Origin of the sequence: Streptomyces sp. NPDC050448, from assembly GCF_040655295.1 — a bacterium.
GTDB lineage: Bacteria > Actinomycetota > Actinomycetes > Streptomycetales > Streptomycetaceae > Streptomyces.
The window spans coordinates 1-54,979 of the sequence record NZ_JBFAJR010000008.1 but is presented as its reverse complement, the minus strand read 5'-3'; the positions used below and the strand labels follow the sequence as shown (position 1 = coordinate 54,979).

At 73.8% G+C, this 54,979-nt stretch carries 53 protein-coding genes, 1 tRNA gene and 6 pseudogenes (1 of these 60 cut by a window edge); 43 read left to right on the top strand and 17 right to left on the bottom strand.

Translation table 11 applies throughout. The features are described from left to right. On the bottom strand, positions 1–1,546 hold the 5' portion of the coding sequence (locus tag AB0I68_RS12630; protein WP_363177235.1) for a SpoIIE family protein phosphatase. Its footprint begins 1,154 nt before the window's first position; the window shows 1,546 of its 2,700 coding nt (coding positions 1–1,546); the start codon lies at positions 1,544–1,546; the stop codon falls past the left edge of the window. A 59-nt stretch (positions 1,547–1,605) separates the two neighbouring features. Next, positions 1,606–2,007: a DUF1992 domain-containing protein gene (locus AB0I68_RS12625; RefSeq protein WP_363177234.1), complete on the bottom strand. Its 402-nt coding sequence runs from the start codon at positions 2,005–2,007 to the stop codon at positions 1,606–1,608. 150 nt (positions 2,008–2,157) lie between these two features. On the opposite strand from AB0I68_RS12625, the gene AB0I68_RS12620 reads away from it, so the two are divergent. After that, positions 2,158–3,522 carry an MFS transporter gene (locus AB0I68_RS12620; RefSeq protein WP_363177233.1) on the top strand — a complete coding sequence of 455 codons (1,365 nt, stop codon included), beginning with the start codon at positions 2,158–2,160 and terminating at the stop codon, positions 3,520–3,522. A 104-nt stretch (positions 3,523–3,626) separates the two neighbouring features. Next, positions 3,627–4,175 (top strand): ATP-binding protein, encoded by a 549-nt coding sequence (locus AB0I68_RS12615; RefSeq protein ID WP_363177232.1) that lies wholly within the window; start codon positions 3,627–3,629, stop codon positions 4,173–4,175. On the opposite strand, the gene AB0I68_RS12610 is transcribed toward AB0I68_RS12615, so the two are convergent. Both AB0I68_RS12610 and AB0I68_RS12605 read right to left on the bottom strand, forming a co-directional pair. Continuing rightward, positions 4,099–4,947 carry an RNA polymerase sigma factor SigF gene (locus tag AB0I68_RS12610; protein ID WP_363177231.1) on the bottom strand — a complete coding sequence of 283 codons (849 nt, stop codon included), beginning with the start codon at positions 4,945–4,947 and terminating at the stop codon, positions 4,099–4,101. The genes AB0I68_RS12615 and AB0I68_RS12610 overlap by 77 nt on opposite strands. Before the next feature lie 122 nt (positions 4,948–5,069). Beyond that, entirely contained in the window at positions 5,070–6,104 is a 1,035-nt protein-coding gene (locus AB0I68_RS12605; RefSeq protein ID WP_363177230.1) for an AI-2E family transporter, read from the bottom strand. A 462-nt stretch (positions 6,105–6,566) separates the two neighbouring features. Between AB0I68_RS12605 and AB0I68_RS12600 the strand changes: the two genes are divergently transcribed. Both AB0I68_RS12600 and AB0I68_RS12595 read left to right on the top strand, forming a co-directional pair. Beyond that, complete coding sequence (locus AB0I68_RS12600) at positions 6,567–7,667, top strand: glutamate--cysteine ligase (protein WP_363177229.1); 1,101 nt, start codon at positions 6,567–6,569, stop codon at positions 7,665–7,667. Between the two features lie 132 nt (positions 7,668–7,799). Beyond that, entirely contained in the window at positions 7,800–8,549 is a 750-nt protein-coding gene (locus AB0I68_RS12595) for a VOC family protein (RefSeq protein ID WP_363177399.1), read from the top strand. Between the two features lie 88 nt (positions 8,550–8,637). Here the strand turns inward: AB0I68_RS12595 and AB0I68_RS12590 are convergent, their stop codons facing one another. After that, positions 8,638–9,369, bottom strand: a complete 732-nt coding sequence (locus AB0I68_RS12590; protein WP_363177228.1) for an SDR family oxidoreductase — start codon at positions 9,367–9,369, stop codon at positions 8,638–8,640. Between the two features lie 219 nt (positions 9,370–9,588). On the opposite strand from AB0I68_RS12590, the pseudogene AB0I68_RS12585 reads away from it, so the two are divergent. Both AB0I68_RS12585 and AB0I68_RS12580 read left to right on the top strand, forming a co-directional pair. After that, a pseudogene (locus AB0I68_RS12585) lies at positions 9,589–10,092 on the top strand (hypothetical protein); the annotation flags it as partial. 115 nt (positions 10,093–10,207) lie between these two features. Beyond that, positions 10,208–10,471 (top strand): hypothetical protein, encoded by a 264-nt coding sequence (locus tag AB0I68_RS12580; RefSeq protein ID WP_363177227.1) that lies wholly within the window; start codon positions 10,208–10,210, stop codon positions 10,469–10,471. Here AB0I68_RS12580 and AB0I68_RS12575 read toward each other — a convergent pair. Together AB0I68_RS12575 and AB0I68_RS12570 are read right to left on the bottom strand one after the other, a co-directional pair. Then, a complete protein-coding gene (locus AB0I68_RS12575; protein ID WP_363177226.1) occupies positions 10,468–11,187 on the bottom strand; it encodes a YoaK family protein in 720 nt (239 codons plus the stop codon). The two genes, AB0I68_RS12580 and AB0I68_RS12575, sit on opposite strands and share 4 nt — an antisense overlap. Next, positions 11,184–11,906, bottom strand: a complete 723-nt coding sequence (locus AB0I68_RS12570) for a response regulator transcription factor (protein WP_363177225.1) — start codon at positions 11,904–11,906, stop codon at positions 11,184–11,186. Before AB0I68_RS12570 ends, AB0I68_RS12575 begins: the two co-directional genes overlap by 4 nt. A 131-nt stretch (positions 11,907–12,037) precedes the next feature. Here AB0I68_RS12570 and AB0I68_RS12565 point away from each other — a divergent pair, with 131 nt between their 5' ends. The 5 genes from AB0I68_RS12565 to AB0I68_RS12545 all read left to right on the top strand — a co-directional run bounded on the left by AB0I68_RS12565 (position 12,038) and on the right by AB0I68_RS12545 (position 15,805). After that, positions 12,038–12,472 carry a VOC family protein gene (locus AB0I68_RS12565; RefSeq protein WP_363177224.1) on the top strand — a complete coding sequence of 145 codons (435 nt, stop codon included), beginning with the start codon at positions 12,038–12,040 and terminating at the stop codon, positions 12,470–12,472. Positions 12,473–12,490: 18 nt separating this feature from the next. Continuing rightward, positions 12,491–13,177 carry an epimerase gene (locus tag AB0I68_RS12560; RefSeq protein ID WP_363177223.1) on the top strand — a complete coding sequence of 229 codons (687 nt, stop codon included), beginning with the start codon at positions 12,491–12,493 and terminating at the stop codon, positions 13,175–13,177. A gap of 61 nt (positions 13,178–13,238) precedes the next feature. Beyond that, on the top strand, positions 13,239–14,453 hold the full coding sequence (locus AB0I68_RS12555) for an RNA ligase (RefSeq protein WP_363177222.1): 1,215 nt from the start codon (positions 13,239–13,241) through the stop codon (positions 14,451–14,453). Positions 14,454–14,456: 3 nt separating this feature from the next. Further along, positions 14,457–15,389, top strand: coding sequence for an AAA family ATPase (locus tag AB0I68_RS12550; protein WP_363177221.1), 933 nt, complete (start codon positions 14,457–14,459; stop codon positions 15,387–15,389). 44 nt (positions 15,390–15,433) lie between these two features. Then, the gene (locus AB0I68_RS12545) at positions 15,434–15,805 is read left to right on the top strand and encodes an NTP pyrophosphohydrolase (RefSeq protein ID WP_363177220.1); all 372 of its coding nucleotides are present in this window, start codon (positions 15,434–15,436) and stop codon (positions 15,803–15,805) included. Positions 15,806–15,814: 9 nt separating this feature from the next. On the opposite strand, the gene AB0I68_RS12540 is transcribed toward AB0I68_RS12545, so the two are convergent. Next, a complete protein-coding gene (locus AB0I68_RS12540) occupies positions 15,815–16,510 on the bottom strand; it encodes a hypothetical protein (RefSeq protein WP_363177219.1) in 696 nt (231 codons plus the stop codon). Between the two features lie 313 nt (positions 16,511–16,823). Between AB0I68_RS12540 and AB0I68_RS12535 the strand changes: the two genes are divergently transcribed. After that, a complete protein-coding gene (locus AB0I68_RS12535; protein WP_363177218.1) occupies positions 16,824–17,057 on the top strand; it encodes a DUF397 domain-containing protein in 234 nt (77 codons plus the stop codon). 311 nt (positions 17,058–17,368) lie between these two features. Here AB0I68_RS12535 and AB0I68_RS12530 read toward each other — a convergent pair whose 3' ends face one another. After that, on the bottom strand, positions 17,369–18,310 hold the full coding sequence (locus AB0I68_RS12530) for an EamA family transporter (protein ID WP_363177217.1): 942 nt from the start codon (positions 18,308–18,310) through the stop codon (positions 17,369–17,371). A 29-nt stretch (positions 18,311–18,339) separates the two neighbouring features. Here AB0I68_RS12530 and AB0I68_RS12525 point away from each other — a divergent pair, with 29 nt between their 5' ends. The 5 genes from AB0I68_RS12525 (at position 18,340) to AB0I68_RS12505 (ending at position 23,364) form a co-directional block, all read left to right on the top strand. Beyond that, positions 18,340–19,914 (top strand): PLP-dependent aminotransferase family protein, encoded by a 1,575-nt coding sequence (locus tag AB0I68_RS12525; RefSeq protein WP_363177216.1) that lies wholly within the window; start codon positions 18,340–18,342, stop codon positions 19,912–19,914. A 90-nt stretch (positions 19,915–20,004) separates the two neighbouring features. Further along, complete coding sequence (locus AB0I68_RS12520; RefSeq protein WP_363177215.1) at positions 20,005–21,591, top strand: glycosyltransferase; 1,587 nt, start codon at positions 20,005–20,007, stop codon at positions 21,589–21,591. A 104-nt stretch (positions 21,592–21,695) separates the two neighbouring features. Continuing rightward, complete coding sequence (locus AB0I68_RS12515; protein ID WP_363177214.1) at positions 21,696–22,130, top strand: LAETG motif-containing sortase-dependent surface protein; 435 nt, start codon at positions 21,696–21,698, stop codon at positions 22,128–22,130. A gap of 8 nt (positions 22,131–22,138) precedes the next feature. Next, complete coding sequence (locus AB0I68_RS12510) at positions 22,139–22,852, top strand: SigE family RNA polymerase sigma factor (protein WP_363177213.1); 714 nt, start codon at positions 22,139–22,141, stop codon at positions 22,850–22,852. Further along, positions 22,849–23,364 carry a hypothetical protein gene (locus tag AB0I68_RS12505; protein ID WP_363177212.1) on the top strand — a complete coding sequence of 172 codons (516 nt, stop codon included), beginning with the start codon at positions 22,849–22,851 and terminating at the stop codon, positions 23,362–23,364. Before AB0I68_RS12510 ends, AB0I68_RS12505 begins: the two co-directional genes overlap by 4 nt. On the opposite strand, the gene AB0I68_RS12500 is transcribed toward AB0I68_RS12505, so the two are convergent. After that, positions 23,354–23,812, bottom strand: coding sequence for a MarR family transcriptional regulator (locus tag AB0I68_RS12500; RefSeq protein WP_363177211.1), 459 nt, complete (start codon positions 23,810–23,812; stop codon positions 23,354–23,356). The genes AB0I68_RS12505 and AB0I68_RS12500 overlap by 11 nt on opposite strands. 181 nt (positions 23,813–23,993) lie before the next feature. Between AB0I68_RS12500 and AB0I68_RS12495 the strand changes: the two genes are divergently transcribed. The 3 genes from AB0I68_RS12495 (at position 23,994) to AB0I68_RS12485 (ending at position 27,397) form a co-directional block, all read left to right on the top strand. Next, positions 23,994–25,208 (top strand): MFS transporter, encoded by a 1,215-nt coding sequence (locus AB0I68_RS12495; protein ID WP_363177210.1) that lies wholly within the window; start codon positions 23,994–23,996, stop codon positions 25,206–25,208. 48 nt (positions 25,209–25,256) lie between these two features. Then, on the top strand, positions 25,257–25,694 hold the full coding sequence (locus AB0I68_RS12490) for a heme-binding protein (protein WP_363177209.1): 438 nt from the start codon (positions 25,257–25,259) through the stop codon (positions 25,692–25,694). A 74-nt stretch (positions 25,695–25,768) separates the two neighbouring features. Then, positions 25,769–27,397 (top strand): family 20 glycosylhydrolase, encoded by a 1,629-nt coding sequence (locus tag AB0I68_RS12485; protein WP_363177398.1) that lies wholly within the window; start codon positions 25,769–25,771, stop codon positions 27,395–27,397. Positions 27,398–27,559: 162 nt separating this feature from the next. On the opposite strand, the gene AB0I68_RS12480 is transcribed toward AB0I68_RS12485, so the two are convergent. Further along, on the bottom strand, positions 27,560–27,862 hold the full coding sequence (locus AB0I68_RS12480) for a DUF3040 domain-containing protein (protein WP_363177208.1): 303 nt from the start codon (positions 27,860–27,862) through the stop codon (positions 27,560–27,562). A 126-nt stretch (positions 27,863–27,988) separates the two neighbouring features. Further along, entirely contained in the window at positions 27,989–28,828 is an 840-nt protein-coding gene (locus AB0I68_RS12475) for an endonuclease (RefSeq protein ID WP_363177207.1), read from the bottom strand. A 265-nt stretch (positions 28,829–29,093) separates the two neighbouring features. Here AB0I68_RS12475 and AB0I68_RS12470 point away from each other — a divergent pair, with 265 nt between their 5' ends. Together AB0I68_RS12470 and AB0I68_RS12465 are read left to right on the top strand one after the other, a co-directional pair. Beyond that, positions 29,094–29,660, top strand: a complete 567-nt coding sequence (locus AB0I68_RS12470; RefSeq protein WP_363177206.1) for a DJ-1/PfpI family protein — start codon at positions 29,094–29,096, stop codon at positions 29,658–29,660. A 168-nt stretch (positions 29,661–29,828) separates the two neighbouring features. Continuing rightward, on the top strand, positions 29,829–30,791 hold the full coding sequence (locus AB0I68_RS12465; protein WP_363177205.1) for a twin-arginine translocation signal domain-containing protein: 963 nt from the start codon (positions 29,829–29,831) through the stop codon (positions 30,789–30,791). Here the strand turns inward: AB0I68_RS12465 and AB0I68_RS12460 are convergent. Next, complete coding sequence (locus AB0I68_RS12460) at positions 30,775–31,587, bottom strand: glutamate ABC transporter substrate-binding protein (RefSeq protein WP_363177204.1); 813 nt, start codon at positions 31,585–31,587, stop codon at positions 30,775–30,777. The two genes, AB0I68_RS12465 and AB0I68_RS12460, sit on opposite strands and share 17 nt — an antisense overlap. 254 nt (positions 31,588–31,841) lie before the next feature. On the opposite strand from AB0I68_RS12460, the pseudogene AB0I68_RS12455 reads away from it, so the two are divergent. From AB0I68_RS12455 to AB0I68_RS12425, 7 genes and pseudogenes are all read left to right on the top strand, one after another. Further along, positions 31,842–32,050: pseudogene (locus tag AB0I68_RS12455) on the top strand (hypothetical protein); the annotation flags it as partial. Between the two features lie 104 nt (positions 32,051–32,154). Beyond that, a tRNA-Arg gene (locus AB0I68_RS12450) sits at positions 32,155–32,227 on the top strand. A 57-nt stretch (positions 32,228–32,284) separates the two neighbouring features. After that, positions 32,285–33,424, top strand: a complete 1,140-nt coding sequence (locus AB0I68_RS12445; RefSeq protein WP_363177203.1) for a gala protein — start codon at positions 32,285–32,287, stop codon at positions 33,422–33,424. Next, entirely contained in the window at positions 33,421–35,211 is a 1,791-nt protein-coding gene (locus tag AB0I68_RS12440; protein ID WP_363177202.1) for an ankyrin repeat domain-containing protein, read from the top strand. Before AB0I68_RS12445 ends, AB0I68_RS12440 begins: the two co-directional genes overlap by 4 nt. After that, complete coding sequence (locus AB0I68_RS12435) at positions 35,208–36,434, top strand: AAA family ATPase (RefSeq protein ID WP_363177201.1); 1,227 nt, start codon at positions 35,208–35,210, stop codon at positions 36,432–36,434. The genes AB0I68_RS12440 and AB0I68_RS12435 overlap by 4 nt, the downstream gene beginning before the upstream one ends. A gap of 103 nt (positions 36,435–36,537) precedes the next feature. Then, on the top strand, positions 36,538–37,731 hold the full coding sequence (locus tag AB0I68_RS12430) for a VWA-like domain-containing protein (protein ID WP_363177397.1): 1,194 nt from the start codon (positions 36,538–36,540) through the stop codon (positions 37,729–37,731). Between the two features lie 229 nt (positions 37,732–37,960). Then, positions 37,961–38,515: a TerD family protein gene (locus AB0I68_RS12425; protein WP_363177200.1), complete on the top strand. Its 555-nt coding sequence runs from the start codon at positions 37,961–37,963 to the stop codon at positions 38,513–38,515. 201 nt (positions 38,516–38,716) lie between these two features. On the opposite strand, the gene AB0I68_RS12420 is transcribed toward AB0I68_RS12425, so the two are convergent. Next, positions 38,717–39,349 carry a TetR/AcrR family transcriptional regulator gene (locus tag AB0I68_RS12420; RefSeq protein ID WP_363177199.1) on the bottom strand — a complete coding sequence of 211 codons (633 nt, stop codon included), beginning with the start codon at positions 39,347–39,349 and terminating at the stop codon, positions 38,717–38,719. Between the two features lie 210 nt (positions 39,350–39,559). Here AB0I68_RS12420 and AB0I68_RS12415 point away from each other — a divergent pair, with 210 nt between their 5' ends. From AB0I68_RS12415 to AB0I68_RS12380, 8 genes and pseudogenes are all read left to right on the top strand, one after another. Further along, positions 39,560–40,450, top strand: coding sequence for a phosphatase PAP2 family protein (locus AB0I68_RS12415; protein WP_363177198.1), 891 nt, complete (start codon positions 39,560–39,562; stop codon positions 40,448–40,450). Beyond that, a complete protein-coding gene (locus tag AB0I68_RS12410; protein ID WP_363177197.1) occupies positions 40,447–41,340 on the top strand; it encodes a hypothetical protein in 894 nt (297 codons plus the stop codon). Before AB0I68_RS12415 ends, AB0I68_RS12410 begins: the two co-directional genes overlap by 4 nt. A gap of 5 nt (positions 41,341–41,345) precedes the next feature. Continuing rightward, entirely contained in the window at positions 41,346–41,654 is a 309-nt protein-coding gene (locus tag AB0I68_RS12405) for a hypothetical protein (RefSeq protein ID WP_363177196.1), read from the top strand. A 76-nt stretch (positions 41,655–41,730) separates the two neighbouring features. Next, a complete protein-coding gene (locus tag AB0I68_RS12400) occupies positions 41,731–41,997 on the top strand; it encodes a GlsB/YeaQ/YmgE family stress response membrane protein (RefSeq protein WP_363177195.1) in 267 nt (88 codons plus the stop codon). A gap of 438 nt (positions 41,998–42,435) precedes the next feature. Continuing rightward, a pseudogene (locus AB0I68_RS12395) lies at positions 42,436–43,959 on the top strand (peptide-N4-asparagine amidase); the annotation flags it as partial. Positions 43,960–43,986: 27 nt separating this feature from the next. Beyond that, positions 43,987–45,684, top strand: a complete 1,698-nt coding sequence (locus AB0I68_RS12390; RefSeq protein ID WP_363177194.1) for a protein kinase — start codon at positions 43,987–43,989, stop codon at positions 45,682–45,684. Between the two features lie 66 nt (positions 45,685–45,750). Continuing rightward, on the top strand, positions 45,751–46,665 hold the full coding sequence (locus AB0I68_RS12385; protein WP_363177193.1) for a squalene/phytoene synthase family protein: 915 nt from the start codon (positions 45,751–45,753) through the stop codon (positions 46,663–46,665). Positions 46,666–46,667: 2 nt separating this feature from the next. Then, positions 46,668–46,969 (top strand): annotated as a pseudogene (locus tag AB0I68_RS12380) (hypothetical protein); the annotation flags it as partial. Positions 46,970–46,992: 23 nt separating this feature from the next. Here AB0I68_RS12380 and AB0I68_RS12375 read toward each other — a convergent pair. Next, positions 46,993–47,580, bottom strand: a pseudogene (locus AB0I68_RS12375) (alpha/beta hydrolase); the annotation flags it as partial. A gap of 96 nt (positions 47,581–47,676) precedes the next feature. Between AB0I68_RS12375 and AB0I68_RS12370 the strand changes: the two are divergent. The 4 genes and pseudogenes from AB0I68_RS12370 to AB0I68_RS12355 all read left to right on the top strand — a co-directional run. Then, a pseudogene (locus AB0I68_RS12370) lies at positions 47,677–48,003 on the top strand (ATP-binding cassette domain-containing protein); the annotation flags it as partial. A gap of 159 nt (positions 48,004–48,162) precedes the next feature. After that, positions 48,163–49,437, top strand: coding sequence for a sensor histidine kinase (locus AB0I68_RS12365; protein ID WP_363177192.1), 1,275 nt, complete (start codon positions 48,163–48,165; stop codon positions 49,435–49,437). Further along, entirely contained in the window at positions 49,434–50,039 is a 606-nt protein-coding gene (locus AB0I68_RS12360; RefSeq protein WP_363177191.1) for a response regulator transcription factor, read from the top strand. Before AB0I68_RS12365 ends, AB0I68_RS12360 begins: the two co-directional genes overlap by 4 nt. A gap of 59 nt (positions 50,040–50,098) precedes the next feature. After that, a complete protein-coding gene (locus tag AB0I68_RS12355) occupies positions 50,099–50,500 on the top strand; it encodes an isomerase (RefSeq protein WP_363177190.1) in 402 nt (133 codons plus the stop codon). 28 nt (positions 50,501–50,528) lie between these two features. Here the strand turns inward: AB0I68_RS12355 and AB0I68_RS12350 are convergent, their stop codons facing one another. Both AB0I68_RS12350 and AB0I68_RS12345 read right to left on the bottom strand, forming a co-directional pair. Beyond that, on the bottom strand, positions 50,529–51,272 hold the full coding sequence (locus AB0I68_RS12350) for a transglycosylase SLT domain-containing protein (protein WP_363177189.1): 744 nt from the start codon (positions 51,270–51,272) through the stop codon (positions 50,529–50,531). A gap of 404 nt (positions 51,273–51,676) precedes the next feature. Continuing rightward, the gene (locus AB0I68_RS12345; RefSeq protein ID WP_363177188.1) at positions 51,677–52,570 is read right to left on the bottom strand and encodes a dihydrodipicolinate synthase family protein; all 894 of its coding nucleotides are present in this window, start codon (positions 52,568–52,570) and stop codon (positions 51,677–51,679) included. A gap of 71 nt (positions 52,571–52,641) precedes the next feature. Here AB0I68_RS12345 and AB0I68_RS12340 point away from each other — a divergent pair, with 71 nt between their 5' ends. After that, positions 52,642–53,634, top strand: coding sequence for a LysR substrate-binding domain-containing protein (locus AB0I68_RS12340; RefSeq protein WP_363177187.1), 993 nt, complete (start codon positions 52,642–52,644; stop codon positions 53,632–53,634). A gap of 73 nt (positions 53,635–53,707) precedes the next feature. Beyond that, the gene (locus AB0I68_RS12335) at positions 53,708–54,793 is read left to right on the top strand and encodes an S-(hydroxymethyl)mycothiol dehydrogenase (RefSeq protein WP_363177186.1); all 1,086 of its coding nucleotides are present in this window, start codon (positions 53,708–53,710) and stop codon (positions 54,791–54,793) included. The last annotated feature ends 186 nt before the right edge of the window (positions 54,794–54,979 follow it).

Genomic DNA, 54,979 nt, shown 5'->3' with positions numbered 1-54,979 from the left:
CCCGGGCGACGAGCTCCTCCGCCAGCGACAGGTCCTCCTCGTCGAAGGGATCCCGCTCCCCGGCGCGCCAGAAGTTGACCACGCCGAGTACGACGCCGCGGGCCTTGACGGGCGCCGTGATCAGGGAGTGGACCCCGTATTCCACGATGGCCTGTGTCCGGGGCGGGTCCTGGGCGTGCCAGCCCGGCGCGTTGGCCAGATCGGTCACCAGCTCGGCCCGGCCGCTGTTGAGCCCGCGCGCCTGCGGCGTGGAGGGCAGGAAGTCGATCAGCCTGCCCCTCGGGTAGAGCGGGACGTCGTCCCGGATGCCGCTGACCCCGGTGCGGCGCAGGTCGGCCGCGACGGCGGTGGGCTCGTCGCCGAGGAGTACGGGCTCCGCCAGGTCGACGGTCACGAAGTCCGCGAACCGGGGTACGGCCACGTCCGCGAGCTCCTGGGCCGTCTGCTCCACGTCCAGGGTGGTGCCGACCCCGACGCCCGCGTCGTACAGCAGCCTGAGCCGCCTGCGGGCCGCCTCGGCCCGGGTGCTGAGCACCTGCATCTCGGTGGAGTCCCGGATGGTGACCGCCGTGCCCTCGGGCCTGCCGCGGGGCCGGGTCGGGCGCTGGTTGATGACCAGCAGCCGGTCCCCGGCCTCGTGCACCTCGTCGGTGGCCACCCGTCCGGACAGCAGGAGGTCGGCCATCTGCCGGTCGAGCCCCGACAGCTCCCGGATGTGCTGCCCCTCGGCGTCGGGCGGGAGCCGCAGCAGCCGTTTCGCCTCGTCGTTGGCGAGGAGGAGGCGGCCCCCGCCGTCGGTGATCAGCACGCCCTCGCGTACGGAGTGCAGCACCGCGTCGTGGTGCTCGTACATGCGGGTCATCTCGAGGGGTCCGAGCCCGCGGGTCTGACGGCGCAGGCGCCGGCTGATCAGCGCGGCGCCGGCGGTGGCCAGGGCGAGGGCCGCCGCGCTGGTGCCGAGGATGACGGGCAGTTGCCGTTCGAACGCACCGGTGACGTTCTTCACCGTGAGGCCGGCCGACACGAGTGCCACGACCGGGCCGCCGTCCTTGTAGGGGTCGGCGAAGACGGGTACTACGGCCTGGATCTCCTGGCCCAGGGGTCCATGCACGCTCTCGGTGTACACATGGCCGGCGAGTGAGGGCGCGATGGTGCCCACGAACCGCTTGCCGATGCGGTCGGGGAGCGGATGGGTGTAGCGGATCCCCTGGTCGTTCATCACGACGATGAAGTCCACTCCGGCATCCTTGCGCGTCACCTCGGTGAGCGGCTGGAGGATCTTGGAGGGGTCGGGGGCGAGGAGCGCCTGGCGCAGTCCGAGCGAATGGGCGAAGGTCTGGGCGACCGCCACCGAGCGGCTGCGGGCCGCCCGGTCGATGTCGTGCCGCGACTGGAGTACGAGTGCCAGGACCGCACCGGCGGCGAGCAGCACCACGATCGCCACCTGGAGGACGAATACCTGTCGGGCGACGCTGCGTGGGCGCTTTTTGCTCAGTGACCGCACCGACGTCCCCGGCACGGGTTGCAAGGATGGGCCACGAACCATTTGTAGCACTGTCGGTCGTCCGCGGCCGGGAGAGCCGCGACCGCCGTCCGGGTGCGCCGTCAGTCGGTCCGGCTCTCCCGCCAGGTCCTGAGCACCTCGGCCACGTCGAATTCGGTGAGGTGGAGGGGCGGTCCCGGCGGCGGCATGCGCAGCGCCGCGCGGATCTTCTCGTTGATCTCGGTGAGGACGGCCCGTGCCTGGCGCTCCGTGCGGGCCGTACGGACCGCCTCCAGGGCGTCCTCGGCCTCTTTGCGCAGGGCGAGCGCCGGCGGCAGCGCGGCGAATTCCTCGCGGTGCATCTTGTCCTTGATCCACCACAGCTCGTCGTACGGGGCGTCGATCGAGGCCAGCGGCTTGCCGTAGCCCGGCAACCGCTCGAATTCGCCGCGCTCGGCGGCCTCCCTGATCTGCCGGTCCACCCAGGACTCGAAGCTGACGCCCGGTGGCTTGCGCTCGGTCACGGTTCCTCCTCGGCGGCCCCTGCGGGTCAGCGTATCGCCGGGGCGGTGGGAGACGGCAGAAATTATCTTGACGTCAAGATTAATCTCGGGCAGGCTGCCGCGAAGTATCTCGATATCGAGATACTTCGGCGGGGGATGCGGAGGCCCGGGATGATCTGGCGGCGCGGTGCGGGGAACAGGAAGGGCCGGCGGGACGGAGCCGGCCTGCTGGCGCAGTTGCGCCGGCCGCCAGGCGGCCGGGACGCCCGCATCATGCTGTTCGCCCAGCTGCTGGACCGCACCGGTACGGGGGTCTGGGCCGCCTCCTCCGTCCTGTTCTTCACCTTCGTGGTCGGCCTGGACGCCCGGCGGCTGGGCCTGCTCCTGGGCGCGGCGGGAGTGGCGGGCATCGCCGGCTCGCCGCTGGCCGGCCACTTGGCCGACCGCTTCCCGGCGCGCACCCTGCTGATCGGCTGTCACCTGCTGCGCCTCGGGACGATCTGCGCGCTGCTCGTGTTCACCCGCTTCGAGGTGCTGCTGGCCGTGGTCGCCGTCACCTCCCTCGGCGAGCGGGCGGCCAAGATGCTGGAGATGCTCTTCGCCACGCGGGCGGCGGGCGAACAGCGCGCCACGTACCAGGCGCTGTCGCGCAGCGCGGCGAACGCGGGCTACGCGCTCGGCGCCGGCCTCGCCGCCATCGGTCTCGCCGTGGGCACCCGCGAGGCCTACCAGGTCATGATCCTGGGCAACGCGCTGTCGTTCCTCGCGGCCGCGGCGCTGGTGTGGCGCACGCGCGAGCAGCACGGCCAGGGGGACGGCCACGACCGCTCGAGCGCGCAGGCGGCCGCGGAGGCCGGCGACACGGCCCCGGCGGGCCGGACGGCCGCCGCGAACCCGTGGCGCGACCGCGGCTACCTCCGGTTCGTCCTCCTGGACATCCCGATGTGCCTGGACGACTCGATCCTGGGGGTCGGGCTGCCCCTGTGGCTGGTCGACCGCACCGACGCGCCGCACGCCCTGGTGCCCGCCTTCCTCTTCGTCAACACCGTGCTCGTCGTGGCCTTGCAGCTGACCGTGTCCGCGAGGGTCCGGCTGCCGCGCCAGGCCGCCGGAGCGGTCGGGCTGTACGGGCTCACGACGCTCGCGTGCTGCACGCTCCTGGCCCTCACCCCGGAACACGGGGTCTGGACCGCATCGGTCGCCCTGCTGGCCGCTGCCGTGCTGGTCACCGCGGCGGAGCTGATCCGCTCGGTGAGCTCCTGGGAGCTGGCCGTCTCCCTCGCGCCCCGGGAGGCGAGGGCGTCGTACCTGGGGGTGGCGGGCATGTCCCAGTCCGTGCAGAAGTCCGCCGGGCCGCTGCTGCTGACCGGCGCGGTGATGGCGGCCGGGCCGGCGGGCTGGCTGGCGCTCGGAGCGGCGGTCGCAGGGCTGTCCGTCGTCCAGCGGCGGGCCGCCCTGCGGCGGCTGGACGCCCTGCAGGCCGCCCCGGCCGGCTCCCGCACGACGGCAGGGAGCGGCTCCGCGCCGGTGACCTGACCAGGGTTGGGGCAGGGCATCGGCTCGTGACGGGACCGCGCCGTACCACTGGTAGCCGGGCGCATCCCGCGCATCTTCTGCACCGGCCTGGGTAGGCGGCTTGCATGAGCGAGGAGACCCGCACGCTGCTTCTCGGTGGCGGGACGCAGGGAGCTGTCACCCGGTGCCGGGACTTCACCCGGCGCGCGCTCACCGACTGGGGCTGGATCACCGACGCGGCCACCGGCGGGGCCGCGGGCGAGGCCACCGGCCAGGACGACGCGGGTCACCCGTACGACCCGGACCGGCAGGAGGCAGCCGAAGACGTCCTCCTGCTGGTCTCCGAACTGGTGAGCAACGCCTGCATCCACGCCGCCGGCCCCCGCGGACTGGTTCTGCGGCGCAGCGCCCGGCAGCTCCGGATGGAGGTCGGCGACGGGAGCCCCGAGCACCCCCGTCGCCTGCGGACCGCCGATGCCGCCCGTCCGGGCGGCCACGGCCTGCTCGTCCTGGAGCGGCTCGCCCGGAGCTGGGGCTGCGAACCCTACGCCGACGGGCGGGTCGGCAAGACGGTGTGGGCGGAAGTCCCCGCGCCGCTCACGGCCCCGGTCGCGCGTCCAGCGGTCGCGGGTCCTCGAGAAGGCTCGCCCGCAGGGCGCTCAGCGTCCGGTTGAGCAGCCGCGAGACGTGCATCTGCGACAGCCCCAGCCGCTCGCCGATCTCCGACTGCGTCAGCCCGTGGCCGAAGCGCAGCGTGAGCAGGGTGCGCTCCCGCGCGGGCAGTTCGGCCATCATCGGCTTGAGTGACTCGAGACACTCGATCGTGTTGTACGCCGCCTCCTCTTCGCCGAGCGAGGGCCGGTCGGCATACGCGTCCCCGTCGCCGTCCTCGTGCGCCGGTGCGTCCAGGGAGCGCGCGGAGTAGGCGTGCGCTGCCTTCTGCCCCTCCACCAGCTCTTCGGGCGTGACGTGCAGACGCCCCGCCAGCTCGGCGTCCGTGGGCTCACGGCCGAGGTCCTGCTCCAGCGCGTCGTGCGCCTTGGCCGCGTCGATCCGCAGCTCCTGGAGCCGCCGGGGCACCTTGACGGCCCAGCTGGTATCGCGGAAGAACCGTTTGATCTCACCAGTGATGGTCGGCATCGCGAAGGTGGTGAACTCCACCCCGCGCTCCGGGTCGAACCGGTTGATGGCCTTGATCAGGCCGATCGTGCCGACCTGGACGATGTCCTCCATCGGCTCGCTGCGGCCGCGGAACCGGCGGGCGGCGTATTTGACCAGGCTGAGGTTGAGCTCGACGAGGGTGTTGCGCACGTAGGAATACCCGGCGCTGCCCTCGTCGAGGGTACGCAGCCGGTGGAAAAGTGCCCCTGACAGCGTCCGGGCCTCACCGGTGCTCACACTCAGCGTGTCCTGCGGAATGCCCTCGGTGACGTCTGCGTACGGCATGCTCGGCTCCTCCGACGGGTGGTCGCGCCGCACACCGGTGCGGCACGGCCGTCTCGTGAGCTGTCCTCGGAGATATACCCCCGTCCGGATGACATGAAGCCGCGCACTGGGGGAGCCGCCGGTCAGAGGCCTGCCTGCGGGGAGCGCAGGGACTGGCGTACCGCCCAGGCGACCGAGACCAGCGGTACCGCGACCACCGCGCCCAGCACGCCCGCGGCGATGGCCCCCGCGACCACCGACAGGGCCACGACCAACGGGTGCAGCTGCACCGCCCAGCTCATCAGAATCGGGTGCAGCACGTGCCCCTCGATCTGGCCGATGACCACGATCAGGGCCACCACCAGCGCCGCGACGAGCGGCCCCTTGGCGGCCAGCGCGACGACCACGGCCACCGCGAGCGCGACCGGAGAGCCGATCAGCGGGACGAACGCGGCGAAGAACTCCAGCAGGGCCAGCGGCACCGCCAGCGGGACGCCCAGCGCGTACAGCGCGACCCCCACCAGGACGGCGTTGGTCGCGGCGACGAGCACGATGCCGCGGGTGTACCCGGTGAACGTCCGCCACGCGGCACGGCCGGCGACCGCGATGCGCTGCTGCGCGCCCTCCGGGAACTGGGAGCACAGCCAGCGCCACTGCCTGTCACCCGAGTAGATGAAGAAGACCGAGCAGAAAAGCGACAGCACCACCACGGTCAGGGCCTGCACCAGCCGTCCGGCGCCGCTCACGGCCGTGCTGAGCAGGGTCGCGCGATGGCTGGAGAGGTACGAGCCGATCCGGTCCCGCAGGTCGCCCAGCGCATGCGGGCTCAGCCGCAGGGGCGGCCGCTCCAGCACGGGCTCGAGCCGGTCCAGCCCCGCCCGGAACTCCGCAACCAGCGAGTTCCACTCCGCCGCCACCGTCTCGCCGACGAACGCGAGCGCGCCCAGCGCGAACACGATGGAGCCGAGGAGCGCGCAGGCCACGGCGAGGGAACGGGGAAGCCACCGGGCCAGCAGATCGGCCACCGGGCGCAGCAGCGCGGACACGACCAAGCCGAGGAACACGGCCACACCGACCTCGTGGAAGCGCCCCAGCACGATGAACACCGTGTACACGACCGCGCCCACCACCAGCAGCCGCCAGGAGTGGTCCGCGGCCGACCGCAGCACCGGCGACACGGAGGACGTGTACGGCCTGACGGCGGGCCTCCCGCCCGGGCGGCGGCCGCGGGCCCGGGCCCGGCGGGCGGCCACCCGGGAGCGCGGGCCCTCCGTACGCGCCCCGGCCGGGCGGGACTGCGGCCGCCCTGCGGATCGCCTGGTCATGTACCGCCTCTGCCGATGGCCCGATGGGTGCATTTCCCTACGAACTGCCACGCTGGATCCGGTACCCCACGCACGCGGAGCCAGATTCGCCCGAAGGAACCGCCGAATGCCCGCGCCTCCAGGCGGGGTGCGCCTCCCTTGCCCGAGGCGCACGCCGCCGGGCAGGCACCGGGTCCGCGGGACCATGGACGGACAGGCACCCGCCGTGCCGGGGCCCAGACGACCCGAGGAGGTGAACCTGGTGCGCATCGCCCTTCCGACGGCGCCCGTAGGCACCGAGGAGACCGAAGAGACCGAGCAGGAGTCCGGCGCGACATGATCACGGTCGGGGTTGAGGAAGAGTACGTCCTGCTGGATCCCGTCACCCATCTGCCCGTGGCCCGGGCAGAGGAAGTGCGGGCCGCGGCGGGCCTCGTGTCGTGGGTGGGCGAGGGCGAGGTGCAGAACGAACTGCTCCAGGCCCAGGTGGAGGTCGCCACCCCCATCTGCACGGACCTGGACGAGGTCGCGGGCCACCTGCTGCGGCTGCGGCACGCGGTCGGCTCCGCCGCCGAGGAGTACGGCTGCCGCATCGCCAGCTCCGCGGCGGCGCCCCTGCGCGACGCGGTGCCCGTCCCGGTCACACAGAAGCCGCGGTACATCAAGATGCGGGAGGAAGCCCGCCGGCTGGTCGACGAGCAGCTGATCAACGGCATGCACGTGCACGTCGCCGTGCCCGACCGGGAGACGGGCGTGGCGGTCCTGAACCGGCTGCGCGTCTGGCTCCCGACCCTGCTGGCCATGTCGGCGAACTCGCCGCTGTGGGACGGGCGCGACACCGGATTCGCGAGCTGGCGCACCATCGTCTTCAGCCGCTGGCCGGTCAGCGGCCCGCCGCCGTACTTCCGTACGCTCGCCGACTACGAGGAGCGCATCGAGGCACTGCTGGACGCGGGAGTGATCGCCGACCGGGGCCAGCTCTACTGGCAGGCACGGCTGTCCGAGCGCTACCCCACGCTCGAGGTGCGATGCCTGGACGTGCAGCTGGAGGCCACCGACGCGGTGCTGCTCACCGGGATCGTCCGGGCGCTGGTCAGCACCGCGATCGCCGAGGAGAAGGCGGGAGCCGAGCCCGCCGAGTGCTCCCACGAGCTGCTGCAGGGCTCGATCTGGCATGCGGCCCGGCACGGCCTGGGCAGCACCCTCATGGACCCGCAGGGCCACCGGCGCAGCGCCGGCGACGTGCTGTGGCTGCTGATGCGGTACATCACGCCCGCCCTGGAGGAGGCCGGGGACCTGCGCGAGGTGGGCGCCCTGCTGCACCGGCTCCTCCAGCAGGGCACGCCCTCGGACCGGCAGCGCCGGGCCCTCGCGGACGGAGGCATGGCCGCCCTGGCCGACCTGATCACGGGACAGGGCGCAGTGACCGGGCGCTGACCCGCCGAGGCGGCCTGCGCCGACGTGCGGGGGAGCCGCCCCGACGCGAGGATGGGCGGGACGAAGGACGGAGCGTGAGTGGTGGAGATTTCTACGAGGGAGGTCTTCGGCGCCCCGTGCTGGGTGAGCCTGATGGCCCGCGATCTCCAGGGAACCCAGCAGTTCTACGGTGCGGTCCTCGGCTGGAAATTCCGGCCCGCCCGGCTCGGCGAGGGGTGGACGGTCGCCGAGCTGGACGGGCTGCCGGTCGCCGGCATCGGGACGCTGACCACGGATCTGGCGGCTGCCGTGGCGTGGACCCCGTACTTCGCCGTCGACGACGCCGATGTGGCGGCGAGCCGGATCCGCGAGCGCAGCGGCACCATCGCCGTCGGTCCGGTCTCCTTCCCCTCCGGCGGCCGTGGCGCGCTGGTCGCCGACCGGGACGGTGCGGTCTTCGGGATCTGGGCGGGCGGGGTGTCCGCCGACTGGCGGGTGGGCCGCGGCCCGGCGCCGGCCTGGCTGGAACTGCGGACGAGGGACGCCTTCGAGTCGGCGATATTTTACGGCGAGGTGCTGGAGTGGGCCACCGGCCGTCCAGGGTGCTGCGAGGTCTCCTACGAGGACGACCAGGTCGTCCTGCGGCAGGCGGGCGAGCCCGTCGCCCGCCTGAACGGCGGGATCACCGAGGCCGCGGCGCACGCACCGGAGACCAGACCCCGCTGGCACGTCTACTTCCGCGTCCACGACCTCGACGAGGCCATCGAGGCGGCCACCGCCGCCGGCGGGACCACGCTGTCCACCATCGTCTCGAGCGCCACCGACCGCTGGGTCACCCTGCGCGACCCCGAGGGGGCGATGTTCACCCTCACGGCCGCCCGCCCGGAGTCCGGCACGGCCTGACCACGTCCCGGTGAGCCGTAACGCCTCCGCGGGCTCACCGGATCCCCCACCCCAGCCCGGGCAGCCCGCCCGCCGGGCGGGCGCCGGGTCAGACCTGGGCGGCTCCGCCGTCCACGAACAGTTCGACGCCGGTGATGTAGCTGCTCTCCTCCGAGGCGAGGAACAGCGCCGCTGCGGCCACTTCCTCCGGTCGGCCGGTCCGCCCCAGCGGTACCCCCGAGGTGACCTCCGCGAGGAGCGCGGCGGGCGCCCGCGCCAGAGCGGGGGTGTCGATCGGGCCGGGGCTGAGCGCGTTCACCCGGATCCCGCGCCCCGCGAGCTCCAGCGCGAGGCTGCGCGCCATCGACCGTACGGCCGCCTTCGCGGCGCCGTAGACGCCGAACCGGGTCGAGCCGGCCGAGCCTGCGGTCGAGCCGAGCAGGATGACCGAACCGCCGTCCCCGAACAGCGGCAGCGCCCGCTGCACGGTGAAGAACGTCCCGCGGAAGTTCAGGTCCGCGACGGTGTCGAACTGCTCCTCCGTGAACGCGGCGAAGGTGCCGGCCTTTCCGCCGCCCGCGTTGGCCACCAGGACGTCGATCGCCCTGCCTTCGGCCGCGACCGCCGCGAACAGCCGGTCGAGGTCCGCCGCCTTGGTGACGTCGCCCGGCACCCCGACGGCACTTCCCCCCAACTCTTGCACCGCCGAAGCGAGTTCTGCCTCGCGGCGTCCGGTCACGAAGACCCGGGCGCCCTCCCGTACGAACCGGTGAGCCGTCGCCAGTCCGATGCCGGACGACCCGCCCGTGATCACCGCGACCTTGCCCTCGAGCTGTCCCATGAGCGCCGAGAGTCCGCCGGCCGCCCGGGGAAGTCAAGGGCCGCGCGGCCGCGCCCGGGGCCGGATGCCGTCCGGCCCTGCGCGGCGGTGTGGCCCCAATGGCCCACCGCGCTCGCGGGCCGCGGGCGGGCGGTGTCCGCTGGCGGGGTGAAGCAGGTGTTCTCCCTGACCGGCCGCCGATGGTGGGCGGGGTCCTCCCCGGCCGCGGGCGCCGCCGTCATGGCCGCCGGCATCCTCTCCGTCGGCCTGTACCTGGTCGGGTCCGACGGGCTGTCCCTGGCCGCGCTGGTCGTCGCCGCGGCGCTGTGGCTCGTACTCGCCGCCGCTTTCACCGCCCGGCTCGTGGCCGACCGGGGGCGTTTGGCGGCCGAGGCGTACACCCCGGCCGCCCTGACCGGCGTGGCCGCCACGACGGTGCTCGGCACCCGGCTCTCCCTGCTGGGCCGGCAGACCGTGGCCACCGCCCTCCTGGTGCTCGCGGCCGCGCTCTGGCCCTGGCTGCTGTACGGCGTCGGCCGGCACTGGAAGCGGCGGATGCCCGGGGCCGCCTTCCTCGTCTGCGTGGCCACCCAGGGGCTCGCCGTCCTGGCGGCCGTCCTGGCCGCCGCCGGGCACCGCGACTGGCTCGCCCGGGCGGCACTGGCCGCCTTCTGCCTCGGCCTGCTGCTGTACGCGGTGGCCCTCGTCCACTTCGACCTCCGCGAGGTGCTGCGGGGCGCGGGCGACCACTGGGTGGCCGGCGGCGCACTGGCCATCTCCGCACTGGCGGGATCGAAGCTCACGGCCTCACCCGTGTGGACCGGTTCGGCGCACACGGCGCTGAGTACCCGCCACGCTGGTGACGCTCGTCCTGTCCCTCGGCTGGTACGCGCTCCTGCTCGCCGCCGAGCTGCGCTCGTGGCGGCCGCACTACGACATCCGGCGCTGGGCGACCGTCTTCCCCCTCGGCATGACGGCCACCGCCTGCCTGTCGGCGGCCGGCCCCACCGGCGTGGGATGGCTGCGCCCGCTGGGCGAGGTCCTGCTCTGGATCGCCGTGGGCGCATGGCTCTTGACCTTCGCCGCGCTCGTCGCCACCCACCCGGGCACCCGGCAGCCCTAAGGAGCCTCGGGGCTGCCCCGTTCGGCGGCCGTCAGGGCGCCCGCCCCCGCGATCCCGAGGAGGAGGGCCACGGCCAGCGCCAGCGCCCAGCGGGATCCGTGGTGCAGCGTCAGCAGCCCGCCCGCCAGGGCCCCGCAGAACAGCACCGCCACCGACACGAGCCGTCGTACGGCGGCCGGATCCCACGGGCCGGCGGCCAGACCCGTCAGTGTCCGGGTGACGACGGTGGTGGTCAGATCGGGGACGGCCAGCCGGAACACGACGGCGTTCTGCAGGCCCATGCCGAGCGCGAGCAGCCCCACGACCGGCAGCGGTCCGGTCCCGCCCGCCGTCAGCGCGAGCGCCCCGGCCATCAGTACGGCCTGCACCGCCACCAGCGGCGCGAACATCCGCGCCGGCTCCCGGCCGCGGCGCAGCCGCCCGGCGGCCGTGGCGCCGGCCAGGAAGGCGGCGAGCGCCAGTACGGAGGCCGCTGCCGACAGTTCGCGGTCCCCGGCGAGCGCGAAGCCGAGGAAGACCACGTTGCCGGTCATATTGGCGACGAAGACGTGGTCGAGCCCGAGGAAGCTCACGGCGTCGACCACCCCGCTCACGAAGGTCAGCGCGACCAGCAGCACCGGCAGCACCCCGTGCGGTCCGCTCCCGCCCTGCGGCCCCGGCGGGAAGAGCAGCGCGGCCAGCGGCCGCAGGATCCCGCGCCGGACGGAGGCCGTCACCGCGGCGGACCCTCCGCCTCCGGGCCGGCGACACGGGCCAGGAGGGCGAGCTGCACCCGGTTCGCGGCGCCCAGCTCGGCCAGCATCCGGCCGACGCGGTCCTTCACCGCGCTCTCCGCCAGCCGCATCCGCTCGCCGATCTCCCGGTTCGAGAGCCCCTCGGCGACCAGGCCCAGCACTTCCGCCTCCCGCGGCGACAGGACGCCCACCCGCTCCCGCGCCTGCCGGCGCTGCGCCGGGGCCGGGGTGCGGAGGGCGTCCAGGAGGGTGCGCAGCGCCTGCGGGGGCATCACGGCATCGCCCTCCTGCACCGCGCGCAGGGCGTCGAGCAGCTCCTCGCGCGGGGTGTCCTTGGGGAGGAAGGCGTCCGCGCCGAGGGCCAGGGCCTGCTCCACGTCCGCGTCGAGCCCGAAGCTCGTCGTGACGACGATGTGCGCGGCTGCACCGGCACCGGCACCGTCATCGGCACCGGCTTCCGCTTCGGATGCCGGTGCGCGCAGCGCCGCTGTCGTCTCCAGCCCGTTCATCCGCGGCATGCGGATGTCCAGCAGCAGGATGTCCGGCAAGTGGGTTCGTACGGCCTCGACGGCTTCCTGCCCGTCGGCAGCCTCGGCCACCACGTGGAACTCACCGGTCGACTCGACGGACATCCGCAGCCCCCTGCGGACCATGGGCTCGTCGTCGGCGATGACCACCCGCCCCACGTGGCCGAATTCCATGCGCGAACCCCGTTCGGAAAGGGACTTCCGGCAGAAACCGTACCCGCCGGAGGAGCGGCATCGATTGAACGACCCGGAGTCGAGGGCGCTTCCCGCGTGGCAATGTCAGTGGCCGTCAGTAGGGTCCCCTCATGGCATACACGTTCCAGGTGACCATCGACTCCGCCGACCCGCATTCCCTCGCCGGCTGGTGGGCCGACGCCCTCGGCTGGGAAGTGGAGCCGACCGATGAAGAGTTCATCCGCAAGATGGTCGCCGCAGGCCAAGCCGGCGAGGACGACACCACCACCCACCGCGGAGCCCTCGTCTGGAAGGCCGGCGCCGCCATCCGCCATCCCGAAGGGACCGAGCGCGCGCCCCGCGTCCTCTTCCAGCTCGTCCCCGAGCCGAAGACGGTCAAGAACCGGGTCCACCTGGACGTCCGCACCGGCTCCGACAACCCGCAGGAAGTCGTCGAGCGCCTGATCGCCAAGGGCGCCCGGCACCTGCACGAGGGCCGCCAGGGCCCCTACACCTGGACCACACTCGCCGATCCGGAGGGCAATGAGCTCTGCGTCTCGCACTGAGCGCTCTAGGCTGCGCCCGTGAACGTCATCCTCTTCGGCGGAACCGGAATGCTCGGCCGGGGTGTTCTGCGTGAGTGCCTGCGCGACGACTCCGTCACAGCCGTCCTGTCCGTCGGCCGTACTCCGCTCGGCGTCTCCCACCCCAAGCTGCGCGAGCGCATCCAGGATGACCCGTCCGACCTCCGCGCACCCGACCTCGACCTGGCCTCCTACGACGCCTGCTTCTTCTGCCTCGGCGTCTCCGCCGTCGGAATGAAGGAGCCGGAGTACCGCCGCATCACCCACGGCCTCACCCTCGCCGCGGCCCGTCCGCTCGCCGCCGCAAACCCCCGGCTGACCTTCGCCTACGTCTCCGGGGAGGGCACGGACAGCTCCGGGCAGAGCCGTTCCATGTGGGCCCGCGTCAAGGGGGAGACGGAGAACGACCTGCTCCAGCTGCCGTTCCAGGCCTACATGTTCCGCCCCGGCATCGTGCAGCCCGTACGCGGCATGCCCTCCAAGACCCTCCTCTACCGCGTCGCCTACCTGGTCACGGCGCCGCTCTTCCCGCTGCTCCGCCGCTTCGCGCCGAACCTCGTCACCACCACCGAGGCCCTGGGCCGTGCGATGATCGCCGTCGCGACGCCCGGCGCCGACGTCCGCGCCCGGATCCTGCGGCCCCAGGACATCAACCGGCTGGCCCAGTACCCTTCGGACCAGCGATAATTCGGTACCGGGCAACTCCTCCCGCACGTGAGAATGAACCATCTCAAACGGGGAGGAACCCATGGGCCAGAGCCACGCGTATCCGACGCTGCACGACCTGCTGCCTGCGCAGGAGCTGGCGGCAGCCATCGACGCCGGGCACGTGAGCCGCAAGTCGCACCCCGAACTGCCGCTGTCCATCTACACGTACACGCGGACGGCACAGTACGAGCGCGTCTGGAACCAGGTGACCACGCGCTGCCGCGGACTCGTCGCCGACGACTCCACCGGCGCGATCGTCGCGCTGCCGCTGCCGAAGTTCTTCAACGTCGGCGAGCACGAGTCCGGCCAGCCGTACGCACCGGCCCTGCCCGACGAGCCGTTCGAGGTGTACGACAAGGTCGACGGCAGCCTCGCGGTGGTCTTCCACTACGCGGGCAGCTGGCGCGTCGCGTCCAAGGGATCCTTCATCAGCACCCAGGCCACCTGGGGCCAGCGCCGGCTCGACGGCCGGGACACCTGCGCCCTCGTCCCCGGCGTGACCTACCTCGCGGAGATCCTGTACCCGCAGAATCGTATCGTCGTCGACTACGGCGACCGCCGGGACCTGGTGCTCCTCGCCGCGTTCGGCCTGGACGGCACCGAAGTCCCGCTCGCCGAGGCCGCGGTCCACTGGCAGGGGATCGGGTCCGTCGTCACGGTGTGGCCCGCCATGCCGCTCGCCGAACTGATGGCACTGGCCGAGTCGAACACGATGCCCGGCGGCGAGAGCGCCGCCGGTACCGACGCCGAGGGCTTCGTGCTGCGGTTCGCCTCCGGCGTGCGCGCCAAGGCCAAGCTGTCCGAGTACGTACGCCTCCACAAGCTGGTCACCGGTGTCACCGAGCGGGACATCTGGCGCAGCCACGGCATCCAGCGGTTCGCCGGCCGGCCCGCCAAGGAGCTGGCGCAGGGCCTGAACTGCACCGTCGCCGACATCGAGGCCTCGGCCGGCAAGCCGCTCGACGCACTGCTGGAGCAGGTGCCGGACGAGTTCGACACCTGGGTGCGCGAGGTGGTCGCCAGCCTCGAGGACGCGGCGGCGCAGCGCGAGGGCGCCATCGACGAGGCGTTCGCGCAGCTCGCCCATCTGGCGGGTGACCGGGGCGGGTTCGCGCGTGCCGTGAAGGCGCTGCCCGACCGCTGGATCCGTGCCGCGATGTTCCTGCGCCTGGACAACCGGTCCACCGAGCTCGTCGTCTGGCGGGACGTGCGGCCGGAAGCGTCCGACCCTTTCACCACCGATGAGGAGAACTGACCAGTGTCCGAAAACCCCGTACGCCCCGTCGTCCACGTCATGACGGGGTTGCCGGCCTCGGGGAAGACGACGGCAGCGCGCGCCCTGCAGGCCGAGGCCGCGGGCCGGATGCGCCGCGTCAACCTGGACGACCTGCGGGCCATGCTCGACCTGCCCGACCCGGAGCGCGGCCGCTCGTACCGGCACGAGCAGACCGTACTGGCCGTCCAGGACGCGGCGGTGCGCGCGGCCGTGGACGACGGCTTCGACGTGGTCGTCGACAACACCCACCTGACCTCCCGCATCCCCAAGCGGCTCAAGGCCGCGGTCGCCGGGCGGGCCACCTTCGTCGTGCACGACTTCACCGACGTGCCGCTGGAGGAGTGCCTGCGCCGGGACGCCGCGCGGGAGCGGCCCGTCGGCGAGGAGATCATCCGGATACTGAACGACAAGCACGTGAACGCCAAGAAGGGCGGCTGGCGGCTCACCGCGGAGTGGCTGAACGACCAGCCCGCGGTCGAGCCGTACGTGGCCGACCCGGCGCTGCCCTCGGCGGTGATGTGCGACATCGACGGGACGCTCGCGCTGACCGGCGACCGCAGCCCGTACGACTTCTCGCGCTGCGAGATCGATGTGCTCAACGAGCCGGTGCGGTACGCGCTGGACGCCTTCCGGCGCGCCGACGGCGACACGATCGTGCTGCTGTCCGGCCGCGGCGAGGAGCACCGGCCGCAGACGGAGGCGTGGCTGCGGCGGCACGAGGTGCCCTACGACGAGCTGTGGATGCGCCCGCTCGGCGACACGCGCCGCGACGACGTGGTGAAGACGGAGCTGTTCGACGCGCACGTGCGCCACCGGTACGCGGTGCGGGTGTCGCTGGACGACCGGGACCGGGTGGTCGCGGTCTGGCGCCGGATGGGCCTGCCCACCTGGCAGGTCAACTACGGCGACTTCTAGGCGGGCAGCCGCGGGCAGCCACGGGGCCTGCCCATACTGGGTCCATGAGCGTGTTGATCGTGGACGCCGCGAACGTCGTCGGTTCCGTACCGGACGGCTGGTGGCGGGACCGGCGGGGCGCGGCCGAGCGGCTGCGCGACCGGCTCGCGGAGCGGGACCCGGCCGGGGGCGGGGAGATCGGGGAGATCGAGGAGATCGTCCTCGTCGTCGAGGGCGCCGCCCGGGGCGTCGAGTCCGTGCCCGGAGTACGGGTGGACCCGGCGCCCGGGAGCGGTGACGACCGGATCGTGGAACTGGCCGCCTCCTGCGCGGAGCGCGGCTGTGTCGTGGTCACGGCGGACCGGGAACTGCGCCGGCGGGTCCGGGCATACGGGGCGGAGTGTGTGGGGCCGCGTACCGTACGCCCGGCGGAGTGACCGGAAGGGTCAGTCGCACCACTTCACGCGGTCCAGGTTCTTCACGTAACGGGCGGTGACCCAGGCCCGCTCGACGTCCTTCCGGTCCTTGCGGTCCTCGCCGTCCTTGCGGTCCTTCCGGCCCTCGCCGTCCTCGCGGTCCTTGCGGTGGTCCCCGTCCTTCCGGTGGTCCCCGTCCTTCCCGTTCCTGCCGTTCCTGGCGCCTTCGCCGTCCACCTCGTCCGAGTCCTCCGACCCGTCCTCCACCCCGTCTTCCACCCCGTCCTCCGACCCGTCCTCCGACGAGTCCTGGGCCTGCTGTCCTTCGTGCTCCCGTCCTTCGTGCTCCCGTCCTTCGTGCTCCCTGCCCTCCTGCTCCTCCTTGAGGCGCAGGAGGTACCAGATGTCGTTGCCGTCGATCGACTCGCCGTGCGTCTTGCACACGATCCCGACCTTCTGGCCCGGCCTCACGTGCCCCACGGACTCCGAGCGGGTGCTCGGCTTGCTGCGGATCTTCAGCGGGCCGCGCGAGACGACCTTGCCGATGGTGTACTTCCTGTCGTGGTGGGTGCCGGACTGGTCGTGCTCCGGCTTGAGAACGGCGGTCTCCCGCGACGGCGTGTCGGTCGTCGGACCCTCGTCCGCGACGGCGGCGCCCGCGCCGACCAAGCCGAGCACCAGGCTTCCGGCGGCGAGAGCGAGGACGGCCTTGGTGGGCTTCTGCATGTGCAGGCTCCTCTACGAAGACATCCGCCCGGCCGTGGTCTGCCACGTGCCGGGGCGGCAACCAGTCGGTCGCCACGGTCGACTATGGCGAGGGCGGGTCGAAGCGACCCGGTGACGCACCGCCGCTTAGCCCGAAATGCCCAATCAGTACCCCCGGATCGAGAATCGGACCATGGGCGCATCGCGCAGCCGAGGCACCCATTCGAGGGACTCCGGTGTCCCGTACATCTGGCTGGCATTTCCGGCAGTGCTTGTCGTGCCGTCCCGCAGGGCATCGCACGATCACGCGCATCCGGCGAGGAGGGGTCCGATCATGCAGACGAACAAGGGCGTGGTGGCGAGCGGGATTCCCGGCGCGGTGCGGGTGAAGAGCAGTGCCGGCGTGGGAAACGGCAACTGCGTGGAGGTCGCCGCCCTGGCGGGTGGCGGCGTAGCAGTGCGGAACGCGCGCTTCCCGGACGGGCCGGCGCTGGTGTTCACCACCGCCGAGATCGAGGCGTTCATCGACGGCGTCAAATATGGAGAATTCGACCATCTGGCCGAATGAAGACTCAAGTGGCCCGGGGCTGCCCATCACCCGTACAGGTCACCCGTCCATGCGCGGGCCCGGGCCCGACGCCACAGTGGGTCCCATGGGTATCGATGACTACAGCGGCGGCCCAGGGGCCCAGCAGACCGGCGTGCTGGTCGTGACGACGAACGACGCCCCCGGCTACCGCCGACGTGGGGACCGAGGTGCGCGTACGGGACCGCCGTCGTGCTCGCCCCCTCCTCCTCTTGACCCCCCACGGACCCCGCCCACCGGATGGCAGCAGACCGCCGACCGGGTCGTGAGGGTGATCCGCCGGGCCGGGGGCCTCAAGGGGACGCGGGCGCCCGTTCCTCCCGCCGCCGCGGCTCCTCCCGTACGGGCCCGGGCCGCGGGTCGCGGAGCCCGGCCGCCAGCCCGGCGATGACGACGACCAGGCCCAGCCACACCGGCAGGCCCGGCATCCCGCCGCCCGAGAGCGCGCCGATGGCGGCCGCGGCGAGGGGCGCGACCCCGGTCAGCAGCCCGGCCCGGCCGGCGCCCACCGCGGCCACCGTGCGGTACCAGAGGAGGAACGCCACCGCGGTCACCATGACGGCGAGGTACCCGGCGGCCGCCCACTGGGCCGGACCGAGGTCCAGCAGGTCGGACGGGCGCTCGGTGAGCAGCGTCAGCACCCCCAGCATCACGGCTCCCAGCCATACCGCGTGCACCGACACCCCCCACGGCCCGTGCCGCCGCAGCACCGGTACGGCGAGCAGGGTGAAGCCGGCCTCGCAGGCGAGGGCGAGCGCGGCCCAGGCCACCCCGGCGGCGTCCGTGCGGCCGGTGCCCTCCACCAGGACGGCGCCCGCCACGACCACCGGGGCCGCCAGCAGGATCCTGCGACGGGGGCTGCGGCCTTCCAGCAGCGGGCCGATCACCCCGAGGAGGACCGGTACGGAGGCCACGGCCACGGCGATCACGGCCGGTTCGGCATGCGCGACACCGCGTACGACGGCCACGTTGAACAGCACGAGCCCGGTGGCCGCGATCCCGGCCAGCCACAGCCACTCCCGGCCGCGCGGGCGCAGGACCGGCACCCGGGCGACCCGGGCGAAAGCGAGCAGGAGCAGGGTGGCGGCCGCGTAGCGGACGGCCTGCGTGGCGAACAGCGGGGCGTGGACCAGGGAACGCGAGACGGTGACGCTGCCGCCGACCAGCACCATGCCGATGGCGCCGGGGGCGAGGTCACGCAGCGCGCTGGGCGCCGGGGGAGCGGAGGTGTTCATGCCGCCCAGCCTCTGCCAGCATTGGACCCATGAACAGTGCCGAACAACCCCGGCCCAAGGGGTCCAAAAGCGGTGGGACCCCCGGTGGATCGGACTTCCTTCAGCTCGACGTCGGCCAGGCGCCCCCGGGCGGCCGCACCGAGTGGCTGACGGCCCGCATCCGCGCCGCCATCGCCGACGGCACGCTGCCGGTGGGCAGCAGGCTCCCGGCGGGCCGGGTGCTCGCGGCGGAGCTGAAGGTCTCCCGCGGTCTGGTCACCGAGGCCTACCAGCGGCTGGCGGACGCCGGTCAGGTGGTGGGCCGAGGCCGGGCGGGGACGGTCGTGGTCGCCGCGCCCGTGGCCGCGGCCGTCCCGCGTACGCCGGATGCGTCCGGCCCGCACGGCCCGGTGGCACCGTCCGGCCCGGCCCGCCCGGTCCGTTCCGGCGCGCCGGTCGATCCGGTCGACCCGCTCGGGCCCGCAGGACCGTTCGGGCCGCAGGCCGCCGGCCCCCTCGTGGACGCCCTGCGCGCCGTGCCCGCCCGGATCGACCTCTCGCCGGGCGTGCCGGACCTCACCGCCTTCCCGCGTACGGCGTGGCTCCAGGCCGAGCGCCGCGTCCTGGCCGGCCTCACCCCCGCCGACTTCGGCTACGGCAACCCGCAGGGCACGCCCGCGCTCCGGGCAGCGGTCACCGGCTGGCTGGCCCGCAACCGCGGGATCCGCGCCGACCCCGACGAGGTCGTCGTCGTCGCGGGCGTCGCCCAGGCGCTGGGCCTGCTGGCCCACGTGCTGCGGGAGGAAGGCGTACGGCGGATCGCGGTGGAGGACCCCGGCTCGCTCGGCGCCCGCCGGCAGCTGGAGTACGGGCGGCTCGAGACGGTGCCGGTACCGGTGGACGAGAGCGGGCTGGACACCGCCGCGCTCCGGGCGAGCGGAGCCGCAGTGGTGCTGCTGACCCCGGCGCACCAGTTCCCGACCGGGGTCGTGCTCGACGGGGAGCGCCGCCGGGAGCTGCTCGGCTGGGCGGCGGCCGGGGGACTGGTCGTCGAAGACGACTACGACGCCGAGCACCGCTACGACCGCGCACCGGTCCCCGCACTGCGCGCCCTGCTCCCCGAGGGCGTCTGCTACGCCGGGAGCGTGTCCAAACTGCTCGCCCCCGCGCTGCGCATGGGCTGGCTGCTGGTCCCGCCGCGGCTGCGCGACGCGGTGGTCGCCGCGAAACGCTACGCCGACCTCGGCAATCCGGTCCTCGCCCAGCTGGTGCTGGCCCGGCTGATGGAATCGGGCGAGCTGGAGCGCCACCTGCGCTTCGTCCGGCGCCGCCACCGCCGCAGGCGGGACGCCATGCTCCGGGCGATCGCCGCGCACCTGCCGGGCGCCCGGGTGCACGGAGCGGCGGCGGGCCTGCACCTGATGGTCACCTTCGACGGCGCGGCCTTCGAGGACACCGCTCTCGCCGCGGCGGCCCTGGCCCTCGGGGTCAAGGCCCACCCGCTGTCCTGGCACCGGATCCGGCCGGGCGCCCCGGGGCTGGTCCTCGGCTATGCGGCGGGCCCGCCGGGCGAGCTGGAGGAGGGGATCGCCCTCCTCGGCCGGGCCCTGACCCGACTCCGCTGAGCACCGCGCACCCCTCGGCGCCGCCCTCCGGCGGGCCTCCCCCGGGCACCGCCTCAGGAGGTGCCGGGGGCGAACTTTATGCTCGGGTGCATGCACCACGCGTCCGCCCCCGACATCACCGTGATCATCGCCGTCTACAACGCGATGCCCTACCTCAACGAGTGCCTCGACTCGGTGCTGGGGCAGACCCTGGGGGCCGCCCGGCTGGAGGTCATCGCGGTCGACGACGGTTCCACGGACGGCAGCGGCGCCGAGCTGGACCGCTACGCAGCCCGCTGCCCGCAGCTGCGCGTACTGCACCAGCCGAACTCCGGTGGCCCCGGCGGCCCGCGCAACCGGGCCCTCGACCTGGCCCGCGGCCGGTACGTCTTCGTCCTCGACGCCGACGACCACCTCGGCCCCGAGGCACTGGAGCGGCTGCTGGACATGGCCGAGACCCAGGGCAGCGACCTCGTGCTCGCCAAGCAGGTCGGCCTCGGCCGGACGGTGTCGCAAAAGGCCCACCGGCACGCCGAGGAGGCCGACCTCCACACCTCGGAGGTCTACCGCTCGCTGCACTCGGCCAAGCTGATGCGCCGTCAGGTCATCGAGGACGCGCACCTGCGCTACCCGGAGGACCTCTGGTACGGCGAGGACCAGGTCTTCGTGACGGAGGTGTTCCTGGCCGCCGGGAAGATCTCGGTCGTCGGCGACTACGACTGCTACTTCCTGCGCCTCCGGGACGACGGGCAGAACCTCACCGCCCGCACCCGGACCGCGGGCGAGACCGTGGCGCACATCGAACGCGTCATGGCCCTGGTGGCCGAGCGGGTGCAGGACCCGGTGGGGCGGCGCCGGATGCTCGGCCGGCACTTCCGCAGCCTGCTGCGCACGGCGCTGCGGCCGGCCGTCGAGGCCCGCCACGAGGACCCCGGCTTCACGGCGGAGGTGTACGAGCGGGCGCGGGCGCTGGTGCAGACGTACTGGCGGCCGGACATGGGCGGCGAGCTGCCGCGGATCGACTGGATCCGGCTGTACGCGTTCGCCTGCGGCCCGCTGCCCGCCTTCGAGCAGCTGATGGAGTACGACCCCGCGCAGGAGCCGGCGCCGCAGGAGATCGTCGACAACGGCCGCGTGTACCGCTGCTACCCGCTGTTCCGGGACCCGGCGGCGGGATTGCCGGACGTGCTCTTCGACGTGACCGAAAAGCTCAAGACGCTGCACCGGCTGGCGTCGCTGACCTGGCAGGGCGGGCGGGTACGGCTGACCGGCCACGCGTACATCGAGACGCTCGGGACCGGGCGCATGCAGAGCGAGCTCGTGCTGCGGGCGCGGGAGACGGGCGACGAGCACCTCGTACCGGTCCGGGCCCGCCCCGCGCCGGAGCTCACGGAGCAGGACCCGGAGCTGACGATGGCCGGCTTCCTGGCGGAGCTCGACCTGGCCACGGTGGCCGCGGGCGGGCCGATCCCGCCGGGCACCTGGGACTGCTTCCTGAACGTACGGGCGGACGGGGTCACCCGCACGGTCCGGCTGGGCCGCCGGCACGCGCCGGAGCTGGACCGGACGGCGCGCCGGGCCAAGGTCCTCGCCCGCGATCCGGGCGGCGCCACCGAACTCGCGGCGGCCGCCTTCTTCACCGCCTACGGAAATCTGAGCTTCGAGGTGGTCCGCCGGATCCCGCTGCCCACGGCCTGAAAAAGTTTTTCGAAATCGGCGGCAACCTCACGGGGGGTCGCGCGTCGTGCGGGGGTGAAGGGCGTCATCCCGCGTCCTCGACCCGACCGTGGAGAACCACCGTGATGAACCTGAAGCGCGTCCCCCTGACCGTCCGCCGGGCGGCCGTCACCGCTGCCGCCGCCGGGGTGGTCGTCGCTCTCGCAGGACCCGCCTTCGCCGCACAGGGGGCCTCGGCCACCCCGTCGCCCGTCCCCAGCGCGCCGTCGAGCGCGACGCCGAGCGTCCAGCCCACGCCGTCGCGCAGCGTCCCGCCGACGTCGGCGCCGAGCGTCGCGCCCACGCCGTCGCGCAGCCTCCCGCCGACCACGTCCGCGCCGAGCGTCCAGCCCGGTGGCAAGCCCGGCGCGGAGCCCTCGGCAGCCCCTTCCCCGGCCGTGGACGAGCTCGCGCACACTGGCTCCTCCGCCACCACCGCCGCCATCGGGGCCGGGGCCGCCGGGCTCATCGCCGCCGGGGCCGGCACCCTGTACGCCGTGCGCCGCCGCGCCAACGGCTGAGGAATCCCGTGCTCCACCTCGCACCACCCGCACCGTCCGCACGCCCCCTCACGCTCGGCCTCGGCCGGGCGTGGCGGGGCTTGTGGGCGTTGGTGCTGCGCCGCGAGCGCGCCGCCCCGCCGACGCCCGCGCAGCCGTACGGGCACGGGTACGGGACCGGGCCCGGGCACTACGGGACCGGCTACGGGACCGGGTACGGGACCGGGTATGACGCCGCCCTGCGCGACGACGCGCCGCAGCCCACCGTCACCGAGCTCTACCACGCGCACCGGCTGCGCATGGTCCGGCTGGCCGTGCTGCTCGTCGACGACCTGGCCACCGCCGAGGACGTGGTCCAGGACGCCTTCACGGCCCTGTACCGGCGCCACGGAGAGCACATCAGAGAAGTCGACAACGCGCTGGGCTATCTGCGCACCGCCGTCGTCAACACCTCCCGGTCCGTGCTCCGCCGCAGACGCACGGCCCGCGCGTGGACCCCGCCGGCGACGGCCGACCTGCCGTCCGCCGAGGATCACGTCGTCCTCGACGAGGCGCACCGCGAGGTCCTCGCCGCACTCGGCCGGCTGACCCCCCGCCGCCGGCAGGTCCTCGTACTGCGCTACTGGGCCGAACTCAGCGAGGCGGAGATAGCGGCCACCCTCGGGATCAGCCGGGGCGCGGTGAAGTCGAACGCGAGCCGCGCCCTGGACGCGTTGGAACGGATTCTGGAGGGACGGATATGACGCGCGGCGAACGCCCCGTCGAACGCAGGCTGCGCCAGGCCCTCGACGCCCGCGCGGCCGGGATCACGGTCCGCGGGCTGCGGCCCGCGGATCCGCCGGGGCCGCACGTGCGGCGGCTGCCCGCCGCGCGGCTGCGGCTTGGCCTGCGCCGGTTCGCGCTGCCGCTGGCGGGACTGGCCGCGGCTGCCGCCGCCGTGGCCGGGTACCTCGTACTGGCCCCGGACTCCTCCCCGGCCCGACCGGTGCCGCCGGCCTCGCCGCCCGAGATCACCGGACCCGGGCCGACGCCGGATTCCGGGGCGGGCACCGGTACCGCGCACCCGTCCGTGGTGCCGTCCCCGCTGCCGTCCACGGCCCCCGGGACCCCCTCGGCACCGGCGCCCGTCCCGACGCCGACCCCGTCGGGTCCGCGTTCGGCCCAGCCCTCGAGGTCCCAGAGTCTGTCGGCCGTCCCGTCGTCCCCGCCGCGGCCGTCCTCGTCGCCCCCGAGCCCCGATCCCACTAAGAGCTAGGCCGGGTGTTCTCCACCGCCGCGACCAGCGGGGCGAGTTCGGGGTTGCGCGCCGCCTCGTCCAGCGCCTCGCGCAGCGCGGTGTCGTTGGTCGGCCGGGCGGCGGCCAGCAGGGCCAGGCCGGCCTCGCTCACGTCGGTGTAGATGCCCCGCCGGTCCGTGTCGCAGATGTAGCGCTTCAGCAGCCCGCGGTCCTCGAGCCGGCTGACCAGCCGGGTGGTCGCGCTCTGGCTGAGCACGACCGAGTCGGCCACCTGGTGCATCCGCAGGTGGCCGCCCGGGCCGCTGTGCTGGCGGCTCAGGACGTCCAGCAGGGAGTACTCCCGCACGCTCAGCCCGTGTCCGGCCTGCAGGGCCCGCTCGATGTACGCCTCGATCCGCCCGTGCAGGAGGGAGAGGGCGCACCAGCCCTGGGCGAGGCCGGTGAGTGCGCTGTCGGTGGCCGTCATGGGCTGCTCCTTCGAACCGTGTCCCCCGTGTCCCCACAGGTGCCATCCCAGGATAGGCCACCGGTGCAATAGCCCGCGCTTGCAAATATATCGCGCGTCTGCAATTAATGTGGACGCACGTAAGCGGCGACCGCAAGTGCCGCGCACTGCACCACCACCTCCCCCTTGAAGGGCACCCCTCATGCCTCTCGCACTCCTCGCCCTCGCCGTCGGGGCCTTCGGGATCGGCACCACCGAATTCGTGATCATGGGCCTGCTCCCCGAGGTCGCCGCCGACTACGGCGTCTCGATCCCCACCGCCGGCTTCCTGGTCACCGGCTACGCCCTCGGCGTCGTACTCGGCGCCCCGCTCATGACCGTCCTCGGCGCCCGCGTCCCCCGCAAGCGCATGCTGATGCTGCTCATGGGCCTGTTCATCGCGGGCAACGTGCTCTCCGCGCTCGCCCCCGCCTTCGGCGTCATGCTCGCCGGGCGCGTCGTCGCCTCCCTCGCCCACGGCGCCTTCTTCGGCATCGGATCGGTGGTCGCCGCTGGGCTCGTCGCCCCCGAGAAGAAGGCCGGCGCGATCGCCATGATGTTCACCGGCCTGACCGTGGCCAACGTCATCGGCGTCCCGCTCGGCACCCTCGTCGGCCAGACCCTCGGCTGGCGCGTCACCTTCCTGATCGTCGCCGCCCTCGGGGTCCTCGGCCTGCTCGGCATCGCCGGACTGGTCCCCGAACTGCCCCGTCCCGAGGGCGTCCGGATCCGCCACGAGCTGGCCGCCTTCCGCAACGTCCAGGTGCTGCTCGCCATGGCGATGACCGTCCTCGGCTTCGGCGGCGTCTTCGCCGCGATCACCTACATCACGCCGATGATGACCAACGTCGCCGGATTCGCCGACACCTCCGTCACCTGGCTCCTCGTCCTCTTCGGCCTCGGCATGGTCGCCGGGAACCTCGTCGGCGGCCGGCTCGCCGACCGGGCCCTGATGCCGATGCTCTACGTGTCCCTGGGCGCCCTGGCCCTGGTCCTCGCCCTCTTCACCCTCACCGCCCACGGCAAGGCCGGCGCCGCCGCCACCGTCGTCCTCATCGGCGCCCTCGGCTTCGCCACCGTCCCGCCACTGCAGAAGCGGGTCCTCGACCAGGCCGCCGCCCCCACCCTGGCCTCCGCCGTCAACATCGGCGCGTTCAACCTCGGCAACGCGCTCGCCGCCTGGCTCGGCGGGCTCGTCATCGCCGCCGGGCTCGGCTGGACCGCCCCGAACTGGGTCGGCGCCGCGCTCGCCGCTTCCGCCCTGGTCCTCGCCCTCGTCTCCGGCGCGCTGGAGCGGCGTACGGCCTCCCGCCCGGGCGGCGGCCGGGTCGTCGCGGCCGGAGCCCCCGCCGCCGTCCCGCTCCCCGCCCACCACTGATCCACGACCCCTCGTACGCCGCGCACCACGATCCAGGAGAACCCCCGCATGTCCGGCACCACCACCCCCGCCCGTACCGCCGTCGCCCCGCTGACCACGGAGGACGCCGAACTCCTCGTCTCCGCCGCCCGCACCGCCGCCGAGCAGGCCGGGGTCACGGTCAGCGTCACCGTCCTCGACGCCGGCGGCCACCTGCTCGCCTTCCGCCGCGACGACCGCGCCGTGCTGATCTCTGGCGAGACCAGCACCCGCAAGGCCTTCACCGCGCTCCAGCTCGACGCCCCGACCGCCGACCTCGTCGACGCCGTCCGGCCCGGCGGGCTCTTCCACACCCTGCCCACCGCCCTCGACCGGCCGCTGCTGTTCATCGCGGGCGGGCTGCCCGTCCACCGCGACGGCCGGCTCATCGGCGCCATCGGCGTGGGCGGCGGCGCCCCCGACCAGGACGCCGCCTTCGCCGCCGTCGCCCTCGACGCGCTGGTCTGAGGCTCTCGCCCCGGCCTCCGGGTCGCGCGCCCGTGTCCCCCGTGCCACGTTGGTACGGGGAACAGGGGTGCATGATGCGACAGTCCAGGCAGGTCAGAAGAAGCCACGTCATCGCGACGGCAACCGTCGCCGCGCTGGTCTCCCTTGCCGTCCCCGGCTGCACGGCCGCCTCGGACGAGGCCCGCAGCCCCGGCAGCACGACCGGCTCCGCCCTCGCCACCACCACCTCCGCGGCCCCCGTCCCCTCACCGACCCCCTCGTACCCGCTGTCCACCACCCCGCGCACCATCCCGGCCGTACGGGAGCACACCCCGGCCCGCGGCCCCGGCTGGAAACCGGCCCCCGACGCGCGGGTCGTCGTACCGCCCGGGAACGCCGCAGCCCTCGCCGACGAGGGAAAACTGCTCGCCGGTGAACTGCGCATGGGCTTCGCCGAGACGGCCGACCCGCGCCCCGGCGACGTGGAACTGGCCCTCGGCTCCAAGAACTCCGGGCCGCCCGAGTCGTACACCCTCACCGTCCAGGGCGGCCGGGTACGGGTCACCGGCCCCGACGAAGCCGGGGTCTTCTACGGCACCCGCACCCTCAAACAGGCGGTGAAATCCGCGGGTTCGGCCCCCGAGGGCACGGTGCGCGACGCCCCGGCCAAGCCCCAGCGCGGTCTGAACCTCGACATAGCCCGCAAGAACTTCACCGTCGGCTGGATCGAGGACGAGCTGCGCCGGATGGCCGACCTCAAGCTCAACCAGCTCGGCCTGCACTTCTCCGACGACCAGGCCTTCCGGATCCAGTCCGACACCCACCCCGAGATCGTCTCCACGCCCCACCTCACCAAGGCCGAGGTGCGGCAGATCACCGCTCTCGCCGCCCGCCTGCACATCACGGTCGTCCCCGAGCTCGACTCGCCCGGCCACCTCGGCGCGGTGCTGCGCGCCCACCCCGGACTCCAACTGCGCGACGTACAGGGCAGGGCCGTGAAGGGTGCCGTGGACATATCCGACCCGGCCGCGGCCAAGCTGATCGACGAACTGCTCCGCGAGTACCTGCCGTTGTTCCCCGGGGGGCTCTGGCACCTGGGCGCCGACGAGTACCAGGCGCTGGTGTACCGCGATCCGCAGGCCTCCTTCCCGCAGCTCGCACGGGCGGCCCGGCAGAAGTACGGGCCCTCGGCGCGCGTCCAGGACCTGGCCGAGGGCTGGCTGAACAACCGTGCGGACGTGGTGCGTCCGGCGGGCAGGGTGCCGAAGGCGTGGAACGACGGCTTCTTCACCGGAGGCGTGGTCCGGGCGGCCAAGGACATCCAGGTCGAGTACTGGACGGGCAAGGAGCTCGGGGCCCGGCCGCCGCTGGAGTACCTGCGCGAGGGCCGCAAGCTCGTCAACCTCAACGACGAATACCTCTACTACGTGCTCGGCCAGCCGAACCAGTTCACCTACCCCACGGGCCGGCGGATCTACGAGCAGTGGACCCCGCTCGTGCTGCGCGGCACCACCGCGGTGCCCGCGCGGTACGCGGCGCAGATCCTCGGCGCACGGCTCGCCGTGTGGTGCGACCTGGCCGGCGCCCAGACCCAGGCCCAGGTCGCCGAGGGGATCCGGCTGCCCCTGGCGGCGCTGGCCCAGAAGGTCTGGGACCCCCGCCCGCCGCAGCCCGCCTGGGCCGGCTTCAAGGCGCTCGCCGACCGGCTCCAGCCTCCGGGGTGACCCGCAGACTCGCCCGTACTCGCCGGCCCGACCGCTGTACGCCCTGTTCGGATGGATGAACGCTGAGCTGCCGGGCGGCTACGAAGTGCAGGGAGCCCGCCCCGCCGTACGCGGCTTGCCAGACGACCCGGGCCCGGCCATGATCCGCCGGACACCCCCTAGCTAGCCCCGGCCCGCGCGCTGCCAGCGGCGCCGGACCCACTGGCCGACCAGGGGCAGGGCCAGGACCGCGGTCAGGGTCCAGGCCGCGGCGAATCCCCAGATCAGCGGCAGCGACACCGTGACCGAGGCCGCGACCAGCAGGGCCAGCGTCACCGCACCGAGAAGGCAGGCGGCCAGGGTGCGGTGACGCGGGCGTGTGTGCGCGGAGCGCAGGATCCGGTCGAGGGAGCGGTCACCCTTGAGATCGGCCTCGATCGCGGAGAGGGCTCGCCGCTCGCGGTCGGACAGTCCGGCTCCGTCCATGACGACCTCCATCGGCTGGCGTCGCCCGGTGGCGCGCACCGCAGCCTCTGGCCTGCGAATACCCGACCTGGCGCGGCCCAACCCTCGGAGGCCGCGCCCGGCCGGGTGACGGCCTCCGGGCCGGGGTCACCAGATGGAGTTGACCCACTCCGGGTGGTCGATGAACGGGTTGCGGTTGTGCTGGTAGGTGTCGAATATGACCTGGTTGCGACGCTGCTCGAAGGCGTCCGGCGGGTCCTGCTGGTTCCACTGCTTCAGCAGGCTGATCCGCCCGAACAGCGGGGCGGTGCCGTTGTTGACCTTGTCGTTCATCTCGAGGTCCGGGAAGCCGTCGCCGCCCTCGTAGCGCACGGCCATGTAGAGCAGCATGCGGGCGACGTCGCCCTTGACCGCGTCGCGCGGCTCGAAGGAGTCGGAGTCGGTGAAGCTGCCGGGGGCCTCCGAGACCGGGCTGCCGCCCATGTCGAAGTCCTTGTTGCCGCGCGTGCTGTTGACCGTGACGTCCTCGGGGCGCAGGTGGTGCAGGTCCGTGCCGGGGCCGGTGGCGGTGCCGAAGTCGCCGTGGCTCTTGGCCCAGACGTGCTCGCGGTTCCAGTCGTCGGCGCCGCCGCCGTTGGTGGACTTGGACTGGGAGCGTCCGGAGTAGACGAGGATGACGTTGTTCGGGTTCGCCGGGTCCTGGTCGGTCACCTTCAGCGCGTTCCACACGCCGTCGTAGGTCACCGTGGACTGGTTCTTGATGATGTCGTGGAGCGCGGTCTTCAGCGCGGCTCCGGTCTTGCCCTCGGCGGCCGCGTAGTACGCGTCGACGGAGGTGGCGGTGGTGGTGGTGGTGGTGGTGGTGGCTGCCGCGTCGGCGTGGGGGGCCGCCGTCCGCTGCTGGCCGGCCGACGCGGTGGCCGGAATGAGGACGAGGGCCGCTACGGCGAGGCCGGCAACCCAGGGGGTGCGTGGGGAGATTCTCATGGTGTGGGGGATACCTCTTCGCAGGCACCGCCCCCGCCATGGCAGTTGGCGGGGCATCAGGTGGCAGAGCAGAGGCTCACATTGTCATGTGCCCAACAGGTAAAATCCATGTGTCGGAAGGCCGGATTCTGCCCCCGCCGATCACTGGGCCGAACGGGTGAGGACCTCTTGGCAGGACGCTCCGTTGCGGGCACGGTGGCGGGGGCCCCGCCCCCGGGGCCGAGCGGACCGTGAACACCATGAACACCCCTACCGGGAGCAGCCCATGGCAGTGAAGATCCTCATCGTGACCGGCGACGCGGCGGAGTCGCTGGAGGTCCTCTACCCGTACCAGCGCCTGCGCGAGGAGGGGTACGAGGTCCACATCGCGGCGCCGGCGGTCAAGAAGCTGCGGTTCGTGGTCCACGACTTCGAGGAGGGCTTCGACACCTACACGGAGAAGCCCGGCTACACCTGGCCCGCCGACGTGGCGTTCGCCGACGTGGTCCCGGAGGAGTACGCGGCCGTGGTCGTCCCGGGCGGCCGGGCGCCGGAGTACCTGCGCAACGATCCCGAGGTGCGGCGGATCCTGGCCGCGTTCTCCGGCTCCGACAAGCCGATCGCCCAGATCTGCCACGGCCCGCTGATCACGGCCGCGAGCGGGGGGCTGGACGGCCGCCGGGTGACCGCGTACCCGGCGCTGGAACCCGACATGAAGGCCGCCGGTGCCGCGTACGAGGACTCCGAGGCCGTGGTCGACGGCACCCTGGTCTCGGCCCGCGCCTGGCCCGACCACTCGGCCTGGATGCGGGAGTTCCTGAAGGTGCTGAGCGCCAAGGCCCCGCTGGACTGACGTCCGCGGTGGCCGTGTCGGTGGAGGCGGTGAAGAGGAGGCTCCCCATTCCCTTGTGAAGGGTCCGGATCCGGGACTGACGGGGCGGCTGTGGTGTGCTGAGGTGGGATCGTCAACCCTCGCGGTTGCGACCACCGCTGTTCGCAGGGCAGTTGAAAGGACACCACCGTGACTGGACCCTTGGGCCGGCGCAGCTTCCTCGGCGCGGCCGCAGCCCTCGGCGGCGCCGCGCTCGTGGGCCCGCTCGCGCCGCTGGCCCAGGCCCGCCCCACCGCGTCCCGGCCGGACGTCCTTCCCACCCCGCCCGGATTCCAGCCCGAGGGCATCGCTGTCTCGCCGGGAGGGCTCGCCTACACGGGGTCGCTGATCGACGGTGCGATCTACCGCGTGGACCTCGCCACCGGGGCCGGGCGGATCCTGACCGCAGGACAGGGCCCGGGCGTGATGTCCGTCGGACTCAAGCTGGACGGGCACGGCCGGCTGCTCGTCGCGGGCGGTGTGACCGGTCAGATCCGCGTCGTGCACGCCGGTGACGGCCGGGTGCTGGCCACCCACCGGGCGGCCACCGGGACCGCCTTCGTCAACGACGTCGTCGTCGGCTGCGGCGGAGCCTGGTTCACCGACTCCTTCAACGACGTCCTGTACTTCCTGCCCGCCGGTTCAGGCTCCGGCACGGGCGAGGCCCCGCGCGCCGTGGCGCTCGGCGGAGCGTGGGTCCCGACCCCGCCCGGCGGCCAGGTGTTCGGCTCCAACGGCATCGAGCGGACCCCGGACGGCCGGGCGCTGCTGGTGGTCAACGACAACGCGAAGGCGCTGTTCCGCGTCGACCCGCGCACCGGCGCCGCCGCCGAGGTCCCGCTCGACGGCGGATCGGTGGGCAACGGCGACGGGCTCGTCGTCCACGGCCGCACCCTGTACGTCGTCCGCAACTGGGACTACGCCGTCGACGTGTTCACGCTCGACGCGGACGGCCGCCGGGCCCGGTTCGTCCGGCAGATCACCGATCCGCGCTTCGACGAGCCCACGACGGCGGCGGTCCACGGCGGCCGCCTCTACGTGGTGAACGCCGCCTTCGACTCCGACTGGACGAATCCCGCCACCGCGTCGACGATCGTCAGCTGCCCGTTGTGATCACGGGGGCGGGCTCGTTCCGGTAGGCCGGGCCGAAGTTCTTCTTCACGGCCGCGTCCCAGGACCCGTCCTGGACCATCTTCTTCAGGGCGGCGTTGATCTTGGTCTGGAGATCCTTGTTGCCCTTCTTGATGCCGATGCCGTAGTTCTCGTTGCTCAGGCTCAGCCCGACCAGCTTGAACTTGCCCGCGTTCGCCTTCTGTGCGGCGTACCCGGCCAGGATGGAGTTGTCCGTGGTGAGGGCGTCGACCAGGCCGTCCTGGAGCGCGATGACGCACTCCGAGTAGCCGTCGAGCTCCAGGACGCTGGCCTTGGGGGCCAGCTTCTCCTTGACGTTCTGCGCCGAGGTGGAGCCGGTGACCGAGCAGAGCTTCTTGTTGTTGAGGTCCTCGGCCTTGGTGATCGAGGCGTCGTCGGCGCGGACCAGCAGGTCCTGGTGCGCGAGGAAGTAGGGGCCGGCGAAGTCGACCTTCTCCTTGCGTTTGTCGTTGATCGAGTAGCTGGCCGCGACGAACTTGACCTCGTTGTACTGGAGCAGCAGCTCGCGGTCGGAGCTGTCGACCTTCTTGAACTCGATCTGCTCCGGCTTGTAGCCCAGCTCCTTGGCGATGTACGTCGAGACGTCCACGTCGAAGCCGGAGAAGGTCCCGTCCTGCTCGCGCAGCCCGACACCCGGCTGGTCGAACTTGATGCCGATGGAGAGGTTCCCCGTGGGGCCGCTGTCACCGCCGCACCCGGAGGCGGTCAGGGCGAGGCCGATCACTGCGGCCAAAGCACCAGCCTTGGGAACCTTCATGCTGCACTCTTTCCTAGGGAACGCGGGACGCGCTGCGGGATCGCCGGCAGCGGGTGGAACCGCGGGAACGTAAGAAGCGTCAAGACGCGTGTACGAGGAAGCTAGGAAGGTGGCGGGCGCGATGTCACTGGAATTGAGCAAAACTTGAGGTAACGATCCGGCGCGACTGGCGTTTCTGCGGCCAATTAGGCTCCGAGCGGGATAAAGGGGGCTGGGGTGCGGCGGCGGAATCGGCGCGGTTCGGTGGAAATGCACTGCTCCTGGGCGAAGGGGGCCGGTCCGTTTTATCCGTACATTGCGCCTCCCTGAGTCCGGTATCCACGGGCTGTCGCCGGGCTGGGGGCATTCCCGCTGCGCCGGGTGGCAGGGCCGCTTGGTGCTGCCGCGGCAGCCGTGGCTGGACGGAATCAGCCCGGGCGGCAGGGCGGTGCGCCGGTTCGTCGACGTACCGCTCGGGCTCGGCGGCGCGGTGGGCGGGCCGGGGATGTCACGGACCGTAATCGGCCGGGTAAACATTCAAACTGGTGGTCGAGTTCAGGCCCGGCGATGGGTATGATCTCCCGCAGCAAGGCTGTAGCGCAGAGGTCGTCGCGCCCAAGCATCGAGCTGGAGGACGTCGGTTCGAATCCGACCGGTCTTGCGTCTTCTTCATGTCGTTGTGGACGCCGGGCACCGGCGAAGGACCGGTGGAGTGGTGATGACACAGCCGACACCCGTACGGTGCCCCGCGATCGAGCACCCCGACCTCCCGCTCGCCGACCCGGCCGGGCTCGAACCGCTGATCGCGCGGCTCGCCGCGCGGGAGGACGTGGAGGCCGACGAGGCCTTCCCGATCGGGACCCTGCGCGCGGACGGCCGCGTCGACCTGTGCAAGCAGGGCCTCGGGCCGGCCGGTGCCGCCCGGGTGGCCGCCGTCGCCGCGGGCTCCGCCCACGCCCGGCACCTGCTGCTCGGCACCAACTCCATCGGCGACGAAGGAGCCCGTACGCTCGCGGGCGCCCTCGCCGACGGACACGGACTGCACACCCTCTACCTCGGCTGCAACCGGATCGGCCCCGACGGCGTGGCCGCCGTCGCGACCGCCCTCGCGGACGACACCGACGTCAAGGCCCTGTGGCTCAAGCGGAATCCGGTCTTCGAAGACGGCGCCCGGACCCTCGCCGCCCTGCTGCGCCGCAACCGGACCCTGCGCACCCTCGACCTGGTCAACACCGGCATCGGGACCGAGGGAGTACGTCTCCTCCTCGACGCCCTCCGCACCCGCGAGACCCCGCTCGAACGGCTCTTCCTCGGCGGCAACGGCCTCACCGCCGAGGACGCGCCGCTGCTCGCCGCCCTCATCCGGGAGGCCGGGGTGCGCGAGCTGTACCTCCCGGCCAACCACCTCGGCGACGAGGGCACCGCGATCCTGGCCGCCGCCGCGGCCGCCGACCCCGCGCGGCCGGTCCGCCTCGGCCTCGGCGGCAACGGCATCGGCCCGGCCGGCGCCCGGGCCCTCGCAGACGCCCTCGGCGGGATCGAAGCCCTCGACCTCGGACGGGCGATGTCCGAGCGCAGCCTCGGCTCGACCGGCAACGACACCGGCGACGAGGGCGCGTACGCCCTGGCCGCCGCACTCCCCGGCAGCCCGCTGCGCCGCCTCGAACTGCGCCACACCGGGCTCACCGGGCGCGGCGCGAAATGCCTCCTGGCCGCGGTGCCCGACCACTCCCCGCTCGAGTACGTCGGTCTGGGCCCCGGCCTGCCCCGCAAGGTGAAGCGGTCCTTCACCGCGCGGCTGCGCCCCGCCCGGCCCGCCCACCCCGACCTCGGCGCCATCACGAGCGTGTACCGGTGAGCGCGCGCACCGAACTGCCCGGCGGGTTCCTGGAAGAGGACGGCCCGGCCTGGCAGCGGATCCGCCGCTACGCCGTACCCGGCTGGATGATCGAGCGCGCCACCGGGCACCGGCTGGCCGGTGACTGGCGGGCGGCGTGCGCGGCCGCCGCCGTGGACATCAGGTTCGACCTGCCCCGACTCGCCGCCCGGCACGGAGCCCCCGTCGCGGAGGCGGTGGAGGAGGACCTGCGCCACCTCGCCCCGGACCTGGTGCGCTGGCACCTGCCCCGAGTCCTGGGCGGCCGTACGACCATCGACCCCGACGTGCGCGTCCTGCTCGCCCGCTACGGGGCCGACGCCGACGCCGACGCACCGGTGCTGTCGGTCACCACCGGCCCGATGATCGACGGGCCGCAGCGGCTGCTGCTGCACTGCGCGCCCGTCGACCCGGCGGAGCACAGCCGCGTCTATTTCGGCGTCAACCAGCTGCGCGCCGAGGACTGGACCGCGGCCCGCCCGCTCTGGGACGCCCGGCACACCGCCGCCCTGCGCGAGCGCCACACCGGCGGCGCCGGGCGGCTGCCCTTCTTCCGTCCGGACGGCACCCCGCTGCCTCCGGCCGAACTGCCCACTGCCGATCCCGGCGCGGCCGACCCGGCCGGGCACGCCGAGTGGGTCGCCCTGCTGCACGCCCGCGGCGAGTTCGCCGAGGCGTACGAGGCCGCGGGCATCGAGCGGGACCTGACCGTGCCCGAGGAGTCCGGCGCCTACGGCCGTCCGATGGACCCGGAACGCCTCATGGCGTCGTCCTCGGCCGACCTCACCCGGCTCGGGCCGGAGGTACGGCGCCTCGCGGAGGCCGGAGCGGGCGAGCGGTTCCGGATGGCCGTGGACTGGCGCGGCAGCCTTCTGGTGGAGCGGGTCGGCTCCGGTCCGGACGGCCGGCTCCGGGCCCGTGCGATCACCCGGGACGAGACGAAGGAAGTGGCCCGGCTGCCGCTGTTCGCCTGGAAGCGGCTCCCCGACCTCGAACTGGTCCGCACCGGCCGGATCACCCCGCGCGAGCTCCACCCGCTCGTCGCCGAGGCCCTGTTCCCCGCGGCCGGCCCCGCCGTCGGCCCGCCCGGCCCCGCCGAGGCGAAGCCCGTACGGGTGCGCTGCCGCGGCGAGTGGCACGAGGTCCGCTCCCAGGGCGGCGTACTGGACCTGCTCCCGCACAGCCGCGAGGAGCAGCAACGGGAGCGCGCCATGCGGGCGTTCGGCGGCGCGATCGAGGGCTGCTTCGCCGTGCAGCAGATCTGGACGACGGGCGAGGGGCGGCTGCCGCGCGCCCTGCGGGCGGAGCAGCGGGACCTGTTCCTGCGCGCCCAGCACGGGGACACCCCGGGCGTCGGAGCGCTGCTCGACGCGGGCATGGATCCCCGGATCCGGGACGCCCGCGGGTACACGCTGCTGCACCTGCTCCACCTCCTCGACCACGAGGCCCTGCTGCCACGGCTGCTGGCGGCGGGCCTGGACCTGGAGGCCCAGGCCAAGTCGGGGCACACCCCGCTGCAGATCGCGGTCCAGTACGGGGGTTCCGCGGACCTGGTCCGGGCGTTCGTCGAGGCCGGCAGCCGGATCGACGTCACCGACGATTCGGAACTGTCACTGGCCCAGGTGGTCCGCCGCTACAAGCGCACCGACCTCGCCTTCCTGCGCGGCCGGGTGGAGGAGGAGTTCCCCGACATCGGCTCCGAGTGGTTCGACGAATACATGGACGAGCGCGAGTCCGACGAAGAGCACGAGGACGACGAGGACGCATGAGCACCCAGCCGCAGCGCGGGCCGCAGCCGGACCCGCATCCGCAGCCGTCGCGGGCCCTGGCGGCGGCCGACGCCCTGGGTGCCCGGCTCCGCGCGACCCGCACCGAGCCCGCGACCAACCCCCAACTCGAAGCCCTGGCACTGGCCGTGACGGCCAATCAGCCCGTCCTGCTGTGGGGTGAGCCGGGCATCGGCAAGTCCGCCGGGATGCAGCAGCTCGCCACCGCCCTCGGCGTCGAGCTGGAGACGGTCATCGCCAGCGTCCACGAGCCGTCCGACTTCGCCGGTCTGCCCATCGTCGGCGACGACCCCGCCACCACCGGCGTGCCCATGGCCCCGCCGGACTGGGCGGTACGCCTCGCCCGCACCGGCCACGGACTGCTGTTCTTCGACGAACTCTCCTCCGCGCCGCCGGCCGTGCAGGCGGCCCTGCTGCGCGTGGTCCTCGAACGCCGGATCGGCAGCCTCGTCCTGCCCGAGTCGGTACGGATCGTCGCCGCGGCCAATCCGCCGTCCAGTGCGGCGGACGGCTGGCACCTCAGCCCGCCGCTGGCCAACCGCTTCGTCCACCTCGACTGGACGCACAGCCCGCGCACCGTGGCCCGCGGTCTGGCCGGCACCTGGCCCGAGGTGGCCATCCCGGCCGTCGATCCCGCCCGCGCCTCCGGGGCCGTCGCCCGCGCCCGCGGCGTGATCTCCGGCTTCCTGACCGCCCGGCCGGGCCTGGTCCACCACATGCCGAACGAGGCCGAGGGCCGCGGCCGCGCCTGGCCCTCCCCGCGCACCTGGGAGATGGCGCTGCGGCTGCTGGCCACCGGGTACGCGGCCGGCGCCGGCCGGGAGGCCCTGGCCGCCGCGCTCACCGGCGCCGTTGGGGACGCGGCCGGGATCGAGCTGCTCTCGTACGTGGAACACCTCGACCTGCCCGACCCGGACCGCGTGCTCGCCGACCCGGACGCCTTCGCCCTGCCCGAACGCGGCGACCGGCAGCTGGCCTTCCTCATCGCCGTGGTCGCGGCCGTCCAGGGCGAGCTCACCCGCCCCCGCTGGGAGGCCGGCTGGGCGGTCCTCGCCAAGGCCGTGGACGCGGGCGTGCCCGACGTGGCCGCGCGTGCGGCCGGCGACCTGGCCGCCATGCGCGACCTGGACTGGCCCGTGCCCGCCGGGATCGACGCGTTCGTCGAACTGCTCCAGCTCTCCGGCGCCCTGCCGGGCGGCGGCTGACCGGCCGGTGACGGTGCCCATGGACGGCCCGGCGGCGGGCGGCGGATCGGCAGGCGGCTTGTCCGCGAACGGAGCGCCGACGAACGGAGCGCCCGCGGGCGGGGTGCCCGCCGACGCCCGCCTGGACCGGGCGAAGCTGCTGGCCGCCCGGTACAAGGCGGCCGAGGCCCGGCCGTACTTCGCCTCCGCCCTGTACGCGCTCACCGTGGTCCCCTCGGCCGGGGTCCCGACGATGGGTGTGGACCGGCACTGGCGCTGCTACGTCTCGCCCGCCTTCGTCGACGCGACGCCGGTGGCGGAACTGGCCGGGGTGTGGATCCACGAGGTGGCCCACCTGCTGCGCGACCACCACGCCCGGGCGGACCGGCTCCCGGCCGCCGACCAGCGCGACCGGGTCCGGGTCAACATCGCCCAGGACTGCGAGATCAACGACGACCTCCTCGCCGACGGGCTGGCGCTGCCCGAGGGCCGGATGGAGCCCAGGCTGTTCGGCCTGGCCACCGGCGGGTTGTTCGAGACGTACCTGCCCGCGATCCCGGCCACCCCGCCGCACGCACCGGACTGCGGCTCCGGGGCCCACGGCACTCCGATGCCCTGGGAGCTCGCCGAGGGCGCGGGTCCCGCCCGGATCGGCCCGGTCGAGGCGGAGGCGCTGCGCCGGCAGACCGCCCAGGCCATGCGTGCCCACCAGCGCACGCGGGGGAGGCTCCCGGCCGGCTGGCAGCGCTGGGCGCAGGAGCTGCTGGAGCCCACCGTCGACTGGCGCCGCGCACTGTCCGGGGCCGTACGGGAGGCCGCCGCCTGGGCGGGGGGTGCGGTGGACTACACGTACCGCCGCCCCTCGCGCCGCACTCCGGCGCTCGGCGGCCGCGTGGTGCTGCCCAGCCTGCGCCGGCCGCTGCCGCGCGTCGCGATCGTCATCGACACCTCGGGGTCGATGGGCGAGGACGACCTCGCCGCCGCGCTCGGCGAGGTCACCGGCGTCCTGCGGGAGGTGGGCGTCCGCGGAAACCGGGTCGCGGTACTGGCCTGCGACGCGGACGTGCACACCGTGGCCCGGGTGACCAGCACCGAGCAGGTGGCCCTGGCCGGGGGCGGCGGCACGGACATGCGCGTCGGTATCCGCGCCGCGCTGGCCATGCCGGACCGGCCGAACATCGTCGTCGTGCTGACCGATGGATTCACGCCGTGGCCGGATGAGACCCCTTCCTGCCGGCTGATCGCCGCGCTGATCGGGGCCGGTGCACCGCAGCCGCCGGACTGGGTGGAGACCGTACGCGTCGTCACCGGACCGTGACCGCACGGCGCCGGCCCCCGCTGCGGTGGTGGAACCGGAGCCGGTGGGGCGTACGGGACGCGATCGAGTTCCTGACCGCCAACCGCGGCGCGGGCGAGGGTCGTCGGAGGCCCGCCGTGGCCCGTCTGGGCAGCGGGGGGCTGGCCGAGAACGCGCGGTCGGCCGGACCTGTACGGGGGTCGCATGACAGCATGGTGGGGCAACACCCGGCAAGAGAAGGGGGAGTTCGGTGAGCGTTTCGACGAGCGGGGTACGCAAGAGCCTGGCCAAGGTGGAGATCGCACTGCGGTGGGATCCGAGCCCTGCGGGCACACCCGCCCACGACCTGGACATCATCGCCGCGGTGTACGGCGCCGCGGACCTCCACGGGGAGCCGGTCCACCTCGTGCACTTCGGGAGCCGGTCCCCCGACGGCACCATCACGCTGAACCGCGACAGCCACACCGGCCAGGGCTTCGGCTTCGACGAGGTGATGACCCTCGAACTGAACCGGATGGCACCCGCGTTGGGGCGGGTGGTGGTGGGCGTGGTCATCCAGGACACCGGCCCGCGCGGCGCCCGTACGAAGACCTTCGCGGCCGTAGGCGGTACGGGGGTCCGGATCCGGGAGGGCTACACCGATCTCGCGGTGGCCGATTTCGACGGCGTCCCGGCCGCCACCGCGGCCACGGTCGCGGAGTTCACGCGCGATGCTTCGGGCGTCTGGTCGCTGGACGCCGCCGTGCGGGGCTTCGACGTCGATCCGGAGGAATTCGCCCGGACCATGGGCGCCCTGCGGTCCTGACGCGGGCGGCGGGGCCGGAGGTCGTGGGGTGTGGGTGTGGGTGCGGGGTCCTGGGCGTGGGCCTTCGGCCGCACAGACCGGGCGGTGGTCACTCCCTCGAGTGAGTGACCACCGCCCCGTCCGGGTGGCGCGCTGCCGCCGTCCCCACGAGGCAGCGCGGGCGGGTCGCCGTCCGGTCATCGGTGACGGCGGCCCACCGGTTCAGGGGGCCGGAGCCCCGTTCGGGTCCGGCACGGGGATGGGGGCCAGGCCCAGGGCGGGCAGCAGGGCCGCATCGACGAAGCGGACCAGGTAGTCGGCGTCGGCGTACTGCCCCTCCAGCACCGGCCGGATCCGCAGCACGCCCATCAGCTGGGCCGGCAGGAACTCCACGGCCGGATGGTCCGCCACGATCTCGCCGCGCGCCACCGCCCGCGCCACCATCGCGTCGAACGCGGCCAGCTCCGGCTCGACCAGCGCCTCGCGCAGGGCCGCCTGCAGCTCCTCGTCGCTGAGCACGGCATGCCCGAGGGCCTGGGTGAGGCGGGTGTCGCGGCCCGAGTTGCCGGCCGCGATCCGGGCCGCCTCGCGCAGGTCGCCGGCGAGCGTGCCGGTGTCCACCGCGACCAGCGTGCCCTGCCGGTTCGCCCGCAGGGCGGCCGCCACCAGCTGGGGCTTGGTCTTCCACTGCCGGTAGAGGGTCGACTTCCCGCAACAGGCCCGGGCGGCGACGCCCTCCATGGTCAGGGCCTCGTACCCGTGCTCGCGCAGCTGCTCCAGGACGGCGTCGTAGAACTCCTGCACCCGCTCCGGGGTGATCTTGGAGCGGCGCGCGGCGGGCGGCGTCGACGTCATGGTGGGCGGCTCTCCTCGGGGGCTCCGCGGCGGGTGGTTCCGTGGGGAAAGTATACGGGAACGCGAACGTATCGGTACACCTGCGTATCGATACGCGAATGTATCGATACACTGGCGTGTCGATGTGCGGCAGCCGACGCCGGCCGCCGTACACCGGCGCACCAGCCGCCTTCAGGCGGCGCTCGAGTACACGAAGAGAGAGTCGGGGGAATGAGCTCCCACACGACACCTGACGGGCCGGCCGACGGCCCGGCAACCAGGCAGCGGCGCCGCCTCATACGCGAGCTGCTACTCGTCGCGGGCCTGTTCGCCGTGTACAAGGCGGGCCGGATGCTCTCCACGGACCGCACCGACGAGGCGTTCCGCAACGCCCGCAGGATCTGGGACGCCGAGCGCACCCTGCACCTGCCGGGCGAGGGCGCGATCCAGCGGCTGCTCCTCCACGGGGCCGGCAGCGGCGGGGCCGGGGACGCCCTCGTGCACACGGCGAACACGTACTACGCGGCCGTGCACTTCCCGGCGACCGCGATCTTCCTGATCTGGCTGTACCTGCGCCGACCCGGCCACTACCTGTGGGCCCGGCGCGTACTCGCCGTCCTGACCGGCGCCGCCCTCGCGCTGCACCTCGCCTTCCCGCTCGCACCGCCGCGGATGCTCGACGCCGCGCACCTGGTGGACACCGGGCTGGTCTACGGGCCCTCCGTCTACCGGGCCGCGCCCGCCGCCGACACCATGGCCAACCAGTTCGCCGCGATGCCCTCCCTGCACTTCGGGTGGGCGCTCATGCTGGCGCTCGGCATGATCGCCGCCACCCGGTCCCGCTGGCGCGTGCTGTGGCTGCTGCACCCGCTGCTGACGCTGCTCGTGGTCGTCGGCACCGCCAACCACTACTGGCTCGACGCGATCGTCGCCACCGTGCTGCTCGGTGCGGCGCTGCTGGTCGTCCCGCGCCCGCGGGTCCGTACCGGCTCGCTGCCCGTCGTACGGCACCTGCCGCGCCCGCGGAGCGCCGCCGGGGCGGCCGGGGCGGCGGGAGCGGCCCAGGACGCTTCGCCCGAGGTCGCGGAGGCCGGTCCCGAGGCCGTGGGGGTGGGCCGGTGAACGCCACCGCCCTCGCCGTCGCGCTCTGCCTCGCCGCCGCCGTCGCCTACGCGGCAGCCGCCGTGGCCCAGGAGCGGCTCGCCCGCGCCGCCGTCGCCCGCAGCGCGGGCGCCCTGCTCGGCAACGGGGCCTGGTGGTGGTCGGCCGGGCTGAACGCCGGCGCCGCGCTGCTGCACGCGGCCGCCCTGCGCTACGGCCCGCTCACCCTGGTCCAGCCGCTCGGCGCGCTCACCCTCGTCGCCGCCGTCCCGCTCGGGGCCCGCGGGGCCGGGCGCCGGGTCGCGGCCACCGAATGGCGGGGCACCCTGGCCACCGTCGTCGGGCTCGGCCTGCTGCTGCTCCCGGCCTCCGGACCGGCCCCCGACGACACCCTCACCCTGGCCGAGGCGCTCGCCGTGTCCGGGGCGACCGCCGCCGTGATCGTGCTCCTGACCGCACGCCGGGACGTGCGCTCGGGGCTGCGGCACGCGACGGCGTCCGGGCTGGCCTCCGCCGTGGCCTCCGCCCTGACCCAGACCGTGGCCGTCGCGGGCGGCCGCGGCGGGGCCCTGCTCAGCGTGCGGGTCGTCTCCGTGGCGCTGCTCGTCGTGGTGTTCGCGGTCGGCGGGATGCTCCTGTCGCAGCGGGCCTACCGGGGCGGGCTCGGGGCGCCGCTCGCCGTGGTGAACCTGGCCAATCCGATGGCCGCGGCCGCCATCGGCATGGTCCTGCTCGGCGAACGCCTCCAGGGCGGCGCGATGGGGCTCCTGCTCGCCGTGGCCGGAGCGCTCGCGGCGGCGCGCGGGGTACTGCTGCTGACGCGGACGGCCGAGACCGCCGCCCCCGCGCAGGCGGCTTCCCTCACCCCGGCACCGGCTGCCCGTGTGCCGATCAGCCGTGTGGCAGCATGACGAGCATGGCTGACGGATCGTTCCTCTCGCTCTGGTCCAAGAACTCGGTGCTGTCCATCGGTTCGGTGGGATCGGTGCTCTCCATCGGCTCCGCCGGCAGCGTCCTGTCGGTCGGGTCCGTCGGCTCCGCGCTCTCGCTCGGCTCCGCGGGCTCCTGGCTGAGCACGGGCTCCCTGCTCTCCGCCCGGTCGCACCGCTCCGTACTCTCCTTCCGGTCGACCGGGGCGGCGCTCGCGCGGAGTTCGCACCGAGGGCTCGTGGCGGCCGCGGTGGTGGTCGCCGGGGTCGCGCTCGTACGGACCCGCCGCGGCTGAGAACCGTTTCGCCGGTGTTCGCGTCCTCCCCGGTGAACGCGAACACGCAGGAACGAACGAAGCGGAGTGAACAATCATGGGGATCGTCAGCTGGATCGTCCTGGGGCTGCTGGCCGGCCTCATAGCCAAGGTCCTGCTGCCCGGCCGCGACCCTGGCGGCTTGATCGGGACCACCCTCATCGGCATCGCCGGAGCCTTCGTCGGCGGCTGGCTCTCCGCGAAGTTCCTGGACAAGCCGATCGGACACGAGTTCTACGACCCCGCCACCTGGGGTTCCGCGATCGCAGGCTCGCTGGTGCTGCTCATCGGCTACCGGATCCTGTTCGGCAACTCCCGCGACTGAGCGGCGCCGGGACCACCGCCCAGGCTGGGGCCGCACGGCGCGACGTGCGCTCCGCACCTCCTGACAACCCGCCCTCACGCCGGGCGGAGGGCCGGGCCGACTGCCCGCGCCGGCGACCGGGCCGGCGGCGGGGGCCTTCCCGGCGGGTCGTTGCGTACGGCCCGTCGGGCCCGCTCCGGCGCAGCCGTACGCGGAGGCGGGGGGCGAGATCCGGTCAGGGACGGGGCGGGAGCCCTGGTGCCGACCCGGTGGGGCGGGATTCACTGCGGGGCCATGAGACGACACAGGATCATGGGCCTGCTCGGCGCGCTCGCGCTCGCCGCAGGCACCCTGGCCGGCGCCGCAGGACCCGCGACCGCGAGCGGCGCCCACCGCGCCACCGAAGCGAGCCCGGCGGGCCCGGCGGGCACCTCGGCCGTGCCCCGACCCGGCGCCGGCGCAGAGCCGCCCCCCGAGTTCGGGAGCGACTGGCACGACCCCCTCACCGCCGCCCCGCCCATCGCGCGCCCCGCGACCCGGTCCTGCGAGGTGACCCTCGCCGAGGCGCAGTTCCGCGACTACACCCCCTATCAGGGGAGCTACGCACCCCCGGCCGAATGCGGCGGACCCTGGGCCGAAGTCGTCCTGCGCCTCGACGGCAAGGTCAAGGGCCGCCAGTACGACCGCCTCGGCCACCTCTCCCTCGGCGGCGTCGAAATCCTCCGCACCTCCACCCCCGAGCCCTCGCCCGACGGCATCACCTGGTCCGTCGAGAAGGACGTCACCCGCTACCGCGACACCCTCAGCCGGCCGCAGCCCGTCGAGATGCTGATCGGCAACGTCGTCAACGACACCTACACCGGCGTCATCGATGTCAAGGTCACCCTCACCTTCTACGCCGCCGACCGGCACACCCCGGCCCCCGACACCCCCGACCGCGTCCTCCCGCTCACCACCCCCGCCGTCACCACCCCGCGCAACACCGAGCGGCTCCTCGCCGAGGTGTACGCCACCGGCTCCGGCGGCGGCTGCGAGGAGTACTGGTACATGACCACTCCCGACGCCGCCCCCTACTCCTGCAAGGCCGCCGACGGCCCCTACCGCGAGGTACGGATCTGCGTCGACGGGCAACTCGCCGGCATCGCGGCCCCCTTCCCGACCGTGTGGACCGGCGGCTGGTCGAACCCCTTCCTCTGGTACGTCACCCCCGCGCCCCGCGCCTTCGACGTCCAGCCGGTCGTCTACGACCTCACCCCGTACGCCGCCCTCCTCAACGACGGCCGCCCGCACCGGATCGAGGTGTCCGTCGCGGGTGTCCCGGCCGGGCAGAGCGGCTGGAGCACCCCGGCGAACCTCCTCCTGTGGCAGGACGAGGGCCGTACGGTCGTCACCGGCTCCCTCACCCGCCACGAGGAGGGCACACCGGCCAACTCCACCCACTGGACCCCCGGTACGCCCGGTACGCAGCACCGCCTCGACACCGAGGGCGGCCACCGCCTCACCGTCGCCGGCCGGCTCGACACCTCCCACGGCCGGGTCACCACCACCGTGACCCGCGCCGTCCACAACACCTCCGAGCACCGCTGGACGGAGGGCGAGAACCAGGACGCCCTGACCGCCGGCTGGACCGACGAGGAGAGTGTCACCCGCGGGCCCACCACCGTCCGCACCGCGCGCACGTACACGATGGACGGCGAGACCACCCTCGGCGCAGGGGACCGGCTGCGCACCGTCATCGCGCTCGGCGACCGGGCCGAGACGACCACCCTGCGCGGCGGCCGGACCGTGGACCGGACCCGGCTCGACGACCGGTACACGGGCGACGCGAGCTACACGGCGAACGTCCCGCGCGAGCAGCGGCACGCGGTCGGCACCAGCGCCGAGCGCTACCAGCGGTACGGGCCGGAAACCGCGGGCGGCTGCTACGACCGCACGCTGGCCACCGCCCAGGGAACGGTGACGGTGGACCGCCGACGCTGCTGACAGCGGCGGCGCCTACGATGACCGGCCATGGACAAGAGTGAGGCCGGCAGACAGCTGGTCGACGGCCGATTCGAACTGATCGCACCCCTGGGCGCCGGCGGCATGGGCACGGTGTGGCGCGCCCGCGACATCGCACTGCACCGCGACGTCGCCCTCAAAGAGGTGCGCCCGCCGGACCCGGCGACCGCCGCCGCCCAGCCCGGCCTCACCGTCCAGCTGCGCGAACGCGCCATCCGCGAGGCACGGGCGCTCGCCCGGCTCGCGCACCCGCACGTGGTGACGATCCACCACATCGTCGAGCCCGCGGCCGGCACGGACGGGCATCCGTGGATCGTGATGGAGCTGGTCAAGGGCGGCTCCCTGCACGACAGGCTGGAGTCGGGGCCGATGCCGGTCGCCGAGGCGCTGCGGCTCGGCATCGACGTGCTGTCCGCGCTGCGGGCCGCGCACGCCGAGGGGGTGCTCCACCGCGATGTGAAACCGGCCAACGTGCTGCTGCGCCCCGACGGCTCGGCCGTGCTGACCGACTTCGGCATCGCCGCCCTGCACGGTTCGACCGCCCTCACCTCCACCGGCGTGCTCATCGGCTCGCCGGAGTACATCGCGCCGGAGCGCGCACGCGGCGAGGAGGGGCTGGCGGCCTCCGACCTGTGGTCGCTCGGCATGCTGCTCTACGTGGCGGCGGAGGGGGTCCATCCGCTGCGCCGGGCCACCAGCCTGGCCACCGTCGTCGCCGTGCTCGACGAGCCGATCCCGGCTCCGGTGCGGTCCGGCCCGCTGGGGCCCGTACTGGAACGGCTCCTCGTACGGGATCTGGCCGTACGGCCCGACGCCGCGCAGCTGGAACAACTGCTCCGGGATGCGAGCGCTGCTCTCGGAGGCGCGGCGCCGGTCGTGCCGCCCGTGGTCCTGGGCCAGTACGGGCCGCCGAACCCGCAGACCCCGATCGGCATCGGCCAGGCCCCGCTCCCGCACCCCGGGATCCCGCAGCCCTACGCCCCGTCGCCGCCGTTCACCCCCGGCGGCGGGTCCCCGTACTCGGTCACCACGCCCGTCCCGGGAGTGCGCACCCCGCGCCGCCGCCCGGCGCTGATCGGCGGCCTCCTCGCGGTGGCCCTCGCCGGCGGCGCGATCGGGATCGTCAACTGGCTCCCCGACGGCCACACCGACGGCGGCGGCAGCGGGGCGAAGGGCGGCGGCGCCACCCTCGGCGCAGCCCCCTCCACCCCCGGCGCCAAGGCGAGCACCCCCAGGGCGAACGGCAGCCCCGTCGCCGCTCCCAAGGGCAGCCTGCTCACCCCCGCCAACGTGCGCACCGCGCTCGAGGCCCTCAAGCAGAAGTCCGGCACCACCGAGTTCGTGGAGATGACGGTCTACGAGGAGTACGTGCTCGCCTCCGTCCCCACCGGCCCCGGAGCCAAGACCTACGACCGCTACGAGTACCGCGACGGCGAGGCGAAGCGCACCGGCCCCGGCGGCACCGTCAAGCCGGACGAGCCGCTGATCGACATGGCGGCCGTCAACTGGGACGCCCTGCCGGCCCTCCTCGACCAGGCCAAGCAGGAGCTCGGCGTGGCCAACCCGACCTCCCGCTACGTCATCGTCGAGCCCTGGCTCTTCGACCAGACCCCGTCCATGCGGCCCTACCTCACCGACGAGTACGGCCAGGGCGGCTACGTCTACGCCGACACCCAGGGCAAGGTGAAGAAGGTCTACCGCTCCTGACATCGTGTACCCGTACGCATGCCGCACCTGCGTACGGCCCTTCACGGCTCGAGGAGTACGACCACCATGCCCAGCTGGCGCACCACCCTGACGGCGGCCGGTATCTCCGGCCCCCGACTGCGCGACGACTACACGTACGTCGCCCGCCGGGTCCTGCGCCGCGAGCCGGCCCCGTACCTGACGCTGCGCCTGCTCGCCGCGCCGCCGCTGGTGCCCTGGCTGACGGCGGGGGTGGCCTTCATGAACCGGGTCGACGACGTGGCCGAGACCGGCACACCGCAGGAACGTTCAGCCGGTCTGGCCGCGCTCACCGGGCAGGTGGAGGCGGCCCTGAAGACCGGCGACAGCCCCGACCCGCTGCTGCGCGCGTACGCCCACGCCGTCGCATCCCGCGGCCTCCCCGGGCACTGGGTCTCCCGGTTCCTGGAGGGCGCGGCCACCGCTGAGGCCTGCTTCGACGGCTTCGGGACCGACGAGGACTTCCAGGCCTACCTCGACGCCTACGCCTGGCCCGGGGTGCTGGTCTTCACCGGGCTCCAGTACCAGGGCGGCCCCGACGAGGAACAGGCCGCCGGGTGGCGGCGGTTCGTCGACGCCGCCCAGCGGGTCGACTTCCTCGCCGACCTCGCCGGGGACCTCGCGGAGGGCCGGCTCTGCCTCCCGCGCACCCGCCTCGCCGAGCACTCCGTCACCCGGGCCGACCTCGAACAGGCCCGCGACACCCCGGCCGTACGCGCGCTCCTCGCCGACGAAACCCGGCGCGCCCGCACCGCCCTGGATGCCACCGACGGCATCCTCGACCTGGTCGAGCCGGGTCTGCGCCCGGTGATCGCGACCATGTCGGAGCTCATGGGACACCAACTGACCGCCGTGGAACGGGCCGGCGTCCAGGCCCTGCGCAAGGACGTCGGCTACGGCCTGGCGGCCCCCGTCCGCACCCTGCTCCGCGCCCGCGCAGGCAGGTCCCGCACGTCCCGCTAGGGCCTGAGTTCGTCGTCGTGCTGGAGAGGATCAAGGTGCGCGGGCCGGTGGGCCGTCCCCGCATGAGGCCCGACGCGGTCGCCGCCGACAGGACGGCGGTCGGCCGGTGTCCCATGACGCCGAGCCGTACAAGGAGCGCAACACGGCGGAACGCTGCATCAACAAGATCCGGGCCTGGCGGGGCCTGGCCACGCGCTGCGACAAGACGCCCGTGAGCTACATGGCGGGGCTCCAACGGCGCGGATCCGTCACCTGGATACGCAGCCTCGACCAGGGGCCGCGGTTGTGGCGCCCGGCCGGCTGAGCCGGACGCCGCAACCGCGCACGTCAGGCCGACGCGGTGACCGCTGCGCCGAGGTGCTGGGCGAGGAACCGGACCGCGCTGTCGGCCTCGAACCGGGGCAGCTCCTTGTGCTTGCCCGAGTTCACGTGCAACGACTTCTCCTTCGAGGCGAAGGCGTCGAACAGCGCGAGACCCTCCTCGCGAGAGATGTGCTTGTCGTCCCACTGCAGATCGAACTCGATCGGGACGGTGATCTGCTTCGCCTTCTCGGCCAGGACGTCGGGCCAGTGCTGGCCGAAGACCGCGGCAGTGATCCTGGGTTCGACCGCCACGAACGGCACGCCGATCGCGGTGCCCATGTTGATGCCCCAGTAGCCGACCGGCCCGTCGGCGCCGATCTCCGGACGCTCCTGAAGGGCGTCCAGGGTCGTCTGATACTCGGGTACGGCGAGGTCCGACAGGTGCTCGTTGTAGCGGACGACGATCGGGCCTTCAGGCTCGCCCGCCGCCCTCGCACGGAACAGCTCGGCGATCTCCGCCTCGTCGTGCTCCGTGCGCGGCCGGTCGCCGTGACCGGGCGCGTCGATGACGGCGACGTGGAAGCCGCAGCCGTTCACGAGCAGACGGGCCCTGGAGGGGCCGAGGCCGCCCGTCAGGACATTTGTACCGGCGGGGTCCGTACACGCGGATCTGCCGGGGGAGCCGCCCCGGTCCATAGCGTGGTGGGCATGACGCAGACGACGCACACAGCCCGGACGACGCAGACCGCGGAGCCACCGAACGCCGAGCCCGCGATCCGGTTCCGGCACGCCGCCAAGGCCTTCGGCGCCGTCCAGGCCGCCACCGGCATCGACCTCGACGTCCGGCGCGGCGAGACGGTCGCCCTGCTCGGCCGCAACGGCGCCGGAAAGTCCACCGCCATCAGCCTGCTGCTCGGCCTGAACGAACCCGACGCGGGCAGCGTACGGCTCTTCGGGCAGACCCCCGGCCAGGCGGTCCTGGCCGGCCGGGTGGGCGCGATGCTCCAGGAGGGGCGCGCCGTACCGCGGATCACCGGCTTCACCCCCACGCGCCGCTTCGCCGAGATCGGCCAGTCCCTCGCCGCCGGCGCCGCCCCCGGCCTGGCGGCGGTCGCCGTACTCGCGGTGTGGGCCCTTCTGTTCGGCTCGTACGCGGTGCTCTCGTACCGTCGGTCCGCGAGGACGGTGTAACGCATGAACCGGGTGACAGGAGCGAAGATGCAGGGCAGGCGGGAGCTCGCGAGGGAGCGGAAGGCCGACTTGGAGGCCCGCAAAGCCGAATGGCGGGCACTGGAGAAGCGCCGCAAGGCATGCGGCGAGGCCCCCGATTACGGCCGCGGCCCGATGGGCCCGCCCAATGCCTTCACGCTGCTGCCGTGGCTGCTGATGGGCATGGGAGCCATCTCCAACGTGATCAAGGGGGAGACTCCCAACCCCTGGATCGGCGCCCTCGGCCTGCTGGTCTTCAACTCCCTCTACATCACCCTGGTGTTCCGCGCCTTCGACAAGCGGGCGCGGGAGGCTGCGAGCACCCGCTGGTGCCTTGCCGCGCTGGGCGCGGTCACCTGCGGGCTCGCCCTCGCCTACGGGGGCAACTGGCTGCTGTTCTTCCCGCTGTGGGGCCTGGCCACCGGTGCGGTGGTCCGGGGCCGCGCGCTCGGCCCGGTGATGTTCGTCGTCACCGGCCTGGCCGGGGCGGTCGCGGGGCTGGACGAGGGCTGGGACACCCTCGGCATCGTCTACGGGACCCTCGTGTCCGGGATGGTCACCGCGGCGATCCTGGCCTTGTCCGAGACGGTGAAGGAACTGCGCGAGACGCGGCAGGAGTTGGCCCGGGCCGCCGTGGACCAGGAGCGGCTGCGCTTCTCCCGCGATCTGCACGACCTGCTCGGCCACACCCTCTCGGTGATCGTCGTGAAGTCGGAGGCGGCCCGCCGGATCGCCCCCCGGGACATGGACGCGGCCCTCGCCCAGGTCGCCGACATCGAGTCCGTCGGCCGCCAGGCGCTCACCGAGATCCGGGAGGCCGTCACCGGCTACCGCGAGGCCGGCCTCGAGGCCGAACTCGACCGGGCCCGCGGCGCGCTGACCGCCGCCGGGATCGAGCCCGTCGTACGGCAGTCCGGGCCTCCGCTGCCCCCGCAGGCGGCGGCCCTGCTCGGCTGGGTGGTGCGCGAGGCCGCCACCAATGCCATCCGGCACAGCGGCGCGACCACCTGCGAGTTCGAGGTGCGGAGCTCCGCGGAACGGGTCCGCCTGGTGATCACCGACGATGGAAGCGGCGTAGGCTCGACCCCGCCGGGCAGCGGACTGACCGGCCTGACCGAACGCCTCGCCGCGGCGGGCGGCACCTTCGTCGGCGGTCCGGCCCCGGGCCCGGGCCGCGGCTTCCGGGTCACCGCCGAGCTCCCGGTGGAGCCGGCCGAACCGGAGAACCCGGCCACCCCGGAGAACGAGGAGAATCGATGATCAAGGTCCTGCTCGCGGAGGACCAGGGCATGATGCGCGGCGCGCTGGCCCTGCTGCTCGGGCTGGAGGAGGACATCGAGGTCGTGGCGCAGGTCGGCGCCGGGGACGAGATCGTTCCCGCCGCGATCGAGACGCGGCCGGACGTGGCCCTGCTCGACATCGAACTCCCGGGCCGCAGCGGGCTCGACGCCGCCGCCGAGCTGCGCACGCGCTGCCCCGGCTGCCGGGTGCTGATCCTGACCACCTTCGGGCGCCCCGGCTACCTGCGCCGGGCGATGGAGGCGGGGGCCGGCGGGTTCCTGGTCAAGGACGGGCCGGTGGAGGAACTGGCCGCCGCGATACGCCGGGTGCTCGCCGGAGAGACCGTGATCGACCCCGCGCTCGCGGCCGCCGCGCTCAGCGCCGGCCCGAACCCGCTGACCGCGCGCGAGGCCGACGTGCTGAACGCGGCGGTCGACGGGGCGACCGTGGCCGACATCGCGGCCAGGGTCCACCTGTCCGGGTCGACGGTACGGAACCACCTGTCCTCGGCCATCGGCAAGACCGGTACCCGCAACCGCATGGAGGCCGTCCGCGCGGCCCGTCGCCAGGGCTGGCTCTGACGGCGCGAACGGGTGGGGGAGACTGGCGCGTACGCCGAATCCCGAAGCTGGAGCGACTGATGCCGCAGATCACCGTGGACTACTCCGCGTCCTTGTCCGACGCCTTCGACCGCCGCGGGTTCGCGGGTGCCCTGCATCCGCTGACTGCCGAGATCGCCGACACCCCCGTCGACACCTGCAAGACCCGCTTCCGGTGCGTCGAGGAGACCTTCGTGGCCGACGGGGCGCCGGAGCACGCCCTCGTCCACGTCGAGCTGGGCCTGCTGCCGGGCCGTACGGACGAGGTGAAGGCGGAGTTGAGCCGGGCCGTGCTCGAACTGGTCCGCGCGTACACGGGCTCCGCGCCGGGAGCGGTCGTGCACTGGTCCGTGGACGTGACCGAGCTGGGATCGGCGTACTGCAAGTACGTGGGAGACGCGGGGGATGCGGGGGCGGGGGCCGCGGGGGCCACAGGGGCCTGAAGCGGGACCGCCCCTGCCTGCTGCCGGGTCAGTACGCGCCGTTGACGTTGTCGATCGAGCCGTAGCGGGCCGCCGCGTAGTTGCAGGCGGCCGTGATGTTGGCGACCGGGTCGTACGAGTCCAGGGACGTGCCGGGCACGTGGTAGGCCCGGAAGGTCGGGTCGATGACCTGGAGCAGGCCCTTGGAGGGGATGCCGGCCGCCGCGTTGGAGTCCCAGTTGTTGATGGCCATCGGGTTGCCGGAGGACTCCCGCATCACGTTGCGGTGAATTCCGTTGTAGCTGCCGGGGATTCCGTGTTTGGCCATGATGTCCAGCGACTGCCGGATCCAGCCGTCGAGGTTGTTCGCGTATGCGGTGGCGGGCTTGACCGCCGCAGTCGCCTTCGCGGCGGCCGCCTTCGCCGCGGCGCCCAGGCTCAGCTTGAGCCCGGGGCGAATGATCGAGGGGTTGCTGCCGATGGCATTCCGGTTGACCTCGTAGAGGGCCTGCCAGCCGCCGTTCACCGCATGCTCGACGGCGATCTTCGAAAGGGTGTCGCCGACGTTCACCGAATAGGTCAGGGGAGCAGCGGCCTTTTCCGCCGCCGGCTTGACGGCGGGCAGCGCGACGGTCTTCACGGCGGGTGCCGAGGCCGGCTGCGTGACGGTGGCCCCGGCCGTGGTCGCGCTGATCAGGGGCAGGGCGAGGGCGGCGCCGCCGGTGCCGGCGAAGGCCAGCTTTCGGGCGATCGGGCGCTGCTTCGGCCGACGGTGCTTACCGAGTCCGGGCATGGCGGAATTCCTCACGTGCGGGTGCGGGGGGATCCCTGGCGGCGGCCGGATCCGGTAGCTGCCCGCTGGGAACGACGTGACCGTAAGCGAGCCCGCCGGGCCGGAACAAGGCTTGAATTCCACCGGGTGATCGACTTCCCGGTATCGCGGTGGGAAATGACCTTGAGGGTGCCTTCCGGGAATGGCGAAATCCCTTTCCTGGAAAAGGCAATCGCCGCCTCCGGATAAATGATGTTGCCCGTATTCGAGTGACCCACATCACGAGCCTTCGTGGCTTTCCGTGGAAACGGACAAGTCGCCCATGTGTATGCCTGATTCGGGCATCTCGCCCGTTGTTTGCGAATCGCCCACCAGGGGTGCTTCCCGGCATGCCAGTCATGACTCAAAGGGGGCGGCCGGAGCCGCTACAGCTCCGCCAGCCGCTCCAGCGCCGCCGACACCGCCGCCTCGCCCGCCGGCAGCAGCGGGAGCCGTACGGCCGGCGTCGGGATCCGGCCCCGGGCGTGGAGCACCCCCTTGACCACCGCCGGATTGGGCTCGGCGAAGACCGCCGCTGACAGCCGGGCCAGGCCATGGCCCAGGGTCCGTGCCCGCGGCACGTCGCCGGCCCGCCAGGCCGCCGCGAGCTCCGCGTACCGGGCCGTGGCCAGATGGGCCGAGGCCAGGATCCCGCCCGCCGCGCCCAGCGCCAGCAGCGGCGACAGGTACACGTCGTCGCCCGCCAGTACCGCGCACCCGTCCGGCAGCCCGCCGAGCAGCGCCACCGTGTCCTCGTCGATGCCGCCGCCCGCGTACTTCAGCCCGGCCACCCCGGGCAGCTCCCCGAGCGCCCGCAGCGCGGCCGCGTCCAGCGGCTGCCCGGTCCGGTACGGGACGTGGTAGACGACCAGCGGTACGGGACTCACCTCGGCCAAACGCGCGAAATGCGCCAGCACCCCCGCCGCCGCGGGCCGCACGAACGACGGCACGGCCACCAGCGCCGCCCGCGCCTCGGGCCACCTCGCCAGCCGGCCGAGCGCCGCCTCGGCGGCGCGGGTGCCGCTCGCCCCGGCGCCCACGGTCAGCACCGCGCCCCGCTCCCGGCAGACCCGGGCGCAGACATCGGTGACGAGGTCGCGCTCCGCCTCGTCGAGAGTGGCGGGCTCGCCGGTGGTGCCGAGGGCGACGATCCCGGTGGCGCCCTCGTCGAGCACCTCGTGGGCGAGTGCCTCCAGGGCGTCGGTGGCGATGTCTCCGGCGCGTGTGAAGGGGGTGACGAGCGGTACGTGAATCCCGTGGAGGGAGAGGTTCTGTGCCATGCCCACGAGCTTCATCTGCCCCGAGCGTCAAATCCAGTTCGCGTTTCTTACCTGAACCGTAAGCTGAGCCGATGCTCGACGTACGACGCCTGCGCCTGCTGCGCGAACTCGCCCGCCGCGGGACCATCGCCGCCGTGGCGGAGGCCCTCGCCTTCAGCCCTTCGGCGGTGTCCCAGCAACTCGGCGTGCTCGAACGCGAGGCGGGCCTGCCGCTGCTCGAGCGGACCGGCCGCCGGGTCCGGCTCACACCGGCCGGGCAGAACCTGGTCCGGCACGCCGAGGCCGTCCTGGAGCGGCTCGAACAGGCCGACGCCGACCTCGCCGAGGCGCGCAGCGGCCTGGCCGGAGCCCTGCGCATCGGGGCCTTCCCCACCGCGATCCGGGCCATCGTCCCGGCCGCCCTGGTCACGCTGGCCCGCCGCCATCCGGGGCTGGAGCCGATGGTGTCCGAGACCGACCCGGCGGCGGTCGCGCATGCGCTGCGCGCCGGGGACCTGGACGTGGCCCTGATCCACGAGTACGACTTCGTCCCCGCGCCGCAGGAGCCGGGGCTCGCCACGGAACCGCTCTACCGGGAGGCGATGTACCTGGCCGCCCCGGCGGCAGCGACGGCAGCGACGGCGGACGCCATCGCCACCGCCACCACCGCCGCCGCCGAGCGGAGCGCCGGCCGGGATGCCGCCCGGGACGGTGACCAAGGCGCCGTACTGCGGTCCCACGCCGCCGCCCCCTGGATCACCGCAACCCCCGGCACCCTCTGCCACGCCATGGCCCTGCGGGCCTGCCAGGCCGCCGGCTTCACTCCGCGGATCCGCCACCGGGTCGACGAGTTCCCCACCGTGCTCGCCCTGGTCGCGGTCGGCCAGGGCGTGGCGGTGGTCCCGCAGCTCGGGGTCATGGGGCCCGCCGACCCGGCCGTCTCCCTCACGCGTCTCCTGATGGAGCGCCGCACCAAGGTCGCCTTCCGCAGCGGCGCCGCCACCCACCCGGCGGTGGCCGCCTTCGGGGCGGCACTTCGCGCCGCCGTGCCGCCGGAACTCGCCACTCCTGCTTCCGCCGTGTGACACAACTCCCCTCCGCCGTCCCGTCCGTGTACGTTCGTTGATCCAGACAGATCCGAACAGAGCGGGGTACGACGTGACGCATCGTGTACGAGGGGTCATCGCCCGGAGCAAGGGCGCACCGGTGGAGACGACGACGATCCTCGTGCCCGACCCGGGACCCGGCGAGGCCCTGGTCAAGGTGCAGGCCTGCGGGGTCTGCCACACCGACCTGCACTACCGCGAGGGCGGCATCAACGACGAGTTCCCCTTCCTGCTCGGCCACGAGGCCGCCGGGATCGTCGAATCCGTCGGCCCGGACGTCACCTCCGTCGCGCCCGGCGACTTCGTGGTCCTCAACTGGCGTGCGGTGTGCGGCACCTGCCGCGCCTGCAAGCGCGGCCGTCCGTGGTACTGCTTCAACACGCACAACGCCACGCAGTCCATGACCCTGGAGGACGGCACCCCGCTCTCCCCGGCGCTCGGCATCGGCGCGTTCGCCGAGAAGACCCTGGTCGCGGCCGGCCAGTGCACCAAGGTCGACCCGGCCGCCGCCCCGGCCGCCGCCGGACTCCTCGGCTGCGGGGTGATGGCCGGCCTCGGCGCCGCCCTCAACACCGGCAATGTCGGCCGGGGCGACTCCGTCGCCGTCATCGGCTGCGGGGGAGTGGGCAACGCGGCCGTCGCCGGCGCCCGCCTCGCCGGCGCGGCCCGGATCATCGCCGTCGACCTCGACGACCGGAAGCTGGAGTGGGCGCGGGGCCTCGGGGCCACCCACACCGTCAACGGCCGCACGGAGGACGTGGTCAAGGCCATCCAGGGCCTCACCGGCGGAAACGGCGCGGACGTGGTCATCGACGCCGTAGGCCGCCCGGAGACCTACCAGCAGGCCTTCTACGCGCGCGACCTGGCCGGCACCGTGGTCCTGGTCGGCGTGCCGACGCCGGAGATGAAGCTCGAACTCCCGCTCCTCGACGTCTTCGGCCGCGGCGGCGCCCTCAAGTCCTCCTGGTACGGGGACTGCCTGCCCGAGCGCGACTTCCCCCTCCTCATCGACCTCTACCTCCAGGGCCGCCTCGACCTCGACGCCTTCGTGTCCGAGACCATCCCGCTCGACGGGGTCGAAGCCGCCTTCGTGCGGATGGAACGCGGCGAGGTCCTCCGCTCGGTCGTCGAGTTCTAGGGCCGCCGGCACCCGGCCCGGCCCAGCCCGGCACCTGGCCTGGCCCGGCCCGGCACCTGGCCTGGCCCGGCCCGGCACCTGGCCTGGCCCGGCCCGGCACCTGGCCTGGCCTGGCCCGGCACCCGGCCCGGCACCTGGCCCGGCACCCGGCCCGGCATCCGGCCCGGCACCCGGCCCGGCACCCGG

What these genes read in the sequence shown, in the direction of transcription:
- AB0I68_RS12340 (WP_363177187.1), top strand. Translation starts at nt 52,642, where the DNA reads ATGCTCGACGTACGACGCCTGCGCCTGCTGCGCGAACTCGCCCGCCGC.
- AB0I68_RS12485 (WP_363177398.1), top strand. Translation starts at nt 25,769, where the DNA reads ATGCGACAGTCCAGGCAGGTCAGAAGAAGCCACGTCATCGCGACGGCA.
- AB0I68_RS12415 (WP_363177198.1), top strand. Translation starts at nt 39,560, where the DNA reads ATGAGCTCCCACACGACACCTGACGGGCCGGCCGACGGCCCGGCAACC.
- AB0I68_RS12345 (WP_363177188.1), bottom strand. Translation starts at nt 52,570, where the DNA reads ATGGCACAGAACCTCTCCCTCCACGGGATTCACGTACCGCTCGTCACC.
- AB0I68_RS12360 (WP_363177191.1), top strand. Translation starts at nt 49,434, where the DNA reads ATGATCAAGGTCCTGCTCGCGGAGGACCAGGGCATGATGCGCGGCGCG.
- AB0I68_RS12470 (WP_363177206.1), top strand. Translation starts at nt 29,094, where the DNA reads ATGGCAGTGAAGATCCTCATCGTGACCGGCGACGCGGCGGAGTCGCTG.
- AB0I68_RS12590 (WP_363177228.1), bottom strand. Translation starts at nt 9,369, where the DNA reads ATGGGACAGCTCGAGGGCAAGGTCGCGGTGATCACGGGCGGGTCGTCC.
- AB0I68_RS12350 (WP_363177189.1), bottom strand. Translation starts at nt 51,272, where the DNA reads ATGCCCGGACTCGGTAAGCACCGTCGGCCGAAGCAGCGCCCGATCGCC.
- AB0I68_RS12565 (WP_363177224.1), top strand. Translation starts at nt 12,038, where the DNA reads ATGGCATACACGTTCCAGGTGACCATCGACTCCGCCGACCCGCATTCC.
- AB0I68_RS12615 (WP_363177232.1), top strand. Translation starts at nt 3,627, where the DNA reads ATGAGCGAGGAGACCCGCACGCTGCTTCTCGGTGGCGGGACGCAGGGA.
- AB0I68_RS12355 (WP_363177190.1), top strand. Translation starts at nt 50,099, where the DNA reads ATGCCGCAGATCACCGTGGACTACTCCGCGTCCTTGTCCGACGCCTTC.
- AB0I68_RS12500 (WP_363177211.1), bottom strand. Translation starts at nt 23,812, where the DNA reads ATGACGGCCACCGACAGCGCACTCACCGGCCTCGCCCAGGGCTGGTGC.
- AB0I68_RS12540 (WP_363177219.1), bottom strand. Translation starts at nt 16,510, where the DNA reads ATGCAGAAGCCCACCAAGGCCGTCCTCGCTCTCGCCGCCGGAAGCCTG.
- AB0I68_RS12480 (WP_363177208.1), bottom strand. Translation starts at nt 27,862, where the DNA reads ATGGACGGAGCCGGACTGTCCGACCGCGAGCGGCGAGCCCTCTCCGCG.
- AB0I68_RS12520 (WP_363177215.1), top strand. Translation starts at nt 20,005, where the DNA reads ATGCACCACGCGTCCGCCCCCGACATCACCGTGATCATCGCCGTCTAC.
- AB0I68_RS12505 (WP_363177212.1), top strand. Translation starts at nt 22,849, where the DNA reads ATGACGCGCGGCGAACGCCCCGTCGAACGCAGGCTGCGCCAGGCCCTC.
- AB0I68_RS12460 (WP_363177204.1), bottom strand. Translation starts at nt 31,587, where the DNA reads ATGAAGGTTCCCAAGGCTGGTGCTTTGGCCGCAGTGATCGGCCTCGCC.
- AB0I68_RS12620 (WP_363177233.1), top strand. Translation starts at nt 2,158, where the DNA reads ATGATCTGGCGGCGCGGTGCGGGGAACAGGAAGGGCCGGCGGGACGGA.
- AB0I68_RS12475 (WP_363177207.1), bottom strand. Translation starts at nt 28,828, where the DNA reads ATGAGAATCTCCCCACGCACCCCCTGGGTTGCCGGCCTCGCCGTAGCG.
- AB0I68_RS12570 (WP_363177225.1), bottom strand. Translation starts at nt 11,906, where the DNA reads ATGGAATTCGGCCACGTGGGGCGGGTGGTCATCGCCGACGACGAGCCC.
- AB0I68_RS12390 (WP_363177194.1), top strand. Translation starts at nt 43,987, where the DNA reads ATGGACAAGAGTGAGGCCGGCAGACAGCTGGTCGACGGCCGATTCGAA.
- AB0I68_RS12400 (WP_363177195.1), top strand. Translation starts at nt 41,731, where the DNA reads ATGGGGATCGTCAGCTGGATCGTCCTGGGGCTGCTGGCCGGCCTCATA.
- AB0I68_RS12610 (WP_363177231.1), bottom strand. Translation starts at nt 4,947, where the DNA reads ATGCCGTACGCAGACGTCACCGAGGGCATTCCGCAGGACACGCTGAGT.
- AB0I68_RS12595 (WP_363177399.1), top strand. Translation starts at nt 7,800, where the DNA reads ATGGCCCGCGATCTCCAGGGAACCCAGCAGTTCTACGGTGCGGTCCTC.
- AB0I68_RS12420 (WP_363177199.1), bottom strand. Translation starts at nt 39,349, where the DNA reads ATGACGTCGACGCCGCCCGCCGCGCGCCGCTCCAAGATCACCCCGGAG.
- AB0I68_RS12525 (WP_363177216.1), top strand. Translation starts at nt 18,340, where the DNA reads ATGAACAGTGCCGAACAACCCCGGCCCAAGGGGTCCAAAAGCGGTGGG.
- AB0I68_RS12555 (WP_363177222.1), top strand. Translation starts at nt 13,239, where the DNA reads ATGGGCCAGAGCCACGCGTATCCGACGCTGCACGACCTGCTGCCTGCG.
- AB0I68_RS12365 (WP_363177192.1), top strand. Translation starts at nt 48,163, where the DNA reads ATGAACCGGGTGACAGGAGCGAAGATGCAGGGCAGGCGGGAGCTCGCG.
- AB0I68_RS12445 (WP_363177203.1), top strand. Translation starts at nt 32,285, where the DNA reads ATGACACAGCCGACACCCGTACGGTGCCCCGCGATCGAGCACCCCGAC.
- AB0I68_RS12435 (WP_363177201.1), top strand. Translation starts at nt 35,208, where the DNA reads ATGAGCACCCAGCCGCAGCGCGGGCCGCAGCCGGACCCGCATCCGCAG.
- AB0I68_RS12530 (WP_363177217.1), bottom strand. Translation starts at nt 18,310, where the DNA reads ATGAACACCTCCGCTCCCCCGGCGCCCAGCGCGCTGCGTGACCTCGCC.
- AB0I68_RS12600 (WP_363177229.1), top strand. Translation starts at nt 6,567, where the DNA reads ATGATCACGGTCGGGGTTGAGGAAGAGTACGTCCTGCTGGATCCCGTC.
- AB0I68_RS12490 (WP_363177209.1), top strand. Translation starts at nt 25,257, where the DNA reads ATGTCCGGCACCACCACCCCCGCCCGTACCGCCGTCGCCCCGCTGACC.
- AB0I68_RS12405 (WP_363177196.1), top strand. Translation starts at nt 41,346, where the DNA reads ATGGCTGACGGATCGTTCCTCTCGCTCTGGTCCAAGAACTCGGTGCTG.
- AB0I68_RS12385 (WP_363177193.1), top strand. Translation starts at nt 45,751, where the DNA reads ATGCCCAGCTGGCGCACCACCCTGACGGCGGCCGGTATCTCCGGCCCC.
- AB0I68_RS12535 (WP_363177218.1), top strand. Translation starts at nt 16,824, where the DNA reads ATGCAGACGAACAAGGGCGTGGTGGCGAGCGGGATTCCCGGCGCGGTG.
- AB0I68_RS12545 (WP_363177220.1), top strand. Translation starts at nt 15,434, where the DNA reads ATGAGCGTGTTGATCGTGGACGCCGCGAACGTCGTCGGTTCCGTACCG.
- AB0I68_RS12495 (WP_363177210.1), top strand. Translation starts at nt 23,994, where the DNA reads ATGCCTCTCGCACTCCTCGCCCTCGCCGTCGGGGCCTTCGGGATCGGC.
- AB0I68_RS12515 (WP_363177214.1), top strand. Translation starts at nt 21,696, where the DNA reads ATGAACCTGAAGCGCGTCCCCCTGACCGTCCGCCGGGCGGCCGTCACC.